Below are 57,671 nucleotides of genomic sequence, written 5' to 3' on the forward strand. Positions count from 1 at the left end.
GGCGACGATCCCACAAGGGGAAACAGCAGACATCACCTATACCGTTAAAACGAGTCCGATGCTTCAAAAAGATGCAATCGGAAATAATGGATATATCATGGGGCAATTCTCTGTCACGATGGAAGATATCCTCTTCAGTGAAGATTTCCCGGGGAATGTTGAGGTAATCTCAGCGACAGGGCTCGGTAACGTGAAGATCGTCAATCAAAAGTTGACCGGGAACGTGCCGGATATCGAATATGATGAAGCAGTTGCCGGTGTTCAAAAAGGATTGTGGATTGCTAAACCATCTGAGCTGACCTTTACCGTAAAGGTCCGGGCAAAAGATGCAGCCGGTGTTCATCTGTTTGATAAAAAAGATAATTCGATGACTTCCACGAAAACGGTCTACCGTGATAAGAAAAATGGAGTCGATAAATCAAAGTCCGTTGCGAATGACACACAAGCTTTTCCGACGCTAGGGTATGCACTGTCGACACGTTATGCGACAGAAGCCAAAATCCCATCCGTCCGTATCGATATCAATACACCGTCATATAAAGTCTTGCCAGACATCAATCCGGCAGGCAGCCAATACGGGACGTTGAAATGGTCGATTGCAGATACGAGTATTGCGACGATCAATCAGGAAGGAATCATTGTACCGAAAAAAATCGGTACGACGGATATCAAATTGATTGTACCTGTCGCAAATGGCAAAGAACTGGTCGCAACATCCAAATTGACCATCAATGACGTATTTGGCGGATTGATTGTCCGTGATGTGCCAAATGTGTTGTACGTGGGGCAAACGAAAGCGATGACAGGGGATGCCATCATGTTGTCCGGAACAGACGCACCAATCAAATGGTTTGTGACGAATCCTGGATCTGTTGAATCAAAAGGGAAAGACACCGATACGTTGAGCTTAACGGGCGTTAAACCCGGTATGCTGACCGTTCAAGCAGTCGTGCCAGCAACTGCAGGCGCAACGACCTACTTGGCGCAATCACAAGTCTATACGATTGAAGTCAAGGTTCCGGAACTAACGGTGAATCCAAGCAACTTGGAACTATGGGTCGGGACGACAAAGGATGTGACGGCAACATTTTCACCGGATATCCGCTTACCGTTTGTTCTTTCGAAAATCAGTGATGCCATTGAACTGACTGCGACCGGTACCGGATACACCGTCAAAGGATTGACCGGGACTCCAAACGGTCCGATTGATGTACTGTTACAGTTAAAAGATTTCCCGGATACGCAAGCGATCACTAAAATCAATGTGCGTGAAAATCCACTGACGTTGACGGCAAATGATTTGACGATGACACTACAAGACGATCAAAAACGCCCGCTTCTCAATTGGCTGCCCGTTACGACGACGGAACGTTTCTATCGTCTCGAAGTCCTGCAAGGGAAAGAATACGTCAAGACGGACGCGACTGCTCAGACGCTGAAGGCACTTCGTCCGGGTGTTGCCCGAGTGAAGGTGACTGCCTTGAAAGAAGACAAGAGCGTTTTTGAAGTATTGAAAGACGGAGAAAAAGAGAAGCAACCGTTGACGACAACGTTTAAAGTCACGATTTCATCTGAGGGATCGGCAGGAGAAAGTGATACGGATGTGTATTAAAGAGGAGCCAACGACGTGACACGTAAAAAAATCATGACCGTCGTTCTCCTGTTCTTGATTGGAATCGGAGGAACGACGTATCTGTTAATCGATTATCGAAATCAACAAACTTTTGAAGCGAGCCTCAAGGCAAGTGATGCGACTAAGTTGCAACAGGCAGCAGAAGCTGTCAATTTATCGACAAAAGAACGAAACCGGTATATCCGGCAATTTCAAGAAACACTCGAGTACGACAAAGCACTCGTCCTGTTGGACCGGACAAGTGCTAAAAATCAAACCAATTGGTTTTATGTCGCGCAGTTTGCCCCGACGAATGTCGTAGCGGATTGGTTGCAAGCCGGCGCGTCCGTCCGACAAGTGAACAAGGAACGGCAAAATGTGTTACATGTCGCAACAAGTGTCAATCGTTCGGTCGATGCCTACGCTTTACTCGTCAAACAAGCAACGAAACGCGAATTGAATCAGCAGGATCGATCCGGTCATACCCCACTTTATTATGCAACCGTCGATCAAAACCAAGAAGCGATGGAGCTGTTACTGGCAGCGGGTGCTTCGCCGGACAAAGGGAAAGATCGCCCGATTTATGAGACCGTCAAACAAAACCGGAAAGATCTTTATCAAGTGTTAGAAAAAAGCGGCGCTTCAGCAACACGTAAACAAGTGAAACAACTGGCTGAAACGTATGGTGCAGCATCTTTTGAGTAATTGAAAAACACGACATCCGCTGTTGGCGGGTGTCGTGTTTTTTGGTCATGGAAGCCGTTTCGGCGTTTCGACATAGAGTTGAACGGCCCGGCTGAGCGGAAGCATCGCCGTCGGATTTTGAAGAACACTCGCATCGTAAGTTAAACGAAGGCGGGATTTTTCAGCATCCGCAGATTGCTTGGCCTTCATCAAGGTCTCGAGTGCTGTTACATCTTGCGGGAAACTATTTTCCGGTAAATCAAGCGTTCCGCGGTAGGCATTGACTTCGAGACTGCCTTTCGTAAAGATTCCGCCTTGCAGGTTCATCGTCGAACCAACGGAATAGATTCGGTTCAGCTTTGGATCATCGCTGTATAAAAAAGCACTCATATCGGGTGTTGCGGTTTTTGGTGTTGAAAATTTATTGACGCGGTTAATCGTCAAACTTCCTTTGCTGAGAAGGATCAAGGTATTCTGACTGACTGAACTGGAAATTCCTTGAATGTTCGCATCGTCCAGACGGCTCGAGCCCGTCGAAAACATCGTCGTCGCAAAGCTGACGTTACCGCGGATCAGCAAATTACCGAGCACAATCATCGGGCGTTTGATTTCAAGCGGTCGATCGATGGGATTGAGGGAAGAAATCGTCAAGTTGCCATCGATGATAAGGGGTTCAGTAGAAGCTTTGACGATGTCGTCGGTAATGGTGACCGTGTTACTTTCTGTTGGTGCCGGTCGAATCAATTGTTTGTCTGTACTTAATTCGTTTAAAAATGGACCTGTTAAGACAGCCTGTTCGATCGGTTGATCTCGTAAGTAACTTGATAATGTGGCGAGTGGTGTGGTACTCGGAATATCTAAAAAATCGTTTAAGGCGAATTCAAAATCAAACGGGACCAAGGCGTCTTTTGTGGCCAACAAGTCCGTTTTGACGGTCGAGTCGAATACACTTGAATCACAAGGTAAAAAATCACGACAGCTCAATAACGGTTGGTCCTTCGGCTGGAACACCTTGACTTGACCATCGATGTAAGACCGGGCCGTTTTATCCGTATACTTCCCCGAAACACCATTGTAGATGAAGTTAGGTGACGCTGATACTTGTAACGGTTCCCGGGAAAAGACATTTCCCTGAATCCGCGGGGCGCCATTTAAAATCACTTGATTGTCCGAACCTAAGATGTAGTATAAAAAACTTGGAATCGCAGACAAATAAACGCGTTGTGAATACGTTTTCCGGACCGTCGGCTGATCGCCTTTTGTTTCTTCGACCTCTGCGGTCAAATCAAATGCCTTGACCCGGATGTTCGAGGCCGCCTCGTTTAAGACGACTTTGACATTCGGTGCGGAAGCCGCAAGCTTTAAAATGATTTGATTGGTTGGATCCTTAAATAATTCGGTGGAAGAACTGGTGGGATTGGTGCCGGCCGTCGTGGCAACGATTTGTTGCAGGGCAGCGATGGCTTGATTCAATTCATTTTGTGTCGCTGATTCGACTTCGATGTTCGTGCCCCGGATTTCCGTCAACCGGGTGGATTGTAGACTGATACCAATTGTCGCCACTGCCAGTACGGACAGAACGGTCAATGTCACTAATACAAATAGTAGGGTGTAACCTTCTTCAGATTTTCGCATAGGTCGTCCTTTCTGCCTTAGAAGCCGATCGTACTCGTGAGGGTTTGTGTTTCTTCTTGATCAACGGACTGAATGGTTAAGGTAATCGTCAAGATGCCGTGAATGACATAGACACCTGGATAGTCGCCTGTTGTGATCGTGACCGTTTCCGGACGTGATAACGTAAATGTTTTTTCAACGCGTGTCTGGTCATTGATGCTTTCGGGCGGTCCTTTGTAAATCAAAGTCGTCTGTTCGGTTTCTTGCTCGGCAAATGTATAGGTAATCGGATCGACCGTCTCGTCTGTTTGGTCTTGATTGGCGTTATAGGGTACAAAACCGGCAGACCGTTCGAGTAAGCCGGTCGCTTGACTGAGGCTCGGCAATGTTTTTTGATAAAACGCCAATTCATTGGGTTGATCGATGCGAATGGCGTCGAAACCCGTAATCTCGTTCAGAACCATCCCGACGGAACTGTCGGCTTCACTTCGTAACTCACTGATGATGCCTGTTGCCTGAAAACTTTTGGTTCCGGAGATGAAGACGGTTAAGATGACGGCGCTGAAAATCGCGGCAATGACGATGGCGACCAATAATTCAACGAGCGAAAATCCGTCACTTCGTTGACGGAAAACTTTGATTAAGCGTCGCATTCGTAATCGATCCTTTCAAAGAGGTAATGGGTTCTGGTTGTCCGTCCGGATACACGTACACGTAAAGATCGAGTAGGTTCGGATCGTTTTGTCCGTTAATTTTATGCGGCGTGACACTGAACTTCACATCAAACGGGAGATTATTTATTTCCGCATCGTTGAAGATTGAGTCACAAATAGCCGATACACCACATGACGGCGTGTTCGGCGTCGGTACTTCAAAAGCTCCATTTTGATAAATCGTCAATTCTGCCTGTTTCGCTAAGGTATCAAAAGCGAATGGACCAGCATCTGATTCAATTGCTTCCCGTTCGATATAGGAGGCGGCATTTTTCGCTAAGTAATTGGCGAAGGTTAACTCTGTACTGTCTCTGGACGCTGAAAGTGATTGTGAAAAAATACTAATCAAGGAAACCGAGATAATCGATAGGATGGTAATACTGACTAACACTTCAATTAACGAAAAACCATGTTGCTCGTCTTGCATGGACTCACCTCGTGTCTGAATCAATAGGATGTCTGAACTAAAAAATGAAAAACGGTATGTATTCTCACATGAAGAAAGTATTTGTCAGGTAGGACTTATGTTTCATCATAATATTCATTATAATGGAAATACTAGACACCTGAAATGGTTATTTCATACGGAAAGGAAACAGATGATGATAAATTTAAAACGTTTTGCTGTACATACGTTACTGCTAGTCGCCTTAATCGCCTTAATCTATGTTCCTTCGTTTGCCTTGATTTCCTTTACCGGCAAAGCAACAGTCTCGGAAAACTTCTCTGACACGGCGCGTATTGGTTCTGTTCCTGTCAGTGGTTTGACACGTAAAGAAGCCAAACCGAAAGTCCAAGAAGCCGTTACCGCTTGGTCTAAAAAAACACCGTTGACGGTCGGGACGGGAGAAGAGACGCTTCCGATTCCGACAGAACTCGTGACGTTTCAGATCGATGAGTCGATTAAAGCCGCATCGTTGAAAAAAGGTGGTGCGTTACAAGTAACCATCGATGAAGCGGCGACGGAAGAATATTTAGCGACACAACCAATTACATACACGGAAGAACAAATCCAGACCTTTAAAACATGGTTAGTCAAGACCAGTGAAAAATTAGAAGAAAGTAATTTTGATCCGGCAGAAACGGTCGCAGCTGTGGACCCGACAGGTGAAGTCGTTTCGAGTGTCACGTTCATGACCCGTTCGGCAGCTGAAGAACAGATGATTGATGCGATGGCACAAGTCGACATCAAGGCCGGTCAATTGATGAATGTGAAGACGTACGGCATGGATCCGGTTGCGGCATCCTTCATCGGCAGTAAACTGTATGAATTATTTGCGAAGACGCCATTTGAGATTGTCGAACGGATGCCACATCCCCAGTTACCGGACGATGTGACGCTCGGGTATGACGTCAAGATTGATGAGAAAACAGATTTTGCCGTCCGGAATACACAGGCGGTCAATTATCAGGTCATCGCGACGAAAAACGGAAGTGATGTCACGCTGGAATTACGCGGAACTCCGTTTAAAGAAACGGTCACAGCCGTACTGGAAGCTGAAAAAACGATTCCATACCGGACGATTACCCGCTACTCTCCGACATTGTCTGCCGGAACGAGCAGTGATACCCAATCGGGTGTGGAAGGGAAATCAATCGAATTATATCGCGTCACGAAGTCGAACGAAGGAGAAGTCAAACGATTGCTTGCGCTTGATTTTTATACTGCGACACCAGCCATCGTGACGAAAAGCAGCCAGGAAGAAGCACCGCCAGTCGTGATCCCGCCCGCAGAAGAATCAACGGACGACACGACAGATGACTCAACGAACGACAGTACGACTGAAAATCCGGCGGACAATACAGATAATGCGACGGACGGATCAACCGATGGACCAACCGACGGTACGACAACGCCGGAACAACCCGTTACACCGGATCAACCGACAGCACCGGATACACCGACGACAGGGGATCCGGCATCACCCGTCGATGGTGAGCCGACGGACGGTGCAGTCGGCTGATACTGCTATAAGAAAAGAGGATGAATATGAACTGGACGGACTTAGCGATTGAACTCGGTATCATCATTGGTCTTGCAACCATCATTTGCGGATTGATGTTTGCCATTCAAATTCCTTTTGTGACGACAATGGCGGCCAAAGTGACGCTCTCATTAACCGCATTGATATTAGTCACTTCACTCTATATGATTGTCAAAATGGATTGGATCACGAACCCGTTTGTCATTGCGGGATACGTGATTACGATTTTAGTCATCGCGGCCATTACGAGTGTGATGGATGAAAAAAAGCAACAGGTGACACCACTTGATGAAGAAGAAACATGGCACGCGGAAGGATGACGAGGTAAATGGCAATGAAACGGAAACGATTGGGTGAAATGTTGTTAGAAGAAAGTGTCGTGACGGAAGCGCAGATCGAAGAAGCGTTATCCGTCAAACGGACGACGGAAAAACTAGGGGATACCCTGCTGCGACTCGGTCATTTGACAGAACAACAATTGATTGAAGCCTTGCATCATCAATTAAAGATTCCGGTCATCCAGCTGTATAACTATCCGGTTGACGTGGCGGTCACGAAATTGATTTCAAAAGAGCTGGCCCAACGGCATACGCTTGTTCCGGTCTACCGTGAAGGAAACCGTCTGTTCATCGCAATGGCCGATCCGATGGATTTGATTGCGATTGACGATCTCCGGCTGCAAACCGGCTTGATGATTGAAGTTGGTCTTGCGACACGTGACGAGATTCGACGGACGATCCTCAAGTATTACGACATCGATTCATCGTTACGGGAGTTGCTTGAGTCGGACGAGATGACGATTTCCGATACGTCGCGTGATACGGTGACCCGTGAAGATGCACCGATCATCCGCCTCGTCAATCAGATTCTCGAAAACGGTATCTCGCAACGGGCGTCGGATATTCATATGGATCCGCAAGAAACGTCGTTATCGATCCGCATCCGGATCGACGGAGAACTTCGAACGGAAAACAATTATCCGAAGCAGATTCAAAACATCCTGACGACCCGGATTAAAGTGATGAGTGAACTTGATATCACGGAGACCCGCTTGCCGCAAGACGGACGGATCAAGTTTCTTTATAATGGCGTCGCCTATGACTTCCGGGTCTCGACGTTGCCAACCGTCTACGGGGAAAAAGTGGTTATCCGGATTCTTGACAGTTCGAATTCGAATATCTCGATTTCAAAAATCGGATTCAGTGAACGGAATGAACAACAGTTCCGGGAGATGCTCAAACGTCCAAACGGCATCATCTTGATTACGGGACCGACCGGCTCCGGAAAATCTTCGACGCTCTATGCGGCGTTAAATGGATTAAACGATGAAACGCGGAACATCATCACGGTCGAAGATCCGGTCGAGTATCAAGTCGACGGAATCAACCAAGTCCAGGTCAACTCGAAAATCGGGTTAACGTTCGCCAGTGGTTTGCGCTCGATTTTACGGCAGGATCCAAACGTCGTCATGGTCGGAGAGATTCGTGACATCGAGACAGCTGAGATTTCGATCCGGGCGTCCTTGACCGGTCACCTGGTCCTCTCGACGTTGCACACGAACTCCGCGGTCAGCTCGATCACCCGGTTGATTGACATGGGGGTGGAACCGTTCCTGGTCGCCGCCTCGGTGACGGGACTGATTGCCCAGCGTCTTGTCCGCCGGGTCTGCCGCGATTGTGGCGAAGTCCAACCGTTATCGAAACGCGAGGAAGAATTGTTCGCACAAGAAGGGATTGAAGCAACAACCGTCATGCGTGGCCGTGGTTGTTCGTCGTGTAACATGACCGGATACCGCGGACGGTTAGCGATTCAAGAAGTCGTCATGGTCGATGAGGTTTTACGACGGATGATCATGAATCAATCAACGGAGAGTGAAATCACGATGTATGTAAGATCGCAAGGACAACGGTTATTGTTGGCGGATGGGTTGTCGAAAGTTGCCCAAGGCATCACGACGACAGAAGAAATTCTACGGACGGTGATTTCCGAATGAGTACGATGGAACGCGCACAAATCGAAGACATCCTACGGTCATCAAAAGAAAAGGGCGCATCTGACGTCCATTTGACGGCGGGATCACCGCCCGTCTTTCGTGTCAACGGCACATTGATGCCGTTTGGAACGGACAAGATGAAGCCGATCATCATCGACGGATTTGTCCGTTCGCTGATTACCGAGGAAATGTACCTCCAACTCAAACAAGACCGCGATATCGATTTTTCGTTTGGTGTGCCGGGAGTTGCCCGCTACCGCGTCAACTGTTTTTATCAGCGCGGAGCCCTGTCGATGGCTTTTCGGACCATTCCGACGGAGGTACCGACACTCGAACAACTGTCGTTACCACCGGTCTTAAAACGTTTCCTGACAAAGCCCCACGGATTGATTCTCGTGACCGGTCCGACCGGTTCCGGGAAATCCACGACTTTGGCTGCGATGATCAACGAGATCAACCAGACGATGTACAAACGGATCATCACGCTTGAAGATCCGATCGAGTATTTGCACAGCCACCAAAAAAGTTTGATCGACCAACGGGAAATCGGAATTGATGCTCCACGGTTTGCGACCGGTTTACGCTCGGCGCTCCGGCAGGATCCGGACGTCATCTTACTCGGTGAGATGCGGGATCTGGAGACGATTTCGACTGCCGTCACGGCGGCTGAGACCGGGCATTTAGTGTTTGCGACCGTCCATACCTCGACGGCGGCGTCGACCGTCAGTCGGATCATTGACGTCTTCCCGTCGGAACAACAGGATCAAATTCGGGCGCAACTGGCGAACGTTTTGGCGGGTGTCGTCTCGCAACGGCTGATGCCGCGGACGGACGGGACCGGACGTGTTGCCGCCCTCGAAATCATGGTCGAGACACCGGCTGTCTCAAACTTGATCCGGACCGGCAAAGAATATCAGATACAATCGGTCCTGCAGACCGGTAAACAATACGGGATGCAGACGATGCAAATGGCACTACAAGACTTAGTAAGTCGGGGCCTGATCCCAGCATCAGCCGCGACACCTTACATATCGGGGTGAACCAATGGCAGTCTTCATATATGAAGGTCGAACGATGGCCGGTAAACGAAAAAAAGGAAAAATTACCGCTTTAACCAAACGGGAGGCGGCCGAACGATTACGGACCGATCAAATTGCCGTGACGTCACTCGAGAAACAAGAATCAAAAGGATTAAATACTGAAATTACGTTTTTGACCGCTAAACCGAAGATTGAGCATCTCGTCATGTATGCCCGACAGTTTGCGACACTTGTCCGCTCCGGTGTCTCGATCGTTAAGGCAACGGAAATCTTACGGAAACAGACGGAATCGAAACCACTGGAACGGGCGCTCGTCGAGGTCGAGGATGATTTACGGAGCGGGATTCAGTTTTCACAGGCCATCGAGAAACATCCCCGCGTGTTTGATACGTTTTTCGTCAGTATGGCGATGGCCGGGGAAGCGAGCGGAAACTTGGAAGAAGCACTGGACAACATCGTCACCCAGCTTCAGAAACAGTACGAAATCAAACGGAAGGTCATCTCCGCCTTGATTTACCCGGCGGTCGTCTCAGTTGTTGCGATCGGCGTCGTCGTTTTCTTGATGCTGAACGTCGTCCCGACGTTTGCCTCGATTTTTGATCAGCTCGGCAGTGAGTTGCCGTTGATCACCAAAATCGTCGTTGCGGTATCCGACTTTTTTGTCGCCTACTGGTGGGTCTTGCTACTGATTGCCTTTGGGCTGCTCGGTCTGTTGTACTTCAACTTAAAGAATGAACGGCAACGGGTGATCTTTGACCGCCTGATATTAATGATTCCGGTGTTTGGTCCGTTGATTCAAAAATCACAAATTGCTTTAATGACACGGGGACTGGCCGTTTTACTGAATGCCTCCGTCCCGATTCTTGCGTCACTCGACATCACAGAACGGATCGTCACGAACCGGGTCATCCGCAAAGGGATTGCCGGCGCGAACGAAGCGATGTCACGGGGGATTCCGATGCACGAACCGTTATCAAAAAACAAATATTTTCCACCTCTCGTGACGCAGATGATTGCAATCGGGGAGGAGTCGGGACGGCTCGACTCGATGCTGACGGAAGTTGCCGACTTTTACGAAACGGAAGTCGAAACGACGACGGATCGTTTGAAGTCCATCATTGAGCCGTTATTGATCGTCGTTTTGGCCGTCATCGTCGGTGTCATCGTCATCGCGGTTGTTGTACCAATGTTTAAAATCTACTCCGATATCCAAGCCAGTTGACAACTGTCAAAACATTTACCTTTTGTACAAAAAAGTCATTTTCTACAAAAAATATGGTGCTACTATAATAGTATTCATCTGGACAGTATGACCTATACACCAGTCGCAGTTAAAAAGTACTAGGGAGGAATAGTAAACATGTTAGAACGTATGAAAGAAATCTGGTTAGATGCAAAACAAATGCGCGATGAGCGTGGTTTGACATTGATCGAGTTACTCGTAGTTGTCGTTATCTTAGGTATCATTGCAGCAATCGCTGTCGTCGCCATCGGCGGATTGATCGAGAACTCACGTAAGGATGCGGTTGTATCCGATGCGAAACAATTGGTTTCGGCTGCGAAGTTGTATGCATCTTCAAACCCGATTCAAGCAGGAGAATCAATTATTTTAGGTGTTAATGAGAACGGAAACCCAATTACATCTACACCTGCTTCTGCTAGTGTTCCTGTTCGTAAAGAATCATTAGGAAAATATATCGATACTATGAAAGATGCGTTAAATTCTGATGCAGACTATAAAGATTCTTTCGTCCTTGTTGAAGAAGATAAAGGAAAATATACTTATACTGTTACATTAACTAGTAAAAAAACAACTAATGAATATTTTGAAGAAGTCACAGCTTCAGATTTAAAACGTTCAACAATTGAAGTGAACTAATCATGATTACCCCCATCTCGGGGGTTTTTTTCTGAACTTTTTTAAGGAGGGAATGCACGATGACTGTCGTCTTTACGGTTTATTTTTTCCTGATCGGGATGCTTGTGACCTCATTTACGAATGTCGTCGGTTTACGGGTGCCGGTCGGGGAATCGGTTGTCCGTCCACGGTCACATTGTCCGAACTGCGGGCATGTTCTGGGTCCGCTCGAGTTGACGCCGGTGATCGGCTATCTCGTCTTGCGCGGCAAATGCCGGACGTGTCAGTTGCCAATCTCCATCAAATATCCGGCGCTCGAATTACTCGGTGGCATCCTGTATGCCTACGCCTTTTATCAGTTTGGTTGGTCGATGCAATTCGTCCTGTCGATTCTGTTGACGAGTCTGCTTAGCATCCTCGTCATGTCCGATCTTGCCTATATGCTGATTCCGAATAAAATCTTATTATTCTTTTTACCGATTAGTCTGATTGTTCGCTACCTTTCTCCCCTTGAGAACTGGTATAATCCAATTATTGGCGGATTTGTCGGCTTCTTTCTATTGTTCGTGATCTTTCTTGCGTCACGCCAAGGGATGGGGGCTGGTGACGTAAAACTATTTGGATTGCTCGGTATTTTTTTAGGACCGTTAAATGTCGTGATTGCGTTGTTCGTCTCTGCTTTTGTCGGCTCGATCATCGGACTGACGTTGCTTGGATTAAAACGGGTCCAGCGGAAACAACCGATACCGTTTGTGCCGTCGATCGCCATCGGGACACTACTGACATATTACTTTGCGGACGATTGGATAAAGCTTTATCTCGATCTGTTCCTCTAGGAAAGGAAGAATCTACATATGCCGCAAGCTAGGCGCAGAGGTACATATATTTACTTTAATTTTACGGATGTCGGGATTTTCGGAGCGGTCGTCAAAAAAGGGGTCATCAAACGCCGTGCCGTCGTCTCGCTTCCACCGGGGACGCTTCAGGGCGGATGGTTACAGCCGGAAGCTTCGCTTGATTTGATTTTTGACAGTTTGCTCGCCAAGCTGAAGGTACCCCGCGGTTCCCAAGCGGTCTTGGCACTTGATGGTTCGCTTGTCCTCGCCCGAAAACTCGAAATTCCCGAGACGATCGAGACGAATCAGATTCGCGGGTACTTGTTCATGGAACTTGGACACAGTATCGTCCTGCCGTTTGAAGAACCATATTTTGATTACACGTTACTGGAAGAAGACGGTAAACGGGAAATCATGTTGTATGCCGCTCCAAACGAAGCGTTAAAACAATACATGGAGTTGTTCAAACAAAAGCATCTCCGGCTGGTCGCGGCTGAGCCGCAACCGCTCGCGACATTTTTTGGTCTCGACTCGCTTTATGAGGTCGAAGCAGACAGCAATCTGCTGATCTGGAACGTTAATGCGACGAATCATCAATTGATCATCATCGAGGACAAAGTTCCGCGCTTGATTCGTTCCGTTGATACGTTTGTCTCGAATGCCTGGGACGTGGATGTCATGGACGACCGCCTGCATTATCGGTATCGATCGGACGATGCGAACGTCGAAATGATTTTAGAAGAAATGCTGCTCGAATTTTCACGTGTACTTGATTTTTACCGCTTTTCGTTAGCACGGGACGGACGGGAAATCAGCCGGGTCATGTTGACGGGAGACTTCCCGTTTCAAGAGGAACTGGTCCGCCGGTTTGAAGCAAACTTTGATCTAAGGCTCGAACAAGTCCCGGATACGCTTGAGTTGACTGGTCAACCGATTCCAAAAGCTTATCTGCCGCTTGTCGGTCTCGCGACGGTCCACAAAGACCGGATTAATCTGTTGCCGGACAGTGATGTCGCGCCGAAGTTTCCGCTGGTCGCTTCATTGGTCTTGCTGCTGTTTGGCGGAATGATCGGTGGGTATCTCTACTGGCAGACCGATCAATTTGCGGACCGGATGGAAACAGCGAACAATCAAATTCAAATCGTCCGGACGCTCCAGTCCGAATCGGCGCAGTCCGCGAAGCAAGAAGTCGCGCAGTTGAAACAGACGGTCGATGACCTTGAAGCGATTCCACGTCCGGCTGTCCCGGCACTCGAACGGATTACCCGGTACTTGCCGGAGCGGGGATACATCCTGCAGTTCGCCTACGCGGCGGATCATACGGTGACGATGAATGCCCAGTTCGAGACACTGGACGAACTAAACAGATTTTACCGTCAATTGTTGACGGATACGGCCTTTACGGGCATCACGTTGACGAGTGTGACGACTAAAACCATGAACGAAGAGGCGGAGGTCGTCACGTCGACGACAGTCGATCCGACGACCGGCGAAGAAATTCCGACGACGACGATCACACCATCGGATGACACGGAGACGGAAGAACCCCGTTACATCGGTCAATTTGCGTTGACGGTCGTCCCGGCGGAGGTCATCAAGGGCGAAACGAATCAAGCCGATCCGGATGCTCCAAAAGAAGACGGTACGACGGATCCGGCAGTCGAGCCGGAGTCGAACTCAGATGAGGTCGTTCCGGAAACGACGGACCCGGAACCAGGCGAAGTCGTCTCGACTGAAGTAGAGGAGGTGGAAGAAAATTGAAACGGTATAGTGGTTTCATACTTCTCGCCGTGACGATTTTACTTGTCGTCGGTGGTCTATCCTACTTTGGTTATACGACGTATACGACGTATCAAGAACTGAATCGAACGGAAGCGACACTCGAACGGGAACAGATGGCACTCGAAGCCGCGAAGGCGAATGAGCAGAAAGTCGATGTCGCGGAGTCGAGTTTCCTCCAGAAACAAGTCCCGGTCCTGCCGGCGAATGATGATGTCCTCGATGCCATCAATGCAGCGAGCCAGATTGCCGGTGTGAAAGTACAAGCCATTACATTTGGTGCGGCAGGGGCTGAAACACCAGCATCACCCGTCCAGTCGACGCCAGTCGTTGACGGGGCGATGGCGACGGAATCGGAAACGGAAGCTGCCGAGACGGCAGAGACACCGGTCGCGGCGACGACCGCAACCGCTTTGCCGGCTTCTTTGACCGTGGAGGCGCCGTCGTATCTTGAATTGATGGCGTTCCTGAAGCAAATCGAACGAACGGACCGGATCACGATTTTACGGCAGATTCAGCTGACAGGTCCGGATGAACCAGGTGCGGGTAGTCAGACGATCGTCTTAGAGGACGAGATGATGTCGTTTACGGTCGAAATCGAAAGTTACTACCGTCCGGATTTGACGCAATTGATTCCGGATAAGAAGACGCCGTTACAGGAGACGACACCAAAATCCGATCCCTTTGTCGATGTCACAGGTAACTAAAGACGAGGCAAGTGTTTCTCCTTCTCGGAGAAGCACTTGTTTTTCGTTATACTGGAAGTTGATTGCAACAAGGCAGGTCGAAAAAATACGAAAAGAGCGTGATACTGATGTTAACGCAACACCACTTGATTCTGGCTTCCGCGTCCCCGAGACGGACTGAACTATTACGACAGATCGGTGTACCGCATACGGTGCGGCCGGCCGATGTGCTGGAAGAAGCCCCTTATCCGATGTCTTCCGAGGATTACGTGATGTATTTGTCACAAAAAAAGGCACGCGCTGTGGCACAACCCGGTGAAGTGATCTTGGCTGCGGATACGGTCGTGTCACTGGATCACCGGATCCTTGAAAAACCGGCGGACCGAACAGCTGCCCTTGAGATGCTGCGGTTGTTGTCCGGGCGGACACATGAAGTCGTGACCGGGGTGACGATTTTAACGGACGAGCGGGAAGAGACGTTCACCGTGACGACAAAAGTCCGTTTTTGTACGATTCCGGAAAGTTGGATGCTGTCGTACGTCGCGACCGATGAACCGTATGACAAGGCCGGTGGATACGGCATCCAAGGCATCGGCGGACTGTTCGTTGAGGCGATTGACGGCGATTATTATAATGTCGTCGGCTTACCGATTAATCCAATCAGCCGTCGTCTCGATATGCTGGGAATCAAACCGATGTTTGCGTAATTCCTCGTCAGAAAGGTCGGATGTAGTGATTGAATGGCCAAAGGATATGGTTCAACTCAAAGGGTTGGCACAGGCGACGACGGTCGAATTGTTGGCGTGTCTCGTTCGAAGCGGCACCCGGAACCGGGGACCGCTCGAAATCGCGGAAGAACTGCTCGACATCTACCCGTCCTTGATCGAACTCGAGGCGGCGGGTGTCGGCGGGCTTGAGAAAGCACCCGGTGTCGGAAAAGCCAAAGCGTTGCAAATCATGGCCGGGCTTGAGCTCGGACGCCGGCTCGTCACCGAACCGAAGTGGGTTCGCCCGGTCGTTCGTTCACCGGATGATGCGGCAGAATTATTGATGGAGGAGATGCGCCTGTATCAACAGGAACATTTCATCTGTCTGTATTTGAACACGAAAAACGAAGTCATTTCCAAAAAGACGCTGTTTATCGGCGGTCTCAATACGTCGATCGTCCATCCCCGTGATATTTTCCGTGAAGCCATCCGCTGTTCGGCGGCAAGCTTCATTGCCGTCCATAATCATCCATCGGGTGACCCGACACCAAGCCGGGAAGATATCGAGGTGTCGGAGCGGATGGTCGAGGCCGGAAGATTGATCGGAATCAGCTGCATCGATCACCTCGTCATCGGGCATGGACAATTTATTAGTATGAAACAGCGGGGATTTATGTAAGAATAACGTCTGAGGGGGGAAGTCTGTTTCCCGACCTCAGGCGTTTTTTCTTATGAATCAATAAATGAACTGTAAACAAGCTGTAACGTTTTAACGCTTTCCAAGGAAGGCTTTTCCGTTATAATTAGTGAAGTGTATTCTCAGAGAGGGGTTTTTTGAATAATGTTTGGATCATTTAGCCGTGAAATCGGCATTGACTTAGGTACGGCAAACACGCTCGTTTATGTGAAGGGGCAAGGAATCGTCGTGCGCGAACCTTCCGTTGTCGCATTCCGTACGGATACAGGAAAGATTGAAGCAGTTGGTAATGCTGCGAAGAACATGATTGGACGGACACCGGGGAACGTGACGGCACGACGCCCGATGAAAGATGGGGTTATCGCCGATTATGAAACAACGGCTACGATGATCAAATACTTCATGGACCAAGCAACAAAGAAAAAAGGATTGTTCTCATCAAAAACGAACGTCATGATCTGTGTACCAAGCGGTATCACATCGGTCGAAAAACGGGCGGTTGAAGATGCAGCGAAACTTGCTGGAGCGCGTGAAGCGTATACGATCGAAGAACCGTTCGCAGCAGCAATCGGAGCCGGTCTACCGGTTTCAGAACCAACAGGATCCATGGTCGTCGACATCGGTGGCGGAACAACAGAAGTCGCTGTCATTTCACTTGGTGGGATCGTGACGAGCCAATCGATTCGTGTCGGTGGAGATGAGATGGACGAGTCGATCATTCGTTACATCAAATCAAAATACAACCTGATGATCGGAGAGCGGACGGCAGAGACGTTGAAAATGACAATCGGTTATGCCCGCATCGATGAAGAGTCAGAAAACGAAACGATGGAAATTCGTGGACGTGACCTCGTCACAGGACTTCCGAAGCAGATTGAAGTGACAAGTGCAGAAATTTGCGACGCGTTATCCGATACGGTGGATGCGATTTTAGCAGGCGTCAAACACACGCTGGAACAGACACCGCCGGAATTGTCAGCGGATGTCATGGATCGCGGAATCGTCTTGACAGGTGGCGGTGCCCTCCTGAAAAACTTGGATTCAGTCATTGAAGACGAGACACGCATCTTGACACTCGTTGCGGAAAACGCACTCGACTGTGTTGCAATCGGTACAGGTAAATCACTGGAGATGATGAATGTATTGCGTTCGAAATCAGGCATCTCACAAAAAAGATAAGGACGGGATGAGCGATGAAGCGATTTTTAAATAATCGAAAACTGCTCATCACACTCCTTAGTTTTCTCCTTTTGGTGATTTTAATCGGGATTTCGCTTCAGGGACGTAACCAAACCCACTGGTATCAAAGTTTTGTCCGCGATACGGTGGGGGTCGGGCAACGTCTGTTTGCGACACCGATTGGCTGGATTGATGATACGGTCACTTCGGTTAAAGAAGTGCGCGATGTGTATAAGGAAAATGAGTATTTAAAATCACGACTGGGGGACTATGCGGGAAATTCCGTCAAGGTCCGCGACTTGGAACGTGAAAATGAAGAATTAAAAGACATGTTGAACTTAAAAGGTTCGATTCGTGACTATACATTACTTCCGGCAGAAATGATCGGTCGGACGTCATCCGAATGGCAACGGTTCGTCACGGTCAATATCGGAAAAGAACAAGGTGTCAAAGCCGATATGGCAGTCGTGACAGCAGACGGACTGATCGGCCGCGTCATTCAGACGAGTGCCTACACGTCGCTCGTGCAACTACTGTCTGATACAAGCCGGACGAACAACGTCTCCGCTGTTGCGGATGATACAAAAGGCAAAGGGGTATTCGGAACGATCGAAGGATTTGATGAAGAAACGAATCTGTTGAAGTTCACGAAGATTCCAAACGATGCCAAATTAAAAAAAGGTCAGACGGTGACGACTTCTGGACTTGGTGGTAAATATCCAAGCGGAATCGTCGTTGGGAAGATCGAACAGGTGAAATCGGATCAATACGGTGCTTCGAAAATTGCATACGTCAAACCGGCAGCAGACTTCGAACAGTTTGGTCACGTTTTCGTGATTCAACGCGAAGCGAAGGAACCTTTCGCTGAGACCGACAAGGGAGGGGACACTAGTGAATAACATCAAGTTGTTTTTCGCCGTGTTCCTTCTTTTTATCTTGGAAGGGACGCTGTTTGCGGGTCCGCTCGGAGACGGTTCTCCGTATGCCGTGCACGTGACGCTGATTGCGCTGATGTTCTTGGGACGATACGGCAGAATCGAACAGGCACTTGGTTTTGGTCTGTTATTTGGTCTGTTGTATGATTTCGTCTACTCGGATATCATCGGAATTTATTTATTTGCACTATCAGCCATTCCGCTTTTTAGTAGCTTCGTGCTAAAATATGTAAAGGAGAACGTATTAACGATTATCGTCACCTTTACGTTCAGCGCTATTTTGTTTGAACTGGATATCTATTTCTTTACGGCTTCGGTCGTCGGTGTCGAGGTTCCCTTCAAGGAACTGGCGACACAAATCATTCCAAGGAGTCTCATTGCCCAGTTGATTGGAATCATCGTGTTGTATTATCCGATGACGCGTCTGGTGCAATCCACATTTGATGAGAAAAGAGGATGAGTCATGATTGAGCGTAAGCGTTATGTAACGATGAAAGGTCATCGTGGTGGCCTCGCCGTCTATGTAAATGAAAGGTGCAGTGTGGATGAATTTCTTGACGATTTAGAATTGACGCTTGCCGACAAATCCGTCGAGAACGGACGCGCCGTGCCGATTACCTTCTTCTTCGGTCGACGGTATGTCGACGAAGGCGTTGTGACGGCCGTCGAATCCATTGTTGCGCGTCATGATTCATTTTCGTTTAACGGTTATGACAGTGATTGTCTGACCAAAGATGAAGCGAAGGCGCTCTACGGCGAACGAACGTTTCATTACTTTGGCGGAACCGCCCGCAGCGGTCATGTCGTCGATGTCGAAGGATCAATCGTCGTCATCGGTGACATCAATCCGGGTGCCGTCGTACATGCGACCGGCAGTATTTATTGTCTCGGCGCGTTACGGGGAACCGTTCACGCAGGGAAAGGCGGAAATCAGCAAGCGGTGATTGCCGCAAGTATCTTACAACCCAAATGGATTTCCATTTCCGACTTCGTCTATGAAGATCCGGATGATGCGCCGGTAAAAGCGCTAGAAATGGGTTGTGCTTTTGTAGGAGACACCGGGGTTGAATTTTCCCGTCTTCAGACCGTTCCGCTCGCGCGGATGGATCAGTTTGCGATTGATAGTGAAAGAGGGTGACAGATATGGAACAAGTGAAAGAACAGGTACATAGAGATGCGGCGACGCATGTGGGTCGTGCCATCGTCGTCACATCTGGTAAAGGTGGCGTCGGTAAAACGACGACGACGGCGAACATCGGTACAGCGCTTGCGCTGATGGGACATTCGGTTTGCCTTGTCGATACAGATATCGGTCTTCGGAATCTGGATATCGTACTCGGACTGGATAACCGCAGTATCTATAACATCGTTGACGTCGTGACAGGACAATGTAAATTGCATCAAGCCCTCGTTCGTGATAAACGTTTTGAAGAGATGTACCTGTTACCTGCTGCCCAGTCCAAGGATAAGTCATCCGTCACACCGGAACAGGTAAAGGCGATCATTGATACACTGAAGTTAGAATATGATTTTGTCCTGATTGATTGCCCGGCCGGCATCGAGCAAGGATTCATGAATGCGATCGCGGGAGCGGATGAAGCCGTCATCGTCACGACGCCGGAAAAAGCAGCGGTTCAGGATGCAGACCGGATCATCGGGATGCTCGAACGATCAGAGCGGAAAATCGTTCCGAAACTGGTGGTCAACCGGGTTCGCTCACACATGATGGCGTCCGGCGATATGCTCGACATTGATGAAATCATGCGTATTTTATCGATTGACCTCCTCGGATTGATCGTTGATGACGAAGAAGTCATCGCCGCATCACACCGCGGTGTACCGGTGACGATGAACCCGGATAATCGGGCAGGTCTCGGTTACCGGAACATCACCCGCCGGATTCTTGGGGAGTCGGTACCGCTGCTCGATATCATGGAGCAACCGCAAAAAGGATTTTTCGTTAAACTTAAAAAAATGCTTGGCATGAAATAAGAAGGGGAAAATAGACTAGAAGGGCTTTTATGCTTCTAGTCTATTTTTCATGGAGGAATCGAGATGAAATGGATTAGTGAACAAACCCCGTCTCTGGAACGGGTCGCCTTAGTGGAAGGCGGGCGTGTCGTCGAATACCATGAACGGATGCGCGATGAGATCCGTGTCGGGACGTTACTTCACGCAAAGGTCGACCGGTTACATCCGACGCTCGGTGCAGCGTTTTTAGTGGCGACTGACGGCACCCCGCTTTATTTACCGATCAATGAGACGCTGGAAGCCTTGCGGCGTTATCCGGACGTGCCGACGATCGGACAGGCGGTGCAGGTCGGACAGACGCTCCTCGTCCAAGTCGTCAAAGAAGGAGCGGCGCCAAAACAGCATAAGGTGACACAAAACATCACCTATGGCGGACGTTTTCTTGTCTACTTCCCATACGGACGGCGTGTCCGTTTCAGCCGGAAGCTGGATGTAGTCGTCCAGCAACAGCTGGCGAAACGGGTGACGCTGGATGAGACGGAAGGCCTTCTCTACCGGACGGAATCGGCACAAGCGGAAGGGATGGTCCTCGAAACCGAGCTGAAACAGTTGCGTGCGCGTCACGGGAAGATGGTCGAGCAGATGACGCTTGAGCAGGATGAGTCGTTGATCGTCCAGGAAGCAAAACGGCTGGCACATGTCGAAGAAGCGCTCGTGACAAGCCGGATCGATAAGGAACGGCTCGAACAGATGGGCTTGCGTGTCGAACGGCCGGTCATGAAAGGACGTCTCCCGGCGATGGAGCAAGTCGACCGGGCGATTGACAAGGCGTTGGATAAAGTCGTGTGGCTAGAGGGCGGCGCTTACCTGCTGATTGAAGAAGTGGAGACGATGACGGTCATCGACATCAACAGCGGCAAGACGATTTCCGTCAAGGAACAAAAACGGACGTTTGATCAAATCAACGAAGCAGCAGCGGTGGAAATCATGCGTCAACTGCGTCTGCGGAACATCAGCGGCATGATTGCCGTCGATTTCCTGCGGGGGTCGAGTAAAGGACAGACCCGTGTGACGCAACTGTTAAAAGAACGGGCGGCGCATGAGTCGAAACAGATTGAAATCTATGGATTTACGAAGATGGGATTATGTGAGCTGACGCGGCAACGCCATGGGAAGTCCTTGCTCGAACGGTCGCTTGAGCAAGGGAAACCGTCCCGGATTGCGATTCACCGGCAACTCGAACCGAAACTGCTCGAAATTGCGACCTATGCAGAAGCCGCCGTCGTACGGGCACCACTCGATTCGCTCAGTCCACTTTTCCTTCAAGAAAGTCCGGTCGAACTTGTGCTTGTGGAAGGGGAAACAGGTATTTTGTTTACAGGCACAAAAGCCGACTGTGACGATTTCGTCAAAAGACAATCAGAATCCTGACAGAACGTTATTGACAACAGTCAACATCGTTTGGTATTCTGAATAACGTTAGTTCGTTTGGAAGCACCCAAATGACTACAACCGCACAGACCGGGTCATAAAGCATCCGCTGCCCGTGATGGCGAGTCTGAGTTCCTAAGAGGAGGTGCACGTAATGTACGCAATTATTAAAACTGGTGGTAAACAAGTTAAAGTCGAAGCTGGCCAAGAAATCTACGTTGAGAAATTAAACGCAGACGTCGACAGCACAGTAGAATTCGGTGAAGTCTTGATCCTTGGTGGTGACGATGTTAAAGTCGGCGCTCCACTCGTAGAAGGTGCGAAGGTCGTAGCAACGGTCATCAAACACGCTCGCGCGAAAAAGATCACTGTCTTCAAAATGAAAGCTAAAAAGAACTACCGTCGTAAGCAAGGTCACCGTCAACCTTACACGAAGGTCCGCATCGAGAAAATCGAAGCGTAAGCCATGATACGTGTCAAGATTCGACGAGATGAAGCGGAGTTAATCCGCTCCATCGAAGTGACAGGACATGCCGAATTTGCTGAGCCTGGTTTGGATTTAGTCTGTGCCGGCACATCAAGTGTGATCTTCGGGGCATACAATGCCATCGAATCACTCCTCGGGCAGGTCCTGCTCCTTGAAATGGCAGAACAACAAGAAGGTGGCTACTTTTATGTAGAACCGTATGCTGATTTAGCACCGGAAATCAGCGAACGCACCCAATTGTTACTGGAAGCGACATTGGTCCAACTCGGAACCATCGCTGAAAGTTACGGTGAGTATATCCAACTTGAACAAATATAGGAGGTGGATTCCACATGTTGAAACTTAATCTTCAGTTCTTCGCATCGAAAAAAGGGGTAGGTTCGACAAAGAACGGTCGTGACTCGCAATCGAAACGCCTTGGGGCGAAACGTGCAGACGGTCAAACTGTTTCTGCTGGTTCAATCCTCTACCGCCAACGCGGTACGAAGATTCACCCAGGTATGAACGTCGGACGTGGTGGCGATGATACACTTTTCGCAACTGCAACTGGTGTCGTTCGTTTCGAACGTCTCGGACGCGACAAAAAACAAGTCAGCGTTTACCCAGCATAAGTGATCGATGAAGCAGACTCTAGCCACTTTCAGGGGTTAGGGTCTGTTTTTTTTAGGAGGGAACGACTGATGAAGGATGAGCAGGTACTGGATCTTTTGAAGTCACTTCGTCACGAATGGTTGAATCGATTGCAACTCGTTCGTTCATATAGCGCGATGGGTGACGAGGCGGCTGTTGAATCGATCTGTTCAGTCTACCGGGAGCAAGCGTCACGAGAAGGGCGACTCTCCTTGATTGAATTGCCGAAAACAGCGCTCACACTGCAACGAGCGGATTGGACAGGTTTAACTGTCGAATATGATGTGATTGAGAAACCAAAGCAGATCGATGATTCGCGTCTTGCGACCGTCATTGAAGCTGCGCTTGACATGATAGAAGTGGGAAATGGAGAAGTATCCGTAACCTTTCATGAGGGCGTGACCATCGAGATCTATCGGGATCTACTAGATATGTCGCGCCTTAAAGATCTAGTGACGCCGATGGAGATCGAGTCACAGACGGAACATGAGTGTGTGATCGAAATCGAAAGTCTTCCTGTAGAGGAAGAACAGTAATAGGAGGGATCTGACATGTTTGTCGATCAGGTAAATATTTATGTAAAAGCAGGAGATGGAGGACGCGGACAAGTTGCGTTCCGTCGCGAAAAATATGTTCCAGACGGTGGTCCTGCCGGAGGAGATGGCGGGCATGGTGCTCACGTCGTCCTCGAAGTGGATGAAGGACTCCGGACCTTGATGGATTTCCGTTACAAACGTCACTTCAAAGCCGTCCAAGGTGAAAACGGGATGTCGAAAGGAATGCACGGTCGTAAAGCCGAGCATCTCGTCGTCAAGGTTCCACCAGGTACGGTCGTGTATGATGACGATACGGATGCAGTCATCGCCGATCTCGTCCACCACGGACAACAAGCGATCGTCGCAAAAGGCGGACGCGGAGGACGTGGGAACTCACGTTTCGCGACACCAGCCAACCCGGCTCCGGAACATGCGGAAAACGGGGAACCAGGTGAAGAGAAGTATTTGAAACTCGAATTGAAAATGCTGGCGGATGTCGGACTCGTCGGATTCCCGAGTGTCGGGAAATCAACGATGCTTTCGATCGTCTCAGCGGCGCGCCCGAAAATCGGAGCGTATCACTTCACGACAATCACACCAAACATCGGAGTGGTCGAAACAGAAGACAGCCGGAGCTTCGTCATGGCCGATCTACCGGGTCTGATTGAAGGCGCAAGCGAAGGGGTTGGTCTTGGTCACCAATTCTTACGTCACGTCGAACGGACAAAAGTCATCGTCCACGTCATCGATATGAGCGGGATGGAAGGCCGCGATCCGATTGACGATTACAACATCATCAATAAAGAGCTTGCCGACTATAACCTGCGTTTGACAGAACGACCACAAGTCGTCGTCGCAAACAAAATGGATATGCCGGATGCAGAAGCTAATCTCGAAGCCTTCAAGGAAGCATTCCCGGACTTGGAAGTATTCGCGATTTCAGCTGCGACGCGTCAAGGGTTACGGGACCTCTTATTCCGGATTGCGGATCTTGTGGATGCGACGCCTGAATTCGGTCTGGAAGAGCTCGAAGAGAAAACAGCGACACCACGTGTCGTCTACGGATATGAAGCACCGGAAGCTGGATTTACGATTTCGAAAGATGAAGATGATTGCTTCGTCATCAAAGGACCACGGATTGAGAAACTGTTTACGATGACAAACTTCATGCGTGAAGAGTCGATCAAACGTTTTGCGCGGACGTTGCGTCAAATGGGTGTCGACGAAGAGCTTCGTAAAATGGGTGCGATTGACGGCGACGTCGTTCGAATCCGTGACTTCGAATTCGAATTCATCGAGTCGTCGTTCTAATCGAAACGGTCAAACAAGATTATTTGAGAAATGGAGTGTGAGAGCATCGTGGACCCACTTCCCGCGATTCAGTTCATCTGGTTCTTCGTCTTACTAGTTATTTCAGCATTCTTTTCGTCTTCTGAAACAGCCTTATCTAGTGCGAATCGGTTACGGATCTTACATCAGTCGGAAGAGGGCAACGCACGTGCGACACAAGCACTCCGTCTGTTACAACGTTATGAGGAGACGCTCACCGCCATCCTGATCGGAAATACACTGTCGAATCTAGGTGTAGCGATGATCGGCGGGTGGTTGGCGATGTCCTTGTCGACGGATTTGTTGATGCAAATCAGCATCATTTTCCTGACGTTTTTGTTCATTTTGTTGTTTGGAGAATTAATTCCCAAATCGTATGCACGAGAACATGCGGAAACGTATGTATTTTGGATCAGCAGTCCGCTTCATCTCTGTTTGGTCGTCTTCAAACCCTTCATTTTTGTATTCCTGAAGTTGCGACAAGCCGCATTAGTGCTGATTGGTGCCGATCCGAAAGGACCGCTCGTCACGGAACAAGAACTCCGTGCACTCGTTGATATCAGTGAAGAAGAAGGCATCATGAATCAAGCCAGTGCAGAAATCGTTCATCGTGCTGTCGATTTCAAGAATGTCACGGTCGAGGAAGCGTTGACACCCCGAACGGACATTCAGGCGATCGATATTGATGCGAGTTTTGATGACATCTTACAAGAAGTCCAAAAGGGTGGCTTTTCACGCTTGCCGGTCTATAAAGATTCCATCGATCACATCATCGGTGTCTTATCCGAACGTGATTTTTTACGTGAATTCGTAAAACACGGACGGGTGGAGATTCGAGAGCTGATTCGGCCTGTCTCATTTGTCGTTCCACAAACGCATATCATGGATCTTTTGCCCGAGTTAAAGGTAAAGCAGTCCCATATGGCGGTTGTACTGGACGAGTTTGGCGGGACGGCCGGACTCATCACGCTCGAGGACATCCTCGAAGAGCTGGTTGGTGAAATTTGGGATGAACACGATGAATCCCTGGAGTACACGAAACAAGTCGGAACGAATCGTTATGAATGTCTCGCTGAATATGATATTGAAGACTTTTGTCATCAATTTGGTCTGACGATGCCGGAAACAGAAGCGCAATCACTTGGCGGATGGATTATGGAAGATGTTGGTCATATTCCGGAAGAGGGAACGCAAATGGTTTATCGACAAGTCACCTTAACTGTCTTACACGTCGAGAATCGTCGTGTTCGAACGGTCTTGGCAACATTTTCGGATGAACCACCTGTTGAGCCGATCGATGAGTCCGTCTAATTTAAACCATCAAAAGGTCCATTCCGTAAAAAACGGGATGGACCTTTTTTGATATGCGCATTTGCACGGAATACATGACCTAAGATCAGACATCCAGTTCTGAAACGAGGATACCTAACCGGTCAAGGGCTTCAATCGCTGCGTCCAAAGCTTCTTCATTGTCGGCTTCGAGTGTATGGATATGGACACCATCTGTCAGGCTGGACAAGGGGGTAGCCTGTGTTTCTTCGAGCCGCTCAATCAAGGCGCGGACATCCCGCCGGCTTCTCAACATCAATTCACCTGTCAAAAACCCGTACACCGGATGTTCGACGATGACATCTCGCAAAATGACCCCTTCATCAACGATGGCATCACATTCGGCTTTTAATTGATCGTAACCGTGACGGCAGACGACTTTTCGAATCCGACGGGTTCCGTCGAGCACCGGATCATTTAATAAGTATCCTCTGGCGGTCGCGACGACCGGATATCCTTTTGCTTTTAACAACGATAAGTCTTGGACGATGACCTGACGACTCACCCCTGCTTGCTTCGCAAGTTGTGTACCGGTAACCGGACGATCGTTTTCTTGGATCATCCGCAGTAATCCTTGCCGGCGTTCTTCTCCGGACTGTCTTCTTTCCATGACGACTCCTGCCTTTCTCTTAATCTGATTCCTCCAGTGAACAAAGAACAGCGATACACTGATTGACTTCTTCGGTAGTGGTCGTGCGGCCAAAGCTCAGACGAATGAGTCCATGCGCGGTCGAATCTTCGTACCCGATCGCACGTAACGTCGCATTTGGACCATTTTCACCTGCCCGACAAGCACTTCCTGCCGAGACGGCAATGCCGGCACGGTTCAGGGCAAGAAGGACGAATTGACCATCCCGTTGTTTTGTCCGGATGGCGCAAATCGAGTCGAGTTGCTGAGGCGATTCAATGATTTGATACCGAGTAGATGGAAGTCTTTTTTTTAGCATACCACGAAATCTTTTACTCGATGTCTGGATCTTCTGATTTTCATCGCGATAACGCTGACACGCCATCAAGAATGCGGCAATCCCGGGGACGTCGACCGTGCCGGGACGAATCCCGAATTCATGATGGGATTCATAATACGGACTGAATAACGGGCGCCGCAAGTAGACGGCGCCAAGACCTTTTGGACCGTAGACTTTATGACTGCTGATCGTATAGGCGTCGACATATTTTAAACAGACGGGTTGCTTTAAAAATCCCTGAACTCCGTCACAATGAACCAAAATATTGTTTTGCCGACAAAATGCAGCAATCTCGGCGACCGGAAACACAAAACCGGTGTCGGAATTGACGTGTTGGACGGAGACGACACCGATGTCGTCCGTACAGGCCTCACGGAAAGCATTCCAGTCAAATTCTCCTGTCGGTAACAAATTGATCGTCACCGTTTGACGGGCCAATCGTTTCAAGGGGAGCAGGACGGAATCGTGTTCCGAAGCAAGTGTCAAGACAGTTGTCTTTTTACTTTGGCGAAGCAAATGGCTGAGCGCGATATAGTTTGCTTCTGAACCACTGCCGGTAAATAAGATATTTCCTTCGTTCAATTGGAGCCAATCGAGCAGTTGCGCACGGGCTTGATTTAATATTCGGAGAGCATCGTCCCCCGCGTCATGAAGTGAAGAACTGTTGCCGTAGGCGGTTTCTGCCGTTATTTTGTATTGCTCCAACGCATCCGGATGGATGGGTGTCGTTGCAGCATGATCCAAATAAATCATCAGTTATCGTATCCTTTCATCTTGTCACTCAGCTAAAAATATGCCAAACTTATTGTCAAGTCAATAGTAAACAAATAATACAGAGGTGTAAAACAAATGTCTTTACATAAAGAGGTTGAAGTGGATTTATTAATTATCGGCTCAGGACTGGCGGCAGTTTCGGTTGCCTTACATGTCCCGGCGTCCATGAACGTCCTGCTCGTCTCAAAAGGAAAGAAGACCGAGACGAACTCGATGCGGGCACAAGGCGGCATTGCGTCCGCCTATCTGGAACAGACTCCTTTCTCCCACCAAGCGGATACGATCCAAGCGGCAAAAGGACACACCGACGAGGAGATGATCACGTTCATTACAGAAGCCGGCCGGCATGTCATCACCGAACTGGAATCGTTTGGCGTGACCTTTGATCGGGACGCATCCGGACACTATGCACTCGGACGCGAAGGCGCCCACAGCCTGCCGCGGATTTTCCACAGCGGCGGCGATCAAACGGGTGAACGGATGATGACACAATTGTTGCAACAACTGCAACACCCGATTTTGGAGGAGACAGTGGTGACGGAGCTGTTGATGAACGGTCAACAGGTTGTCGGAGCTGTCGGATACCAAGGTGAAAATCCGATGCGGATTTCTGCGCGAGCTGTAGTTCTGGCGACGGGAGGGATCGGCGGCTTGTTTCTGACGTCGACGAACGATCCGAGTCTGACCGGAGACGGTTTAGCACTTGCCAGTCAAGCGGGAGCCGAACTGGGCGACTTAGGATACATTCAGCACCATCCAACGATCCTGGTCCATAACGGTAAAAGCCAAGGGTTGATCACAGAAGCCTTGCGGGGAGCCGGGGCTTATTTGATGACAGCAGACGGTCGGCGATTGATGGTTGACCATCCGCAAGGGGACTTAGCGGCGCGGGACGAAGTGGCTGCCGTCATTACTGCAACGAGAAAAAACGAGCCGGTGTATTTGAATACGACCATGGTTCAGGCGCTCGATCAACGATTCCCGACGTTTGTTAAAAAATGTGAATCATTGAACATATCGCCCGATCTTGTCGAAGTGACGACAGGTGTTCATTTCTTGATGGGGGGAATCAAGACGGATCAAGCAGGGCGGACGACGGTGCCCGGCTTGTATGCGGTCGGGGAGACAGCATCGACCGGTCTGCACGGAAAAAACCGTCTCGCGTCGAACTCGCTTCTCGAGTGTTTTGTGGTTGGGAAACAACTGGCCCGGCAGCTTCAGCTACCGGAGCGACAACCATTGCCGAACAGACGTGTACAGGACGACGAAACCCGTGCTGTCGAATCCTTGCTGACTGAGGTTCTGCAGGTAGAGTTGCATGAAAAATTGCTCGAGGATGCCCTGCGAACAATCGAGCTGTCGTCAGACGGTCAGCGGACAGGACGGCAAGCAGAAATCAATCAGTTAAAAACGAGGACGGCCCGGTTGTTGTTAGAAGGGGCGATCCGACGCGTAAAAGGAGAACAAGTACATGAACAAATGGTTACTGCGGCAACAACTTGAAGGATTTTTAACGGAAGACATCGGTCATCAAGATGTGACCAGTGAAGTGTGTCTGACCGGAAACGAGCAGGGGGTCGGACGATTCATTGCTAAAGAACCCGGCGTCTTTTGCGGCGAGCTCGTTTTAACCGAACTTGCAGCGTTGCTCGGAGTGGAGCAGGAGCTTTTAGTCAAGGATGGACAAGCGATTGAACAGGGACAAGTCCTTGCCCGGTGGTCCGGACACTTGCGATCGATTTTGACAGGCGAACGGGTCGCCTTGAATCTGATTCAACGCACATCAGGAATTGCGACGCTGACACATCAGGCGGTCCGACAAGCGGCGGGACACGTTCGGATCTCAGACACCCGGAAGACGACACCCGGATTACGGATGCTTGAGAAACATGCCGTGCGGATCGGTGGAGGATTTAACCACCGGGGGCGCCTCGATGACGCAGTCATGATTAAGGACAATCACATCACGGTCGCCGGATCGATTAGGGCAGCCGTGGAACGGGCGAAACGACAGATTGGTCATACGACACCGATCGAGGTCGAGGTCGAGACAGCGGATGAAGTCGAAGAAGCAGTGGCGGCAAACGTGGACATCATCATGCTCGACAACCGTTCGCCAGAAGAGGTCAAGGTGTTACGGCAACGCATACCGGCTCACATCACCGTCGAATTGTCGGGTGGGATTACCCTCGACACGTTACCTGCTTATTGTCAGACCGGTGCCGATTACATCTCGCTTGGTGCGTTGACGCATTCAGCGCCCGCACTGGATATCAGTATGAAAATCGTAGGAGGAAAAAAAGATGAAGCTTGATTTGTTTACCGATAACGGCATTCCGAAAACGTATTTGGCACAGTCAGATGCAGAACTGATTGCTGTGATTGAAGGTGTGAAATCCCGCATGGGCAGTCGATTATTTTTACCGGCCCATCATTATCAAAAAGATGAAGTCGTCCAGTTTGCCGATGCGACGGGAGATTCGCTTCAGCTCGCGCAAATCGCGAAAAAGATGACAGCGGCGGAGTATACCGTGTTTTGCGGCGTTCATTTCATGGCGGAGACGGCAGATATGCTGACCGCGAGTGACCACACGGTCGTCTTGCCGGATATGCGGGCCGGATGTTCGATGGCTGACATGGCAAATGGTTTTCAGACGGAACGTGCCTATGAGATTTTATCGGAGCGTCTCAAACGTTCCATTCTCCCGTTGACGTATGTCAATTCGACGGCTGAAATCAAAGCGTTTGTGGGTCGCCATGGGGGTGCGACCGTCACTTCGTCCAACGCCGTCCGGATGGTCGAATGGGCGCTTGCGGAACGAGAGATTCTGTTTTTCCTGCCGGATCAACATCTTGGCCGGAACACGGCGCATGCACTGGGCGTCCCGCTTGAACAGATGGCGGTCTGGGATCCGATTGCGGATGAGCTGTTGTTTGACGGCGCAGATGACGAGATTCGGGTCATCCTTTGGAAGGGCCATTGTTCGGTCCATGAAAAGTTCACCGTCGGTCAAATCGAGCAATTCCGGAAGGCAGAACCCGACCGGACGATTCTCGTCCATCCGGAATGTTCGTTTGAAGTCGTCGCGGCTTCTGATTTGAACGGTTCGACGGCGTACATCATTCAGCAGATTGAACAGGCGGAACCGGGAACAAAATGGGCGATCGGAACAGAAATGAATCTGGTACAACGCTTGGCAAAAGATCACCCGGAGCTCGATATCGTCTCGTTGAATCCCTTCATGTGTCCGTGCCTGACGATGAACCGGATCGATTTACCGCACCTTGCGTGGTCACTTGTTCAGATCGAAGCAGGGGAGCCGGTCAACATCATCACGGTGGATCCGGAGACGACCCGGTATGCCGTCCTCGCGCTTGAGCGGATGCTCGAACGTTCTTAAAATCAAGTTATATAAAGGTCTTTTTAGACAGGTGAGGATGGCAGATTTAAAATCTGCCATCCTCACTTTTTCATATGACTATTTAGATTGCCCGATTGCTACGTTTACGGAATTACGTTTTGAAGAGCTTCCTCGTTATATGCTACAATAACACGAGAGTTTGTTAATGGATGGGAGCGTTCTAAAGTGATAGAATTCGTACGCGGCGAAGTCGCTTATGTCTGTGCGGAATTCGTAACGATCGAGGTCGGGGGGATTGGCTACAAAATCGTAGCACCGAACCCGTTTTTTTATCGGACCGGAGACGAACAGGTTATCGTATATACGTATCATTATGTCAGAGAAGATCAAGAAGTCTTGTTCGGATTCCGTTCTCGACGCGAGCGGGCACTGTTCACGAAATTACTCGGTGTGACCGGCATTGGTCCCAAAGGGTCCCTTGCCATCGTGGCATCCGGAGACGTGGACGCACTCGTTGAAGCGATTGAACAGGAAAAGGAAAGTTATTTGATTAAGTTCCCGGGTGTCGGTAAAAAGACAGCAAAACAGATGACCCTTGATTTAAAAGGCAAATTGGCTGAACTGGCACCGGATTATATCCCGAGCGAAGGTTTGTTTGCGCAAGGAAACGCCGAGTTGAACGAAGCATGCGAAGCCTTGACGGCACTTGGTTACAGCGACCGGGAAGTCGAAAAAGTCAAAAAAGCGCTCCAAGGCGAAGTACTGTCGACCGACCAATATGTGAAACGGGCGTTGCAGCTGTTATTGAATGTGAGGTGAGGATATGGAAGAGCGTATTTTGTCAGAATCTGCCCACGCAGAAGATCAAGAAGAGTGGAGTTTGCGTCCGCAGACGCTGGATCAGTACATCGGTCAAGAAAAGGCGAAGGGCAATTTGAGTGTCTTCATCCAAGCGGCAAAAATCCGTCAGGAAACGCTGGATCACGTGTTGTTATATGGTCCACCGGGACTTGGGAAGACGACGCTTGCGACCATCATCGCCAATGAGATGGGTGTCGGGATCAAGACGACAGCCGGACCGGCGATTGAGCGTCCGGGAGATTTGGCAGCCATTCTCTCCTCGCTTGAACCGGGAGATGTCTTGTTCATCGATGAGATTCACCGTCTGAGCCGCTCGATTGAAGAAATTTTATATCCAGCGATGGAAGACTATTGTCTCGACATCGTCATCGGTCAAGGTGAACTGGCACGAAGCGTTCGGATTGACTTACCACCGTTTACGCTCGTCGGCGCGACGACGCGGGCCGGTATGTTATCGGCACCGCTGCGTGACCGTTTCGGTGTGACGCTGAAACTCGAGTACTACACGATGCCGGAATTGTCAGCCATCGTCACGCGGACGTCCCGCTTGTTTGGTTTTGAAGCGGACCGGATGGCAGCAGAAGCGATTGCGCTCCGCTCACGAGGGACACCCCGTGTTGCGAACCGTCTCTTACGGCGGGTCCGCGACTTTGCTCAGGTCGCTCATCAAACCGCAATTGACGCGACACTGGCAACGAGTGCGCTGGATCGCCTGCATGTCGACGCGCTCGGACTCGATGATGTTGATCACCGGTTGTTACGTTCGCTTGCCGAACGGTTTGCGGGTGGTCCGGTCGGTCTTGAGACGATTGCTGCGACAATCGGTGAGGATGCGCAGACGATTGAAGACGTTTACGAACCGTATTTGCTTCAACAGGGATTTTTACAACGGACACCACGCGGACGTGTCTTGACGCCGTTTGCACGGCAACATTTAGGATTGAAAGAAGGAAATTAAAGATGGATGTAAATTTATTTGATTTTCATTTACCAGAAGAACAGATTGCCCAAGTCCCGCTGCTCGACCGGACCAGTTCGAAATTGATGGTCATCAACCGGGAGACGGGTGCGCTTCGTCACGAGAAGTTCCATGACATCGTGTCACACTTCAACGCAGGAGATACGCTTGTCATCAACGATACAAAAGTCTTACCGGCCCGTTTGTTCGGCGTCAAGGAAGAGACAGGTGGCAAAATTGAACTGTTGTTGCTCAAACAGACGAGTGATGATGTTTGGGAGACCCTCGCGAAACCTGCGAAACGGGTTAAACCGGGAACCGTGCTGTCATTTGGCGACGGTTTACTGCGGGCAGAATGTATGGAAGCCCTCGAGGACGGCGGACGGATCTTGAAGTTTTCCTATACAGGGATCTTTTACGAAGTACTCGATCAGTTGGGAACGATGCCGTTGCCACCGTACATCCATGAACAATTGGAAGACCAGGACCGTTATCAGACGGTCTATGCCCGGGAACGGGGGAGTGCGGCAGCCCCGACAGCAGGACTTCACTTCACGCCGGAATTGTTGCAAGCGTTGACGGACAAAGGGGTCAAGCTCGCGCCATTGACCCTGCACGTCGGACTCGGCACGTTCCGACCGGTTTCGGTCGATGATGTCGACAGCCACAAGATGCACAGTGAATACTATGAGTTGCCGGAATCGTCGGCACAAATTTTACGGGACACCCGTAAAAACGGCGGCCGGATCATCGCTGTCGGAACGACATCGACGCGGACACTCGAGACCGTCATTCGGGATCATGGTGATTTCGTCGAAGCCTCCGGTTGGACGGATATTTTCATCTATCCCGGTCAAGAGATCAAAGGGATTGACGGATTGATCACGAACTTCCACTTACCCAAGTCGACATTGATCATGCTTGTATCCGCGTTGTCGACACGCGAACACATCTTACATGCCTATGAAGAAGCCGTTGCGCAAGGATACCGATTCTTTAGTTTCGGAGACGCAATGTTCTTAACGAGAGAGGAATTAAACCGATGACAAAACATGCAGTAACTTACGAACATATCAAAACCTGTAAACAATCCGGTGCGCGGTTAGGAATCGTCCATACGCCGCACGGTAGTTTCGAGACACCCGTCTTCATGCCGGTCGGAACACAAGCAACGGTCAAGACGATGGCACCGGAACAAATCAAGGATATGAATGCCAATATCATTCTTTCGAACACGTATCATCTCTGGGTCCGTCCTGGCCACGATGTCATCAAAGAAGCCGGTGGACTACACAAATTCATGAACTGGGACGGAGCGATCTTAACCGATTCCGGTGGTTTCCAAGTCTTTTCGCTCGCCGATTTACGTAACATCACGGAAGAAGGCGTCCATTTCCGCAATCACTTGAACGGCGATAAGCTGTTCCTGTCACCGGAAAAAGCAATGGAGATTCAGAACGCCCTCGGTTCGGACATCATGATGGCGTTTGACGAATGTCCGCCGTTCCCGGCTTCTCATGAATACATGAAAGCGTCTGTCGAACGGACGAGCCGTTGGGCGGAACGTTGCCTTGCTGCACACGAACGTCCGCAAGATCAAGCGTTGTTCGGCATCATTCAAGGTGGCGAGTATGAAGATTTACGCCGTCAGAGTGCACGTGATCTCGCGTCGCTTGATTTCCCGGGCTATGCCGTTGGTGGATTGTCGGTTGGAGAACCGAAAGACGTCATGTACCGCGCACTTGATTTTACGACACCACTCATGCCGGAAGACAAACCGCGTTACTTGATGGGAGTCGGTTCACCGGATGCCTTGATCGAAGGTGCGATTCGCGGGATTGATATGTTCGACTGTGTCTTACCGACACGGATTGCACGAAACGGGACCTTGATGACATCAAGCGGACGTCTCGTCGTCCGAAATGCCAAATATGCCCGTGATTTCCGTCCGCTCGACGAAAAATGTGATTGCTATGCGTGTAAGAATTACTCACGTGCTTACATTCACCACTTGATCCGGGCGCAAGAAACATTTGGTTTGCACCTCTGTTCGACACACAATCTTCACTTCCTCGTCAAGTTGATGGAAGGCGTTCGTCAAGCGATTCGTGAAGATCGTCTGCTTGATTTTAAAGACGAATTCTTTGAAGAATACGGCTATAATTTGCCGAACGCGAAGAATTTCTGATAAATGGTCTGACAATTCTATTCTTTTTACGGTATAATGAACGTGATTTGAATGAAAAGGAGCTGACTCAGATGCAACAATTATTGACATTCCTCCCGATGATCTTGATCTTCGTGGTGTTTTATTTCTTGTTGATTCGTCCACAGAACAAACGCCAGAAGCAAGTGCGTGAGATGCAAACCCAGTTATCACGCGGTGACTCGATCGTGACGATCGGTGGCCTTCATGGGGTCGTACAAAAAGTTGATGAGACAACGGTCACATTGAAATCGGGTAACGCGCAATTGACGTTTAACCGTAGTGCGGTCGCGGAAGTTACGAAAAAATCAACGACTGTCATGGACGACGAAATCGTCGAATAAGGCTAGAAACAGACGCTTTCCGAATTCGGGAGCGTCTTTTCTGTTTTTATACGAGAAAAACGATTGCTATAATTACCAGTTCTTATGTAAGCTAGGATAGGATAAGAAAGTTGTCTGAAAATATACTGGGATTGAGAGAAAGGACAATGTAGCATGATTAAGAAGGGAAAACTGGCCACGTTCTTTATCATCGTTGCCGCACTGCTCATACTGATCGGTACGACATCGACTTGGCTCCTGAAAGATACGAAGCTAGGTTTGGATTTAAAGGGCGGCTTTGAGGTTTTGTATGAAGTACAACCGCTGAAAGAAGGCGACGTCATCGATGCCAATGCGATGAGCGCGACGCTGACGGCAATCGAAAACCGGGTCAACGTGTTGGGTGTTTCGGAACCGGATATCCGGATCGAAGGAGACAACCGGATTCGTGTTCAATTAGCCGGCGTCAAAAACCAGAGTGAAGCACGTCAGATTTTATCTTCGACGGCTGAATTGTCGTTCCGCGACATCAACGACAAAGTGTTACTTGATGGATCGGATTTGAAGGCCAAAGGGGCGAAAGTCGGATATGATCCGCAAACAAACGCGCCGCTTGTCGAACTGACGATGAAATCAAAAGAAAAGTTTTATGAAGTGACACAACAAGTGTCGCAAATGCAACCACCAGCAAATCGTCTTGTCATTTGGCTGGATTATGAAAAAGGCGATACGTACGAAAAAGAGATTCAAAAAGAAAATTCGAAAATCGTCTCTGATGCGTCGGTCCAACAGCCGATCAATTCGGATAAAGCGATCATCTCAGGTGGCGATATCACAGCAGAATACGGCAAACAATTATCGTCAATCCTAAATGCTGGAGCACTTCCGGTTAAGCTTGATGAAATCTACTCGACGTCCGTCTCGGCCGCTTTTGGTCAAGACGCGCTCGATCAGACGTTGTTCGCTTCGATGATCGGGATCGCTGCCGTCTTCGTCTTCATGCTGTTGTTTTACCGGGTATCCGGTTTCGTTTCGATCATCACGTTGTTGTTCTACATCTATCTCGTCATGATCTTCTTTAACGGAATCAATGCGGTTCTGACCTTACCGGGAATCGCGGCCCTCGTACTGGGTGTCGGGATGGCAGTTGATGCCAACATCATCACGGCAGAACGGATTAAAGATGAACTTCGCAGCGGGAAATCGGTCTTGTCGGCGTTTAAAGCCGGAAATCGTCGTTCGTTCGGAACGATTCTTGACGCGAACTTAACGACGTTGATTTCGGCAGGTGTGTTGTATTACTTCGGGACGAGCACCGTCAAAGGCTTTGCGATCATGTTGATGGTCTCGATCGCCGTTACGTTCGTCACGAATGTTTTCATCTCCCGTTACTTGATGCAACTTCTCGTCAGCAGCCGATGGTTTGATAAGAAGAAAACCTGGTTTGGCGTAAAGGAGAGTGAAATTCGTGAACTTTAATCCAACGAAATTTGATTATGTAAAACACCGAAAAATCTACTTTACGATTACGATCGCCTTAGTGCTGATTTCGGTTCTGTTGCTTGTCTTCCGCGGGTTGAACCTCGGGATCGATTTTACGGAAGGTACACGGGTCGAGATCGCTTCCGAGAACACGATCAAAGAAGCGGACGTCCGGTCCGTCATTGAAGATGCCGGCATTGATGCGGAGGAAATCAATGGCGTGCAGTTTGCACAAGGCGGAACACTTGCGAACGTCACATTCGTCGGTGAATTCAGTCAAGAACAGATTGCTGAAATGAAACAAGTCATTGAAGCCGAGTACGGTAAGGAACCAAGTATCTCGACGGTATCGGCGCAAGTCGGTCAGGAAATTGCCCGTAACGCCATTTATGCCGTCTTGCTGGCTTCGCTTGGGATCGTCATCTATGTCTCATTCCGTTTCCAACCACTCTACGGAGTTGCCACAGTACTGGCCTTGCTCCATGATGCCTTGATGATCATTGCGTTCTTCTCGCTGTTCCAGATTGAAGTCAACCTGTACTTCATCGCCGCGGTTCTGACGATCATCGGGTATTCGGTTAACGATACGATTGTTACCTTTGACCGGGTCCGGGAAAATCTTGGACTGGCGGAAAAAGGTGGGCGTCAAGTCACGTTCAGTGAACTGTCGCATATCGTCAATGAGTCGATTCAACAAACGATTATTCGTTCGATCAATACTGTCGTGACCGTCATCATGACGGCCGCTGCCCTGTATATTTTCGGCAGTGAAGCGATCCGAGGCTTCAGTCTCGCCTTGCTCGTCGGTTTGTTCATGGGAATGTATTCGTCAATCTTCATCGCGGCCCAATTGTGGCTCGTGATGAAAGGGCGGACACTCAAGTCATCCAAACAAGCCTCGTAATCAGATCCGCGTTAGCTATCGCTAACGCGGGTTTTGTTTTATAATGATGAAGTTGATTGGAGGGGTTAGATGTATCATTCAAAGAAAACATGGATCGATAAAGAAGTCGATCCGCTCAAAATAGACGAGATAGCCGAACACGTAGCGGTCTCGAAGCATGTGGCACATTTGCTTGTCCAACGCGGGTTCGATACAGCAGAGCAAGCCAGTGCCTTTTTAGCGACAGACCAGCTGGATTTTCATGATCCGTTTCTGTTTCAGGATATGAAAAAGGTCGTGGACCGGATTCAGCAAGCAGCGGATGCGGGAGAAATGATTTTAATTTACGGCGATTATGACGTCGATGGTGTCAGTTCCGCAGCCATTCTCTGGCATGCGTTGGTCGAAATCGGAGCGATGGCGGAATGTTATATCCCGAATCGGTTTACGGAAGGTTACGGACCAAACGAGGCGGCTTTCCGCTGGGCAGCAGAGGAAGGCTTCAGTTTGATCATTACGGTCGACTGCGGCATCTCCGGTATTGATGAAGCAACTGTCTTAAAAGAACTTGGTGTCGATTTGATCATCACTGATCACCATGAAGCAAAAGACGTCTTACCGGATGCCTTTGCGATGATTCATCCCGGTGTTGATACGAACTATCCGTATTCGAAACTGGCCGGTGCCGGTGTCGCCTTTAAGGTTGCCCATGCCTTACTCGGGCGCGTGCCGGAGGACCTGCTGGATCTGGCTGTCCTCGGAACAATTGCCGATCTGGTTCCGTTGGTCGGGGAAAACCGGTTGCTTGCGGCAAAAGGTATCGAAGCCTTAAACGCCAGTGAACGTCCCGGCATCTTAGCATTACGGAAAGTCTGCAGCCTCGTCGAAGACGAGTTGACGGAAGAGTCGGTTGGTTTTGCGTTTGGTCCAAGGATCAATGCAGCGGGTCGCCTCGATTCGGCGATGCCGGCGCTCGAGATGTTGCTCGCGGACACAATCGAAGAAGCCAGTCTGTTGGCGGAACAACTGGATCAACAAAATAAACAACGGCAGGATATCGTGAAGAAAATTGCAGAAGAAGCAATCGAATTAGTGGAACAGCATTACTTGGCCGATCGGGTGTTGGTCGTCGATGCAGCCCACTGGAATCCGGGTGTCGTCGGTATCGTCGCTTCACGACTCGTCGAGAAATACCACCGGCCGGTCATTCTGTTATGTCATGATGCGGAAAAAGGAACGGCGAAAGGGTCCGGTCGATCAATTGCCGCTTTTGATCTATTTGCGGAATTGACCGTCTGTTCGGACATCTTGCCGCATTTCGGGGGACACCCGGCAGCAGCCGGAATGACACTTTCATCGGACGATGTCGCTCTGTTACGGGAACGATTGAATGCCCAAGCCGCTGACTTACCGGACGAGGCGTTCATCGGGACGATTGAAATCGATTTACGTCTGAATGTCTCCGATATTTCGATTGGCTTGATCGAGGAGATGGGACGACTTGCGCCATTTGGAATGGGGAATCCGTCACCACGCGTCGTCGTCGAAGGGGCCAGCATTCGTGACTTGAAACGTATCGGACGGGATTTGACGCACTTAAAAGTCCTCGTGACGGACGGGAAAACGGAACTGGACGGAATCGGATTCGGTTTTGGTGACGCAGTGGATGAGATTTCATCGCTGGCAGACGTTTCCTTGATGGGAAGTTTAAACATCAACGAGTGGAACGGTTTCCGGAAACCACAGCTGATGATCCAGGATCTAGCGGTTGCAGATGTTCAATTGTTTGATTATCGCGGCGGGAAAAAACCGTTAACGGACGTGTTTGCCTTACCGTCAGAAGAGACGACATTCGTGGCCTTTACGCAAGAGACACAAGACAAATACGCGGAACGTCACCTGAACGGACCGGTCCGAGCAAATATCGTCTTCTTGGACTTACCGGAAGAAGAAGCGGCCTTCCTGCCCTACTTGAAAGAAGCGGAACGGATCTACTGTGCTTTTAAAGATGAAGGCTATTATTTCGAGACGATTCCTTCGCGCGAAGACTTCAAACATTACTTCAATTATTTTGCGAAATGTCCGCGGGAAGAACTGCGGATCGGGCTGGTTCGTTTGTCGAAAACCCGAAAATGGTCAAAACGTTCGATTAACTTTATGCATTCAGTGTTTTCGGAACTTGATTTTCTTGTTACAATGGAGGACGGGCTGCCGGGTGTGAACCCGAATGCTGAAAAACGGGATTTGACGGAAGCTGTGACGTACAAACGTCATGAGGAACGTCAACGTCTCGAGCAACAATACATTTATTCGTCACTCGCTCAGTTGAAAGAGCGTTTTGATACTTTGGTAGAAGCGGCGAAGCAGGAGGAAATGACATGGAGTTCAAACAGCATATAAAAGAGGTTGAAAACTGGCCGAAAGAAGGAATCAGTTTTAAAGATATCACATCCCTGATGCAGAACGGTCCTGCGTACAAGCAGTCCGTCGACGCCTTGATCGACTACGCCCGTAAGCAAGGCGCAGATGTCATCGCAGGTCCGGAAGCACGTGGATTCGTCGTCGGATGCCCGGCTGCCTACGCGATGGAGATCGGATTCGTCCCTGTCCGCAAAGAAGGCAAATTACCACGTGAGACAGTCCGTGTCGAGTATGGTCTTGAGTACGGAAAAGATGTCTTGACGATGCACCACGATGCGATCCAACCTGGACAACGTGTCGTCATTCTCGATGATTTACTCGCAACGGGTGGAACAATCGAAGCAACAATCAAGATGATTGAACAACTCGGTGGAACGGTTGCCGGAATCGGATTCTTGATTGAGTTGGACGGCTTAGGCGGTCGCGAGAAGTTAGAAGGATACGATATCTTGTCCTTGATTCGTTACGCAGATTAATCCATAGTAAATATCCTCTCGGTTGTAGTCGGGGGGGTATTTCTTTTTATTTTGACATATTATCAAAATTTCACGATAATAGAAGGTATATATAATTAGGGATTCAGCGTAATCAATCCCGGGGACTGGGTGAGGATAAGGGATGACAAATAAACAAATCGTAAATGTAGAAGACCTTCTCGCTCGATGTGCGGAGTACATGACAGAGGCAGAAGTAAAAGATATCGAACGTGCCTATCAATTCGCAAAAGACGAGCATGAAGGACAATTTCGTCGATCGGGTGAACCTTATATCATTCACCCGGTTCAAGTGGCTGGGATACTGGTAGATATCGGACTCGACGCGACGACGATTGTTGCCGCTCTTCTTCATGATGTCGTCGAAGACACCGACATTACGCTGGAAGAACTCACGGAACGGTTCGGAGCAGATGTCGCGATGCTGGTCGATGGCGTGACGAAACTCGGGAAAATCAAATACAAGTCCAAACGAGAAGAGTTGGCAGAAAATCACCGGAAGATGTTTATTGCGATGGCGGAAGACATCCGTGTGATTTTGATCAAGTTAGCCGACCGCCTGCACAACATGCGGACGCTTCAACATATGGTTAAAGAAAAACAAGTCCAAAAAGCAGAAGAAACGCTTGAAATCTTTGCGCCGCTCGCGCATCGACTCGGGATTTCGACGATTAAATGGGAACTCGAAGACATCAGTCTGCGTTACATCAATCCGCAACAATACTACCGGATTGTCTCGATGATGAAACAAAAGCGGACGGAACGCGAAGCGCTCGTCACGTCTGTCATCGATGAAGTCAACGAAGTACTTGAAGAAGTCGAGATCGCAGCCGAGGTGGACGGTCGTCCGAAACATATCTACTCGATCTACAACAAGATGCAGAACTCGAAAAAAGAATTCAGCGAAATCTATGATTTGATGGCCGTGCGCATCATCGTCGACTCCATCAAGGATTGTTACGCGGTTCTCGGAATCATTCACACCCAATACAAACCGATGCCGGGACGCTTCAAGGACTATATCGCGATGCCTAAACCGAACATGTACCAGTCGTTGCATACAACGGTCATCGGGCCGAAAGGTGAACCGCTTGAAGTGCAAATTCGGACACGCGATATGCATTTCATCGCCGAGTACGGAATTGCCGCGCACTGGGCCTACAAAGAAGGAAAAGAGCAGGAAGCGAAGTCCGGTTTTGAAGACAAAATCGCTCACTTCCGTGAAATTCTGGAGTTACAAAAAGATACCGCCGATGCGGAAGAATTCATGGAGTCGGTCAAAGTCGACTTCTTCAGCGATATGCTGTACGTCTTTACACCAAAGGGTGACGTCATCGAATTGCCGAAAGGATCGGTGCCGATTGATTATGCCTACCGGATCCATACGGAAATCGGACACCGGACGATCGGAGCAAAAGTCAACGGACGGATGGTGCCGATTGATTACAAACTGAAGACCGGTGACATCATTGAAATCGTTACGTCAAAACACAGTTATGGACCAAGCAAGGATTGGCTCAAGATTTGTGTATCGAGTCAGGCGAAAAATAAAATCCGTCAATGGTTCAAACGGCAACAACGGGAAGAAAACGTCTCGAAAGGTCGGGAACTGATTGAGGCGGAAGTGAAAAAACTCGGCTTTGAACCAAAGGATGTCATCAACGAAAAGACACTTGAGGACGTGACACGGAAGTTCAACTTCGGGCAAGAAGAAGATATGTATGCTGCCGTCGGATATCACGGTCTGACTGCTGCTCAAGTCGCGCATAAATTGACGGAAAAATTGCGCAAAGACAAAGAGTCAAAAAATCTTGAATTAAACGAAGCCATCAGTGAAATGAAGACATTTGACCGACCGAAGAAACAAAATCCGGAAGGTGTCCGTGTCAAGGGAATCGACAATATGTTGGTCCGGATGAGTCGGTGTTGCAATCCGGTGCCGGGAGACGACATCGTCGGCTACATCACCCGCGGACGCGGTGTCTCGATTCACCGGTCAGATTGTTTAAACGTCATTCATGAACAAAACCCAGAACGGTTGCTTGAAGTCGAGTGGGAGCACGAAGGTAAGACGGTTAAAAGCTATAACGTCGAAATCGAGATTTCTGGTTTTGACCGGGCTGGTTTGTTAAACGATGTCCTGCAATCCGTGTCCGCGATGAATACGAATATCGTGGCTGTCAGCGGTAAAGGGGACGACAGCAAACAGGCGAAGATTTCGATGACGATTGCGATCGATAACGTCAATCACTTGCAGAAAGTGGTTGACCGGATTAAACAGATATCAGACGTGTATGCCGTGCATCGCGTCATGATGACATAAGGAGCGGATAAGAATGCGAGTCGTATTACAACGGGTCAAAGAAGCAAGCGTGACGGTCGAAGGAGCGATTACCGGTCAAATCGATCAAGGATTTCTTTTACTCGTCGGGGTCACGCATGAAGATACGCTGGAGCAAGTCAATTGGTTGGCGGATAAGATTGCCGGACTACGGGTGTTCGAAGATGAGGAAGAGCGGATGAACCGGTCGCTTCAAGATGTGGATGGTCAGATTTTGTCCGTTTCCCAGTTCACTCTGTACGGAGATGTTAAAAAAGGACGCCGTCCCGCCTTTACGGAAGCGGCGAAACCGGATCTTGCGAATGAATTGTATGAAGCCTTTAACGCGCGTCTGCGCACACAAGGGATTACGGTCGAAACCGGACAGTTCGGCGCAATGATGGATGTTGCGCTCGTAAATGATGGACCGGTGACCTTGATTTTAGAAAAGTAACCAAAGTCTTGACAGGATCTTTCGAACGAGGCAATATAAGGGATAACAGAACGATTATAGAACCGATGACGAAGAAGAGTAATTTAGATCTCGGCTGCTTAGAGAGTCGCCCCTTGGCTGGAAGGGTGATCAGGCGAACTAGACGAAAGACCCTTCCGAGGTATTTTCCTGAAATGTATAGAGTAGGGAAAATCGTAAGCAGGCGTTAACTGCACCGAGTGGCTGAGATTTTTCAGCAACCAGGGTGGTACCACGGGATCTTCAAGTTCTCGTCCCTTTGCGGACGAGGACTTTTTTTGTATTCAAAAGGAGGAATTAGGATGAAATTACCACGCGGAACGTTTGATGTGCTTCCGGGTACAGTCGAACGTTGGCAGTATATTGAAAACCAATTGCGGGAGATCAGTAAACGATACAACTATAAAGAAATCCGGACACCGATCTTTGAAGAGACAGAACTATTCAAACGAGGTGTCGGTGAGACGACAGACATCGTCCAAAAAGAGATGTTCATGCTCGAAAAACGCGGTAAGGAACAGTTTACGCTCCGTCCGGAAGGAACAGCTGCCGTCGTTCGGTCATTCGTGACAAACAAACTATACGGTTCACCGAATCAGCCGGTCAAACTGTTTTATATCGGACCGATGTTCCGTTATGAACGTCCGCAAGCCGGTCGTTTCCGTCAGTTGCACCAATACGGCGTCGAAGCGCTTGGCAGTGAAGAGCCGGCAATCGATGCAGAAGTCATCAGTTTAGCGATGAGCATCTACCAATCATTCGGTTTAAAAAAATTGAAGCTTGTCATCAATTCACTCGGAGACAGTGAAAGCCGGGCTGCGCACCGCGAAGCGTTGGTCAATCACTTCAAGCCGGTTGCTCACGAGTTGTGCCAAGACTGTCAAAACCGTCTCGAAGCCAACCCGCTCCGTGTTCTCGATTGTAAAGTTGACCGCAATCACCCGAGCATGGCGACGGCACCGTCGATTCTCGATTTCCTGAATCCGGCTTCGAAAGCGTATTTCGATCAGGTCCTGCTCCACTTAGATGCACTTGGCATCGAGTACGTGATTGACCCGACACTCGTCCGTGGTCTCGATTACTATAACCACACATCATTTGAGATTATGTCGGAGGCAGAAGGGTTCGGTGCCATCACGACGCTCTGCGGCGGAGGGCGTTATAACGGACTCGTCGAACAGATTGGCGGTCCTGCGACACCGGGCATCGGTTTTGGGATCGGCATTGAACGTCTGTTGATGGCGCTTGAGAACGAAGCGGTTTTACCGGAAGTCGATGATTCAATCGATGTCTTCATCGTCGCGCAAGGCAATGAAGAAGTCGAAAAAACAGCGACCCGCCTGCTTCAATTAATGCGTTTGGAAGGACTTGCTGCGGATCGGGATTACCTCGGGCGGAAGTTCAAAGGGCAATTCAAAGCAGCCGACCGGATGCAGGCACGCTTTACCGTCATCCTCGGAGACGAAGAAGTTGAACGTGGTGCGGCCGCGTTAAAAAACATGTCGACGGGCGAACAGATTGATGTCCCGCTGTCAGCTGTCGCCGACACGATTGTCGCGAAATTAAAGGAGGAAGTACAATGATCGGACGTACACACATGAACGGAACCGTAACAGAAGAAACGATCGGCCAAGCCGTTCAACTAAAAGGGTGGGTTCAAAAACGCCGTGACCTCGGTGGATTGATTTTCCTTGACTTACGTGACCGGACCGGAATTGTCCAAGTCGTCTTCCAACCGGAAAACGAGCAGGCACACCGTCTGGCAGAAACGATTCGCTCGGAATACGTGCTCGACATCAAAGGGACGGTCATCAAACGTGAAAATCCGAACCCGAACATTCCGACAGGACAAGTCGAAGTCGTCGCGGATGAAGTCATCATTTTGAATGCTTCAAAAATGACGCCGTTTCCCATCAGCGAAGAAGCAGAACAGACGTCAGAAGATCTCCGTTTGAAATACCGTTATCTGGATCTTCGTCGTCCATCACTACAGGAAACATTCCGTCTGCGTTCAAAAGCATCAAACATCATGCGGAACTTCCTCGACGAACAAGATTTCCTCGAAGTCGAAACACCAATCTTAACGAAATCGACACCGGAAGGCGCGCGGGACTACTTGGTACCAAGTCGTGTTCACCCGGGTGAATTTTACGCCTTGCCGCAATCGCCGCAATTGTTTAAACAGTTATTGATGGTATCTGGTTTTGAGCGGTATTTCCAAATTGCCCGTTGTTTCCGTGACGAAGATTTGCGTGCAGACCGTCAACCGGAATTCACACAAGTCGACATCGAAACAAGTTTCATGGATGTTGAAGACTTGTATGCGATGATGGAATCGATGATGACACGTGTCATGAAAGAAACACTCGGAAAAGACATTACGACACCGTTCCCGCGGATGCCGTATGCGGAAGCGATGAGCCGGTTCGGTTCGGATAAGCCGGATACACGGTTTGGTCTTGAGTTGATTGATGTGGCGGAAGCGGTCACAGGTGCCGGCTTTAAAGTCTTCGACATGGCACTTGAATCCGGCGGCGAAGTCAAAGCGTTGAACGTCAAAGGCGCAGCCGACCAATTCTCACGTAAAGATATCGATAAATTACAAGAGTTCACAGCGATCTATGGCGCGAAAGGTCTCGCTTGGGTCAAAGTGACGGCAGACGGACTGAACGGTCCAATCGCGAAGTTTTTTGATGAAGCGGCGACGGCACGTCTTGTTGACGCAACGTCGGCTGAAGCGGGCGACCTGCTCGTCTTCGTGGCAGCAAAAGCCTCAATCGTTGCGGATAGTCTCGGCGCACTTCGTCAAAAACTCGGAAAAGAACTCGGCTTGATTGACGAAACGGTCTTCAACTTCCTGTGGGTGACGGATTTCCCACTCGTAACGTTTGAAGAAGCGGACGGTCGTTTCTATGCAAACCACCATCCGTTCACGATGCCGCGCCGGGAAGATCTCGACAAACTCGAGACGGACCCAGGCAGTGTACTTGCCGTTGCCTATGACCTTGTCTTGAACGGGTATGAGCTTGGCGGAGGATCACAGCGGATTTACGAACGGGATATCCAAGAGCGGATGTTTAAATTACTTGGATTCACGGAAGAGGAAGCAAATGAACAGTTCGGCTTTTTGATGGAAGCGTTCGAATATGGAACGCCACCGCATGCGGGCATCGCGTTAGGTCTTGACCGTCTGATCATGTTACTCGCTGGACGTACAAACTTACGGGATACGATTGCTTTCCCGAAAACGGCGTCGGCAAGTGATTTATTAACAGCGGCACCAAGTCCGGTTTCAGATGCACAATTAAATGAGCTATCGATTCGGACGGCAGTCAAACAGTCGTAACAGCAACAGATTTCCTTCCATAAGAGAAGGAAATCTGTTTTTTTTAGAGGAGGAATGAAGATGGAACGGTCTTTTTTTGAACGGTCCCCGGTCGACGTCGCACCGGACTTGCTCGGGAGTGTCTTGACGGTCAACGCGGTGACGATGCGGATTGTCGAAGTCGAAGCGTATCTTGGACCGCATGATCAAGCGGCTCATTCCTACAGTGGGCGACCGACGAAACGGACCGCACCGATGTTTGGACCGGCGGGACACATTTATGTATATTTCACGTATGGGATGCACCATTGCCTGAACATCGTCTGTGGAGAGATTGATCAAGGCTATGCCGTATTACTGCGCGGGGCGGAGATTATCAGCGGACATGATCTCGTCGCCGAACGTCGATTTGCAAAATCATACGCAACGTTAACCAAAGCCGAACAAAAAAACTTAGTCAACGGTCCGGCTAAGCTGTGCCAAGCGTTTGGGTTGACGACAGAAGACTCGGGTGTGGATTTATACAGGGATGAACGCTTTCGGATTGAAGCGGGGAAAGCCGGGACTATCGTTCAGACGACTCGAATCGGGATTCCGAATGCCGGGGAAGCGACGGCATATCCGTGGCGTTTTTACGAATCCGGCAGCACCGGCGTAAGTAAAAAATGAACCATCATATTGGAACGAAATGAGGGGGCGGATTTGATATCCGCCCCCTCATCTGTTAGTTCATCGTTTTGGTGTATTGATTGATTTTTTAGCTTGTTGTTTTTTATAAAATTTGTAGACGATCGGTCCGACCGTCGTAGCGAGCGTAATGAGTGTCTTGAGTTTCCCTTTTTTAGCAGCCATGAAATGATTCACTCCTTAGTAAGTTGTACTAATCATATTCCACGAAAACAAAAAATCAAAACCTTTTCAGCACATCAATCGTTTGCGGAGAGGAAGAAGATTGAGATAGTACGGGTAAGGATAACAAAGGAGTGAGTGACATGGCAGGAGTCGTTTGGTATCGAAATGATTTACGGGTCGACGATCATGAAGCGTTAACACAGGCCTGTGCCGAGCAAGACAAGGTTCGGGCAGTTTTTATTCAACAAGAGACGGAACAGCGTGGCCGCCAACAAGTGATCTTTGAACAAGAGACATTACACGCCTTACGAAATCATTTAGGACAACTCGGAATTGAACTGACGATTTTACAAGGCGAGACGATGGAACAACTTTCGCACTTCACGGCACCGGAGGATGTCCTCTACTTTCACCGGATGACCGGTTTTTATGAAGCGCGTCTCGAACAGCAGGTTTTGCAACAGTATACAGCCCATATGTATGAAACGCAGACGCTGCACCGGCGGGAAGACATCGGGAGTGACGAACTGAAACGCGTCTTTACGGCCTTCCGAAAAAGAGTGGAACAGTCCGGCCGATTTGAAGAACCGATCAATGCACCGGGAGAGATTCGTTATGCTGAACCGCCGGATAAGGAAAAGCTGGATTCCCGTACGGCATTCCCGTTTGCGGGAGGGGAAACGGCAGGACGTAATCGCCTGACTGCTTATTTGGAAGGACCCGTCTTTACCTATAAAGAGACACGGAACGGATTCGACCGCGATGATTCTTCGAAGTTATCCGCTTGGCTTGCGAACGGTTCCCTTTCACCAAGGCGTGTCATGGCAGAACTGCAACGTGCCGAACGGAAGCACGGTGCCAACGAATCGACCTACTGGTTATACTTCGAACTGCTTTGGCGTGATTTTTTCCATTTGACGATGCGAGAGACCGGTCACCGGCTTTTTCGATCAAACGGTCTGCGAGACGGTCATCTAACATGGAAAACGGATCAAGCAGCCGTGGATTCTTGGATTGCCGGACAGACGGGTGAACCATTTGTGGATGCGTTCATGCGGGAAATCAAGGAGACCGGTTGGATGTCGAATCGAGGGCGGCAGATTACCGCCAGTTATTTGATTCATGACTTAAAACAAGACTGGCGCATAGGTGCCCGGTATTTTGAAAGTCAGTTGATTGATTTTGACGTCGCCTCCAATTACGGGAATTGGGCGTACATCGCCGGAGTCGGAAATGCGACACGAACGCCGCAGTTCAATCCGGAATTTCAGCAACAAAAGTATGATCCGACAAGGGCCTTCATCCGCCGTTGGATGTCAAGCGAAACGACTGAAAAATGACCAAATTTTCAAAGGCAGAACCAGTTGCATTTCGATAGGGGGAATGCTATATTAAATGCAACAGATGGGGTTCCTGAGATGTACGAGAGCCGCCTTTTATCTTTGAGCCACTCTTTTTTGATAGGGAGTTTGACGTTCCAACTAGTAGTACATGCCTCGTAACACAGCAGGAGGACGTACGAATAGGAATCGGATAAGACACCCACCTGCACAGCAGGTTCAAAAATAAGGTATCGACACGGCACTTCGGGTCCCATCGTTTATTTTTTAAAGGTTTGAACTATACGTCGCATGACGTTTTTTTTTATGATATAATTCCGAGTAAAACAGTATGAGTATTGTGAGGTTATGAGATGTTAAATCAATTTTCACGTAATGAATTAGCAATCGGAAAGACCGGACTTGATGCATTGGCTTCCAAGTCTGTCGCAATTTTAGGGATTGGCGGAGTCGGTTCTTTTTCTGCCGAAGCACTTGCCCGCAGTGGTGTCGGCCGGTTGATCCTCGTTGATAAAGACGATATCGACATCACGAATGTCAACCGTCAAATCCATGCATTGCTGCCGACAGTCGGACAACCGAAGGTCGATGCAATGGCGGATCGGTTGATGCAAATCAATCCCGACCTCGAGATTGTTCGTTTGAAGATGTTTTACAATGAAGAGACATATGAAGCCTTTTTTGCGGAAAATCCGGACTATGTCATCGATGCTTCGGATACGGTCTCGTTTAAGATTCATTTGATCAAAGAATGTAAACGACGTCAGATTCCGATCATCTCGAGCATGGGGATGGCGAACAAGATGGATCCGACGCGAATCAAGATCGTTGATATTAAAGATACGAGTTACGATCCGCTGGCAAAAGTTATCCGGACGCGATTGCGTAAGGAAGGGATTCATAAAGGAGTCCCGGTCGTCTTCTCGGACGAACCACCGGTCAAAATCATCGAAGAAGTCCGGCAAGTGGTTGGGAATGACGAAGCCGTCATTCGAAAAGCGAAGATGCCGCCAAGTTCGAATGCCTTTGTTCCGTCGGTTGGCGGTTTGATTGCAGCCAGTCATGTCATCAACGAAATCGTTCGTGAAGCAGGCGTCATCATCGAACGTGTCCGTTAAGAAAAAAAGCGACCTGCTGAGGTCGCTTTTTCTAATCGTTTACGGTTGTTTTTTCCAGAAATCGAGACGGGCTTGCAGTTGTTTTTCGAAACCACGTGGACTGGGTGTATAAAAGACCGGTTTCGTACGCGCCAGATTTTCCGGCCAGTAATTCTGTTTAACGTAAGCATGTGGAAACTGGTGCGGATACTGGTATTCGACACCGTTGCCAAGTGCCGCCGCTCCGGCATGGTGCGCATCCCGTAAATGGGGCGGGACCGGACCGCCGTCTGAACGGCGGACGAGTTCAAGTGCTTTGTCAATCGCTGTGATGACTGCGTTTGATTTTGGAGCCGTTGCCAGATATAACACCGTTTCAGCGAGTGGAATCCGTGCCTCCGGAAATCCGATGTATTCACAAGCCCGGGCACAGGCATCAACGAGCAACAAGGCTTGAGGATCGGACAATCCGATGTCTTCTGCCGCATGAACGTATAACCGCCGAACGATGAAGCGCGGACTTTCACCGGCTTCAATCATGACGGCGAGCCAGTAGAGTGCAGCGTCCGGATCCGAGCCGCGAATTGACTTGATGAAGGCCGAGATGACGTCGTAATGCCGGTCGCCGTCCTTATCGTATTTCAAGGCTTTTTGTTGGATCGATTCTTCTGCTACGGCGAGGTCAATCGTGATTTCCCCGTCAATTTCCGGTGTCGTTAAAACCGCGAGTTCCAGTGCGTTCAGCAGAGCCCGGTAATCACCATCGGATAACTTGACGTAATGGTCCACAGCGTCATCCGTGATCGTAATCGGATACTTTCCGAGACCACGTTCTGTATCCTCCAAGGTTCGGCGCAGGACGACCCGTAAATCGTCCGTCGTCGGTGTCTCGAACCTAAAGACAGTCGCTCGAGACAACAGGGCAGCATTGACTTCAAAACTTGGATTTTCTGTCGTTGCGCCGATCAGCGTAATCGTTCCGGCCTCGAGCGCAGGAAGTAACGCGTCTTGCTGCATTTTATTAAAACGATGAATCTCATCTAAAAATAAGATTGTTTTTTGTTGGTCAAACTGGAGCCGGGATTCAGCGGCTTTCAGGACTTCCCGTAATTGATCGAGTTTTGCCGTGACGGCATTCAGTTGTTCAAATGCCGATTTCGTATAACTGGAAATGACACGGGCGAGCGTCGTCTTCCCGGTCCCCGGAGGTCCATAGAAGATGACGGTTCCGAGCCGGTCGGCGAGAATGGCCCGACGTAATAAGGTGGACTCACCGATCAAGTGGCGTTGTCCGACGATTTCGTCCAGTGATTGAGGACGCATCCGGTTGGCAAGCGGACCGGCTGGAGAATGGGATTCAAATAAGTTAGCCATAGGTAGCGTTCCTTCTTTCGACTTTTAGCTACTACTATACTAGAAAGGATGTTTTTTCGCATGATGAAAATCTCGACAAAAGGCCGTTATGGTCTGACAATCATGATTGCACTCGCCAAGGGAGGCGAGTTGAAGCCGATGTCTTTAAAAAAAATTGCCCAGCTGTACGATTTGTCCGAACATTACCTGGAGCAGTTGATTGCACCGCTTCGTAACGGGGGTCTGGTCAAAAGTGTCCGCGGAGCATACGGCGGATATAAACTGGGTCGTCCTGCCGAGGAAATCACGGCAGGGGACATCATTCGTTTGCTCGAAGGACCACTCGTCGTCGTCGAAGGGGACAACTGTGACGAGGTGACGAAACGGAAGTTATGGGATAAAATTCAACGGGCAGTCGACGATGTGCTCGATTCGACGACATTAAAAGATTTGGCAGAAGAAGATGATACAGGTTATATGTTTTATATATGAGAGGTGAAACCAACTATGATGTATTTTGATCATGCAGCAACAACACCGATGCGTCCGGAAGTCCTCGAGAAGATGACACCATACATGCTCGAACAGTTCGGTAATCCGTCAAGCGTACATGCATTCGGCCGGTCCGGGCGGGCAGCGATTGACACGGCACGGCGGATGATGGCAACGGAATTAAACGCCAAACCGACGGAAATCATCTTTACGAGCGGCGGGACAGAGGCTGATAATTACGCCATCATCGGTGCGGCGATGCAATACCAATCACGTGGCCGTCATGTCATCACGACCCGTTTTGAACACCATGCGGTCCTGCATGCGTTCGAAGAACTCGAAAAACGGGGGTTTGACGTGACGTATCTTGATGTACCGGCGTCCGGTGTCGTAACGGAAGAGGCTTTGCGCGCTGCCGTTCGACCGGATACGATTTTAGTATCGATCATGTTTGGCAACAACGAAGTCGGAACGATTCAGCCGATTGCGGCATGCGGTCGTTTTTTACAGGAACAGCAGATTTTGTTTCACACGGATGCTGTCCAGGTTTTTGCCAAGATGGCGATTGATGTGGAAGAAATGGGCATTGATCTGTTATCCGCTTCAGGTCACAAAATCAATGGACCAAAAGGTGTCGGTCTGCTCTATGTCCGCTCCGGTCTAAAGTTATCGCCGCAATCCTTCGGAGGCGAACAGGAACGAAAACGCCGTGCCGGAACAGAGAACGTTGCCGGGATCGTCGGTTTTGCGGAAGCCGTCCGTTTGACGGCAGCGGAACGTCCGCAACAAACGTCCCATTACCGTCAGTTGCGGACGCTGTTACTCGAGCGGCTCGAAGCGTCAACGATTGATTTTGAAGTAAACGGGACGGAAGGTTTGGCGCAAGTCATCAACCTGTATTTCCCCCGTGTCGAAATCGAACCGTTTTTGATCATGCTGGATATGCGGGGAATCGCCGTCTCAAGCGGCAGTGCCTGTACGGCAGGATCAATCGAACCGTCACATGTCCTGTCGGCGATGTACGGTGAAAATCCGCGGACAAAACAATCGGTCCGGATCAGCTTCGGTCGCGGGAACGATGCGGCACAAGTCGAACTGCTCGCACAAGGACTGATAGATATCGTAAAATCGTTTCAGAACAACTAAGAGGTGAAAAATATGAATACACGCGCAAAAGCGCCGAGCGAAACAACGGTCGTCGTCGGGATGTCCGGCGGTGTCGATTCTTCCGTCACGGCTTATTTATTAAAACAACAAGGATATAACGTCATCGGGATTTTCATGAAAAACTGGGACGATACAGACGAAAATGGTTTTTGTACGGCAACAGAAGATTATGAAGATGTCATCGCCGTTGCCAACCAAATCGGCATTCCGTATTATGCGGTCAATTTCGAAAAAGAGTACTGGGATAAAGTCTTTACGTATTTCTTAGATGAATATAAACTCGGCCGGACACCAAACCCGGACGTCATGTGTAACAAAGAAATCAAGTTCAAGGCATTCCTTGATCACGCAATGCGCTTGGGTGCCGATTTTGTCGCGACCGGTCATTATGCCCGTGCTGTATATGAAGACGGCGAACATAAATTGTTGCGTGGTGTCGATACGAACAAGGATCAAACGTACTTCTTGAATCAATTGTCACAAGATCAAATTGCAAAAGCGATGTTCCCGATTGGGCATATGGAGAAATCGGAAGTCCGGAAAATTGCCGAAGAAGCGAACCTTGCGACGGCGAAGAAAAAAGACTCAACCGGGATTTGCTTCATCGGGGAACGGAACTTCAAACAATTCCTCAGTCAGTATCTCCCGGCGCAACCGGGCGAAATGCGGACACTCGACGGAAAAACGATGGGACGTCACGATGGTCTGATGTATTACACAATGGGACAACGTCATGGTCTTGGCATCGGTGGAGACGGTGAGCCGTGGTTCGTCGTCGGTAAAAACCTGGCCGATAACATCCTGTTCGTCGAGCAAGGATTCCACAATGAATTGCTTTATTCAGAAGGATTGTATGCATCTGATATCAGCTGGACGGCAACGATGCCGGCTGGAACAGAATTCCGTTGTACAGCGAAATTCCGTTATCGTCAGACGGATACACCGGTCACGGTCCGTGTACTCGAAAACGGACGTCTGGACGTCGCGTTCGACGAACGGCAACGGGCCATCACACCGGGACAAGCCGTCGTCTTTTATGACGGAGACGTGTGCCTGGGTGGGGCAACGATCGATGAAGCGTATAAAGCCGGAGAACGCTTGGCGTATCTCGCATAAAGGAGCGAATCATATGAACTATAATGAAGTAGGATTCAGACATCTCGAGGCCGGCAATTATGAATTGGCCGCCCAAGCGTTTAACGATGCCATCGAACAACAACCAAATGATCCGACAGCCTATGTCAATCTCGGCACATTACTTCAGTCGATGGATGATGCCGATCGGGCACTCCGCTTTTATGAAAAAGCATTGACGATTGACCCGGCGTTCGCGAGTGCTCATTACGCGAAAGGGGCTTTGTACTTTGCTGCGGATCAACTCGTGGAAGCAGAGGAGTCGTTACGACTGGCCTTGTTGCACGGCTTGGACGATGCGGACCTGCATTTCATGCTCGGGCTGACGTATCAAAAGTTGGGTGATCCCGTCCGTGGAATTCCTCGTTTGAAACAGGCGACGGAACTGAACGGCGTTGATGTTGAAATTGCCTTCCAATATGGATTGGCACTTGCCCAAAACGAACAAATCGAAGAAGCGGCTGAAATCTTCGAACAAGTCTTGTTGCTGGAAGAAACGCATACCGATGCACGTTACAACTATGCCATCGCGCTTGCCTTTTTAGGTCAGCAAGAAGCCTGTTACACAGAACTGGAAACGGTTCTTGCCTATCAGCCGAACCATACGCTTGCGCGTGATGCCAAAGCGAAGATGGATGCATTACTGAAGTAACACAAAAAAAGCTCTGCTGCCGACTGCTTTGCGCAATCGGATCCAGCAGAGCTTTTTTTAATGTCCGACTTCACGGACAATCCGTAATGGGGGACCGGAAAAGTCTGCATAGGCTTCGTCCATGTTTTTCGTGTACAATTCGATGACGTTTTGTTCGGTGTCCTTAAAGTACGCAGAGTACTCTTTATCGTTGGAAGTCTCCTGTTCATCCCACTCCCGAATCTTGACGGCAATCGAAGCGGTGCGAAGCAGTTCCAGTGCCTCGTCGAACTGTTCTTTTTCGATATAAAAGGCGCAGTGGACATGCATGCCGCCTTCGTCATACAGGCTGTCCCACTCCGTGACGGGAAGGCGTTTGACGGTCCGTTCCTCCATCGTGAAGTCACGCTTCAGCCAAAGACCAAGGCGTGTGTTCCCGCCGATGTACAGCCAGGTCGCCCAGACACCGTCCTGTTTTTTTTGCTCCTGACTCGGTTCAGCATCTTCCGGCGCCCACTGCTCGACGATCGGGATGCCGAGCGTCCCGTTCCAAAACGCAACAGCGCGGTCCATATCCTCAACTTCTAATACTAATTCACATAATCCGGCAATCGGTAGACGTCCCATGATTCGTTCCTCCATTCGCATATTAACTCAAGGAATGTTTCCCTCATTTAAAATCCATTAAACGAATGCTATGATAATAGCAGAGTAACGGAGTCCAGAAAGAAAGCAGGTGGAGTGATGGAGCACCCCCATCAAGTAGTTGGTCGCGTCAAACGTGTGCTTTTTTCCTCCGAAGAAGAAGCCCATTCGATTGTTTTGATTGCCATCAAAGAAAAAAACTTTGAATTAAAAGAGACGGAACTCGTCATTACGGGAACCGGCGTTGGAATTGAGCTTGGCGGAACCTATCAAGCGTTCGGACGATTGATTGACCATCCCCGGTTCGGCAAACAATTAAAGGCCGAATTGATCCGGCGGTCGGTGCCGATGACGAAACACGCAGCAGTCCGTTTTTTGACAAACGGTTCGTTTACCGGCATTGGTCCGAAAACAGCGAAAAACATCGTCGATGCGTTAGGCGAAGATGCGATCGACGTCATTTTAAAAGACAGCAAGGCGCTTGACCGTGTTCCGGGTTTGAAACAAAAACAAGCGGATGTCATCTTCAGTCGTCTGGCGACGTTATACGGCGTCGATCAACTGATGCTCTTTTTAGCGCCGTTTGATGTCACACCGAAACTGGCGGCGAAGATTTATGCTGCTTACGAAGGGGATGCGATGGCACGAATCCGTGAGAATCCTTATTCCTTGATGTATGAAGTCAGTGGAATTGGGTTTAAGACGGCAGATCAGATTGCCTCACATCTGGGGCTTGTCGGACTGCATCCGGAGCGGGTTGCAGCGTCAATCATGCATATTTTGGAACAAGAGGCGGGCGAAGGACATGCCTTTGCGACGGTCGAATCGCTGTTGCAACGGGCGCCGCGCCTGCTCGGAGAAGACCCGGGCGAGCGGCTCGAACAAGCGATTGAGCTGTTGTTGACGGAAGACAAGGTCAAACTCGAAGAAGGCTGTTTGTACTTACCGACGATTTTTTACGCCGAAGTCCGGGCAGCAAAAGAGTTGGCCCGCGTGATGGCGAATGGTGCGGAGCAGGAAGTCGACGTTGCGACGATCTTATCGGCAATCGGGCAGCTCGAAGAACGGTTCGGGATGGAATATGCGGTCCAACAACGGGAAGCAATTGAGCTCGCAGTCAAGGCTCCGCTGATGGTATTGACAGGTGGTCCCGGGACCGGGAAGACGACGGTCATCAAAGGAATTTTGCATGCCCTTCAAGAAATTCACGACTGGCCGCTCGAAAAAAGTCAGGTCAAGTCGGGTGATGTCTATCCGTATGTGCTCGTCGCCCCGACCGGACGAGCGGCCAAACGTCTGTCTGAAGCGACGGATGTCCCGGCCATGACGATTCACCGGCTCCTGAAATATGACGGAACGAACTTCCAATTAAACGAAGATCAACCGATTGCAGGGAAGGTGTTGATCATCGATGAATCGTCGATGATCGATATTTATTTGTTATCGAGTTTATTACGGGCCGTACCGAACGGGATGAAAATTCTCTTTGTCGGGGACCGTGACCAGTTGCCGTCGGTTGGTCCGGGACAAGTGCTCGCTGACTTGATGGATACGGACGGGATTCCGGTCGTCCGACTCAACGTCGTCCACCGTCAAGCGGAAGATTCCTCGATTCTCCGGTTGGCACATGACTTGAAAAACCGTGTCACTTCGGCTGATTTACTTGCTCCGTTGTCCGATCGCCGGTTCTATTCACTGGCGCCGCAGGAGTCTTTGCGCGGCATTGCCGCCTTCGCGGAGAAGGCACTGGCAAAAGGGTATTCGAAATTCGATGTCCAAATTTTAGCCCCGACCTACCGCGGACAAGTCGGCATCGACGAACTGAACATCGTGCTGCAACAGGTCTACAATCCGGAAGCACCTAAAAAACGGGAAGTCAAACAAGGGACGCGGATTTACCGGAGCGGGGACAAGATTCTTCAGCTGGTCAACAATGCTGAAGAGAACGTCTACAACGGAGACATCGGTGAAATCGTCAACATCTTTTTTGCAAAGGAAAACGTCGATAAGGTGGATAAAATCATCGCCCGTTTCGATCAGACGGAAGTCGAGTACAATCGGAGTGACTGGGATCAATTCA

Annotated in this window: 55 protein-coding genes, 1 other RNA gene, 1 pseudogene and 2 other annotated features (2 of these 59 only partly in view); of the genes and pseudogenes, 49 read left to right on the plus strand and 8 right to left on the minus strand. The window is 49.5% G+C overall.

Translation table 11 applies throughout. The annotated features are described in order from the left end of the window. On the plus strand, nucleotides 1-1,612 hold the end of the coding sequence (locus P397_RS0105855) for a DUF5057 domain-containing protein (protein WP_028105907.1). It extends 1,970 nt beyond the left edge of the window; the window shows 1,612 of its 3,582 coding nt (coding positions 1,971-3,582); the start codon falls outside the window, past its left edge; its stop codon occupies nucleotides 1,610-1,612. A 15-nt stretch (nucleotides 1,613-1,627) separates the two neighbouring features. After that, nucleotides 1,628-2,317 carry an ankyrin repeat domain-containing protein gene (locus P397_RS0105860; RefSeq protein ID WP_028105908.1) on the plus strand — a complete coding sequence of 230 codons (690 nt, stop codon included), beginning with the start codon at nucleotides 1,628-1,630 and terminating at the stop codon, nucleotides 2,315-2,317. 45 nt (nucleotides 2,318-2,362) lie between these two features. Here the strand turns inward: P397_RS0105860 and P397_RS0105865 are convergent, their stop codons facing one another. From P397_RS0105865 to P397_RS0105875, 3 genes are read right to left on the minus strand one after another with little or no spacing between them, the layout of a single operon-like run. Then, the gene (locus tag P397_RS0105865; RefSeq protein WP_028105909.1) at nucleotides 2,363-3,931 is read right to left on the minus strand and encodes a type II secretion system protein; all 1,569 of its coding nucleotides are present in this window, start codon (nucleotides 3,929-3,931) and stop codon (nucleotides 2,363-2,365) included. Between the two features lie 17 nt (nucleotides 3,932-3,948). Then, nucleotides 3,949-4,563, minus strand: coding sequence for a type II secretion system protein (locus tag P397_RS0105870; protein ID WP_028105910.1), 615 nt, complete (start codon nucleotides 4,561-4,563; stop codon nucleotides 3,949-3,951). Beyond that, nucleotides 4,526-5,050 carry a prepilin-type N-terminal cleavage/methylation domain-containing protein gene (locus P397_RS0105875; RefSeq protein ID WP_028105911.1) on the minus strand — a complete coding sequence of 175 codons (525 nt, stop codon included), beginning with the start codon at nucleotides 5,048-5,050 and terminating at the stop codon, nucleotides 4,526-4,528. Before P397_RS0105875 ends, P397_RS0105870 begins: the two co-directional genes overlap by 38 nt. 175 nt (nucleotides 5,051-5,225) lie before the next feature. Here P397_RS0105875 and P397_RS0105880 point away from each other — a divergent pair, with 175 nt between their 5' ends. The 23 genes from P397_RS0105880 (at nucleotide 5,226) to P397_RS0105990 (ending at nucleotide 26,013) form a co-directional block, all read left to right on the plus strand. After that, nucleotides 5,226-6,587: a G5 domain-containing protein gene (locus P397_RS0105880; RefSeq protein ID WP_028105912.1), complete on the plus strand. Its 1,362-nt coding sequence runs from the start codon at nucleotides 5,226-5,228 to the stop codon at nucleotides 6,585-6,587. Nucleotides 6,588-6,613: 26 nt separating this feature from the next. Further along, nucleotides 6,614-6,928: a hypothetical protein gene (locus P397_RS0105885; RefSeq protein ID WP_028105913.1), complete on the plus strand. Its 315-nt coding sequence runs from the start codon at nucleotides 6,614-6,616 to the stop codon at nucleotides 6,926-6,928. Nucleotides 6,929-6,936: 8 nt separating this feature from the next. Further along, nucleotides 6,937-8,601 carry a GspE/PulE family protein gene (locus P397_RS0105890; protein WP_028105914.1) on the plus strand — a complete coding sequence of 555 codons (1,665 nt, stop codon included), beginning with the start codon at nucleotides 6,937-6,939 and terminating at the stop codon, nucleotides 8,599-8,601. Further along, nucleotides 8,598-9,641: a type IV pilus twitching motility protein PilT gene (locus P397_RS0105895; protein ID WP_026832417.1), complete on the plus strand. Its 1,044-nt coding sequence runs from the start codon at nucleotides 8,598-8,600 to the stop codon at nucleotides 9,639-9,641. Before P397_RS0105890 ends, P397_RS0105895 begins: the two co-directional genes overlap by 4 nt. 4 nt (nucleotides 9,642-9,645) lie before the next feature. Then, nucleotides 9,646-10,863: a type II secretion system F family protein gene (locus tag P397_RS0105900; protein WP_028105915.1), complete on the plus strand. Its 1,218-nt coding sequence runs from the start codon at nucleotides 9,646-9,648 to the stop codon at nucleotides 10,861-10,863. 138 nt (nucleotides 10,864-11,001) lie between these two features. Then, nucleotides 11,002-11,520 carry a type II secretion system protein gene (locus tag P397_RS0105905; RefSeq protein ID WP_028105916.1) on the plus strand — a complete coding sequence of 173 codons (519 nt, stop codon included), beginning with the start codon at nucleotides 11,002-11,004 and terminating at the stop codon, nucleotides 11,518-11,520. A gap of 59 nt (nucleotides 11,521-11,579) precedes the next feature. Beyond that, nucleotides 11,580-12,335 (plus strand): prepilin peptidase, encoded by a 756-nt coding sequence (locus P397_RS0105910; RefSeq protein WP_028105917.1) that lies wholly within the window; start codon nucleotides 11,580-11,582, stop codon nucleotides 12,333-12,335. Nucleotides 12,336-12,353: 18 nt separating this feature from the next. Continuing rightward, nucleotides 12,354-14,096 carry a type IV pilus biogenesis protein PilM gene (locus tag P397_RS0105915; RefSeq protein WP_028105918.1) on the plus strand — a complete coding sequence of 581 codons (1,743 nt, stop codon included), beginning with the start codon at nucleotides 12,354-12,356 and terminating at the stop codon, nucleotides 14,094-14,096. Further along, nucleotides 14,093-14,821: a hypothetical protein gene (locus tag P397_RS0105920; RefSeq protein WP_028105919.1), complete on the plus strand. Its 729-nt coding sequence runs from the start codon at nucleotides 14,093-14,095 to the stop codon at nucleotides 14,819-14,821. Before P397_RS0105915 ends, P397_RS0105920 begins: the two co-directional genes overlap by 4 nt. A gap of 107 nt (nucleotides 14,822-14,928) precedes the next feature. Next, a complete protein-coding gene (locus P397_RS0105925; protein ID WP_035414075.1) occupies nucleotides 14,929-15,507 on the plus strand; it encodes a Maf family protein in 579 nt (192 codons plus the stop codon). A 46-nt stretch (nucleotides 15,508-15,553) separates the two neighbouring features. Then, entirely contained in the window at nucleotides 15,554-16,186 is a 633-nt protein-coding gene (gene radC / locus P397_RS0105930; protein ID WP_174544507.1) for a RadC family protein, read from the plus strand. A 162-nt stretch (nucleotides 16,187-16,348) separates the two neighbouring features. Further along, a complete protein-coding gene (locus P397_RS0105935) occupies nucleotides 16,349-17,383 on the plus strand; it encodes a rod shape-determining protein (RefSeq protein ID WP_026832425.1) in 1,035 nt (344 codons plus the stop codon). Nucleotides 17,384-17,397: 14 nt separating this feature from the next. Then, nucleotides 17,398-18,282 (plus strand): rod shape-determining protein MreC, encoded by an 885-nt coding sequence (gene mreC / locus P397_RS0105940; protein ID WP_026832426.1) that lies wholly within the window; start codon nucleotides 17,398-17,400, stop codon nucleotides 18,280-18,282. Next, entirely contained in the window at nucleotides 18,275-18,778 is a 504-nt protein-coding gene (mreD, locus tag P397_RS0105945) for a rod shape-determining protein MreD (RefSeq protein WP_026832427.1), read from the plus strand. The genes mreC and mreD overlap by 8 nt, the downstream gene beginning before the upstream one ends. A gap of 3 nt (nucleotides 18,779-18,781) precedes the next feature. Then, nucleotides 18,782-19,456: a septum site-determining protein MinC gene (locus tag P397_RS0105950; RefSeq protein ID WP_028105921.1), complete on the plus strand. Its 675-nt coding sequence runs from the start codon at nucleotides 18,782-18,784 to the stop codon at nucleotides 19,454-19,456. A gap of 50 nt (nucleotides 19,457-19,506) precedes the next feature. Then, on the plus strand, nucleotides 19,507-20,310 hold the full coding sequence (gene minD, locus P397_RS0105955) for a septum site-determining protein MinD (RefSeq protein ID WP_026832429.1): 804 nt from the start codon (nucleotides 19,507-19,509) through the stop codon (nucleotides 20,308-20,310). 63 nt (nucleotides 20,311-20,373) lie between these two features. Further along, the gene (locus tag P397_RS0105960; protein ID WP_028105922.1) at nucleotides 20,374-21,720 is read left to right on the plus strand and encodes a ribonuclease E/G; all 1,347 of its coding nucleotides are present in this window, start codon (nucleotides 20,374-20,376) and stop codon (nucleotides 21,718-21,720) included. 69 nt (nucleotides 21,721-21,789) lie between these two features. Next, nucleotides 21,790-21,859 (plus strand) — a sequence feature (ribosomal protein L21 leader region). 15 nt (nucleotides 21,860-21,874) lie between these two features. Next, nucleotides 21,875-22,183, plus strand: a complete 309-nt coding sequence (gene rplU / locus P397_RS0105965; protein WP_012370978.1) for a 50S ribosomal protein L21 — start codon at nucleotides 21,875-21,877, stop codon at nucleotides 22,181-22,183. Nucleotides 22,184-22,186: 3 nt separating this feature from the next. Next, the gene (locus P397_RS0105970; RefSeq protein ID WP_026832431.1) at nucleotides 22,187-22,525 is read left to right on the plus strand and encodes a ribosomal-processing cysteine protease Prp; all 339 of its coding nucleotides are present in this window, start codon (nucleotides 22,187-22,189) and stop codon (nucleotides 22,523-22,525) included. A gap of 14 nt (nucleotides 22,526-22,539) precedes the next feature. After that, nucleotides 22,540-22,818 (plus strand): 50S ribosomal protein L27, encoded by a 279-nt coding sequence (gene rpmA / locus P397_RS0105975; RefSeq protein WP_012370976.1) that lies wholly within the window; start codon nucleotides 22,540-22,542, stop codon nucleotides 22,816-22,818. Nucleotides 22,819-22,887: 69 nt separating this feature from the next. Further along, nucleotides 22,888-23,373: a Spo0B domain-containing protein gene (locus tag P397_RS0105980; protein ID WP_026832432.1), complete on the plus strand. Its 486-nt coding sequence runs from the start codon at nucleotides 22,888-22,890 to the stop codon at nucleotides 23,371-23,373. Nucleotides 23,374-23,388: 15 nt separating this feature from the next. Continuing rightward, on the plus strand, nucleotides 23,389-24,684 hold the full coding sequence (gene obgE / locus P397_RS0105985; RefSeq protein ID WP_026832433.1) for a GTPase ObgE: 1,296 nt from the start codon (nucleotides 23,389-23,391) through the stop codon (nucleotides 24,682-24,684). 48 nt (nucleotides 24,685-24,732) lie between these two features. Continuing rightward, nucleotides 24,733-26,013: a hemolysin family protein gene (locus P397_RS0105990; RefSeq protein ID WP_051523897.1), complete on the plus strand. Its 1,281-nt coding sequence runs from the start codon at nucleotides 24,733-24,735 to the stop codon at nucleotides 26,011-26,013. 85 nt (nucleotides 26,014-26,098) lie between these two features. Here P397_RS0105990 and P397_RS0105995 read toward each other — a convergent pair whose 3' ends face one another. Beyond that, entirely contained in the window at nucleotides 26,099-26,641 is a 543-nt protein-coding gene (locus P397_RS0105995) for a transcription repressor NadR (protein ID WP_026832435.1), read from the minus strand. A gap of 19 nt (nucleotides 26,642-26,660) precedes the next feature. Next, nucleotides 26,661-27,752 (minus strand): cysteine desulfurase family protein, encoded by a 1,092-nt coding sequence (locus P397_RS0106000; RefSeq protein ID WP_028105924.1) that lies wholly within the window; start codon nucleotides 27,750-27,752, stop codon nucleotides 26,661-26,663. Between the two features lie 96 nt (nucleotides 27,753-27,848). Here P397_RS0106000 and P397_RS0106005 point away from each other — a divergent pair, with 96 nt between their 5' ends. The 16 genes and pseudogenes from P397_RS0106005 (at nucleotide 27,849) to P397_RS0106080 (ending at nucleotide 47,549) form a co-directional block, all read left to right on the plus strand. Further along, nucleotides 27,849-29,276 (plus strand): L-aspartate oxidase, encoded by a 1,428-nt coding sequence (locus tag P397_RS0106005; RefSeq protein ID WP_028105925.1) that lies wholly within the window; start codon nucleotides 27,849-27,851, stop codon nucleotides 29,274-29,276. Further along, entirely contained in the window at nucleotides 29,245-30,087 is an 843-nt protein-coding gene (nadC, locus tag P397_RS0106010) for a carboxylating nicotinate-nucleotide diphosphorylase (RefSeq protein WP_028105926.1), read from the plus strand. Before P397_RS0106005 ends, nadC begins: the two co-directional genes overlap by 32 nt. Beyond that, a complete protein-coding gene (nadA, locus tag P397_RS0106015) occupies nucleotides 30,077-31,174 on the plus strand; it encodes a quinolinate synthase NadA (protein WP_028105927.1) in 1,098 nt (365 codons plus the stop codon). The genes nadC and nadA overlap by 11 nt, the downstream gene beginning before the upstream one ends. 186 nt (nucleotides 31,175-31,360) lie before the next feature. Beyond that, nucleotides 31,361-31,954, plus strand: coding sequence for a Holliday junction branch migration protein RuvA (ruvA, locus tag P397_RS0106020; protein WP_026827827.1), 594 nt, complete (start codon nucleotides 31,361-31,363; stop codon nucleotides 31,952-31,954). Nucleotides 31,955-31,958: 4 nt separating this feature from the next. Continuing rightward, entirely contained in the window at nucleotides 31,959-32,954 is a 996-nt protein-coding gene (gene ruvB / locus P397_RS0106025) for a Holliday junction branch migration DNA helicase RuvB (protein ID WP_026832440.1), read from the plus strand. A gap of 2 nt (nucleotides 32,955-32,956) precedes the next feature. Further along, the gene (gene queA / locus P397_RS0106030; protein ID WP_028105928.1) at nucleotides 32,957-34,000 is read left to right on the plus strand and encodes a tRNA preQ1(34) S-adenosylmethionine ribosyltransferase-isomerase QueA; all 1,044 of its coding nucleotides are present in this window, start codon (nucleotides 32,957-32,959) and stop codon (nucleotides 33,998-34,000) included. Then, nucleotides 33,997-35,142 carry a tRNA guanosine(34) transglycosylase Tgt gene (tgt, locus tag P397_RS0106035; RefSeq protein WP_014970892.1) on the plus strand — a complete coding sequence of 382 codons (1,146 nt, stop codon included), beginning with the start codon at nucleotides 33,997-33,999 and terminating at the stop codon, nucleotides 35,140-35,142. The genes queA and tgt overlap by 4 nt, the downstream gene beginning before the upstream one ends. Nucleotides 35,143-35,213: 71 nt before the next feature. Next, nucleotides 35,214-35,504: a preprotein translocase subunit YajC gene (gene yajC / locus P397_RS0106040; protein WP_014970891.1), complete on the plus strand. Its 291-nt coding sequence runs from the start codon at nucleotides 35,214-35,216 to the stop codon at nucleotides 35,502-35,504. A 153-nt stretch (nucleotides 35,505-35,657) separates the two neighbouring features. Beyond that, a pseudogene (gene secD, locus P397_RS18125) lies at nucleotides 35,658-37,869 on the plus strand (protein translocase subunit SecD). Between the two features lie 69 nt (nucleotides 37,870-37,938). Next, a complete protein-coding gene (gene recJ / locus P397_RS0106050) occupies nucleotides 37,939-40,248 on the plus strand; it encodes a single-stranded-DNA-specific exonuclease RecJ (RefSeq protein WP_028105929.1) in 2,310 nt (769 codons plus the stop codon). After that, entirely contained in the window at nucleotides 40,227-40,745 is a 519-nt protein-coding gene (locus tag P397_RS0106055; protein WP_012370959.1) for an adenine phosphoribosyltransferase, read from the plus strand. The genes recJ and P397_RS0106055 overlap by 22 nt, the downstream gene beginning before the upstream one ends. A 142-nt stretch (nucleotides 40,746-40,887) precedes the next feature. Further along, nucleotides 40,888-43,086, plus strand: coding sequence for a RelA/SpoT family protein (locus P397_RS0106060; RefSeq protein WP_026832443.1), 2,199 nt, complete (start codon nucleotides 40,888-40,890; stop codon nucleotides 43,084-43,086). Nucleotides 43,087-43,099: 13 nt separating this feature from the next. Further along, a complete protein-coding gene (dtd, locus tag P397_RS0106065; RefSeq protein ID WP_026832444.1) occupies nucleotides 43,100-43,537 on the plus strand; it encodes a D-aminoacyl-tRNA deacylase in 438 nt (145 codons plus the stop codon). 56 nt (nucleotides 43,538-43,593) lie between these two features. Then, nucleotides 43,594-43,817, plus strand: a binding site (T-box leader). 40 nt (nucleotides 43,818-43,857) lie between these two features. After that, entirely contained in the window at nucleotides 43,858-45,138 is a 1,281-nt protein-coding gene (gene hisS, locus P397_RS0106070) for a histidine--tRNA ligase (RefSeq protein ID WP_035414080.1), read from the plus strand. Next, entirely contained in the window at nucleotides 45,135-46,901 is a 1,767-nt protein-coding gene (aspS, locus tag P397_RS0106075; RefSeq protein WP_026832446.1) for an aspartate--tRNA ligase, read from the plus strand. The genes hisS and aspS overlap by 4 nt, the downstream gene beginning before the upstream one ends. 60 nt (nucleotides 46,902-46,961) lie before the next feature. Then, complete coding sequence (locus P397_RS0106080) at nucleotides 46,962-47,549, plus strand: DNA-3-methyladenine glycosylase (RefSeq protein ID WP_051523899.1); 588 nt, start codon at nucleotides 46,962-46,964, stop codon at nucleotides 47,547-47,549. A gap of 60 nt (nucleotides 47,550-47,609) precedes the next feature. Here the strand turns inward: P397_RS0106080 and P397_RS18100 are convergent, their stop codons facing one another. Further along, nucleotides 47,610-47,732 carry a hypothetical protein gene (locus tag P397_RS18100; protein ID WP_255415516.1) on the minus strand — a complete coding sequence of 41 codons (123 nt, stop codon included), beginning with the start codon at nucleotides 47,730-47,732 and terminating at the stop codon, nucleotides 47,610-47,612. Between the two features lie 140 nt (nucleotides 47,733-47,872). On the opposite strand from P397_RS18100, the gene P397_RS0106090 reads away from it, so the two are divergent. The 3 genes from P397_RS0106090 (at nucleotide 47,873) to P397_RS0106095 (ending at nucleotide 50,190) form a co-directional block, all read left to right on the plus strand. Beyond that, nucleotides 47,873-49,072 carry a DASH family cryptochrome gene (locus tag P397_RS0106090; protein ID WP_028105932.1) on the plus strand — a complete coding sequence of 400 codons (1,200 nt, stop codon included), beginning with the start codon at nucleotides 47,873-47,875 and terminating at the stop codon, nucleotides 49,070-49,072. 67 nt (nucleotides 49,073-49,139) lie between these two features. After that, nucleotides 49,140-49,329: non-coding RNA, 6S RNA (ssrS, locus tag P397_RS17750), on the plus strand. Between the two features lie 96 nt (nucleotides 49,330-49,425). Beyond that, nucleotides 49,426-50,190: a tRNA threonylcarbamoyladenosine dehydratase gene (locus tag P397_RS0106095; RefSeq protein WP_026832449.1), complete on the plus strand. Its 765-nt coding sequence runs from the start codon at nucleotides 49,426-49,428 to the stop codon at nucleotides 50,188-50,190. 39 nt (nucleotides 50,191-50,229) lie between these two features. Here P397_RS0106095 and P397_RS0106100 read toward each other — a convergent pair whose 3' ends face one another. Next, nucleotides 50,230-51,543 (minus strand): replication-associated recombination protein A, encoded by a 1,314-nt coding sequence (locus P397_RS0106100; RefSeq protein WP_026832450.1) that lies wholly within the window; start codon nucleotides 51,541-51,543, stop codon nucleotides 50,230-50,232. A 63-nt stretch (nucleotides 51,544-51,606) separates the two neighbouring features. On the opposite strand from P397_RS0106100, the gene cymR reads away from it, so the two are divergent. From cymR to P397_RS0106120, 4 genes are read left to right on the plus strand one after another with little or no spacing between them, the layout of a single operon-like run. Further along, nucleotides 51,607-52,014 carry a cysteine metabolism transcriptional regulator CymR gene (gene cymR, locus P397_RS0106105; protein WP_026832451.1) on the plus strand — a complete coding sequence of 136 codons (408 nt, stop codon included), beginning with the start codon at nucleotides 51,607-51,609 and terminating at the stop codon, nucleotides 52,012-52,014. Nucleotides 52,015-52,029: 15 nt separating this feature from the next. Then, complete coding sequence (locus P397_RS0106110; protein ID WP_028105933.1) at nucleotides 52,030-53,160, plus strand: cysteine desulfurase family protein; 1,131 nt, start codon at nucleotides 52,030-52,032, stop codon at nucleotides 53,158-53,160. Nucleotides 53,161-53,172: 12 nt separating this feature from the next. Next, nucleotides 53,173-54,297: a tRNA 2-thiouridine(34) synthase MnmA gene (mnmA, locus tag P397_RS0106115; protein ID WP_026832453.1), complete on the plus strand. Its 1,125-nt coding sequence runs from the start codon at nucleotides 53,173-53,175 to the stop codon at nucleotides 54,295-54,297. A gap of 13 nt (nucleotides 54,298-54,310) precedes the next feature. Further along, nucleotides 54,311-54,967 (plus strand): tetratricopeptide repeat protein, encoded by a 657-nt coding sequence (locus tag P397_RS0106120; RefSeq protein ID WP_026832454.1) that lies wholly within the window; start codon nucleotides 54,311-54,313, stop codon nucleotides 54,965-54,967. Nucleotides 54,968-55,024: 57 nt separating this feature from the next. Here the strand turns inward: P397_RS0106120 and P397_RS0106125 are convergent, their stop codons facing one another. Continuing rightward, nucleotides 55,025-55,573, minus strand: a complete 549-nt coding sequence (locus P397_RS0106125) for a VOC family protein (RefSeq protein ID WP_028105934.1) — start codon at nucleotides 55,571-55,573, stop codon at nucleotides 55,025-55,027. A 117-nt stretch (nucleotides 55,574-55,690) separates the two neighbouring features. On the opposite strand from P397_RS0106125, the gene recD2 reads away from it, so the two are divergent. Then, a protein-coding gene (gene recD2, locus P397_RS0106130; protein ID WP_028105935.1) for an SF1B family DNA helicase RecD2 crosses the window boundary here: on the plus strand, nucleotides 55,691-57,671 show its 5' portion. The gene runs 245 nt beyond the window's last position; the window shows 1,981 of its 2,226 coding nt (coding positions 1-1,981); its start codon is at nucleotides 55,691-55,693; the stop codon falls past the right edge of the window.

Source organism: Exiguobacterium undae DSM 14481, from assembly GCF_000620805.1.
GTDB lineage: Bacteria > Bacillota > Bacilli > Exiguobacteriales > Exiguobacteriaceae > Exiguobacterium_A > Exiguobacterium_A undae.

Excerpts from the sequence above, each read along its gene's own strand:
- P397_RS0105865 (WP_028105909.1), bottom strand. The coding sequence starts at position 3,931 with ATGCGAAAATCTGAAGAAGGTTACACCCTACTATTTGTATTAGTGACA.
- P397_RS0105870 (WP_028105910.1), bottom strand. The coding sequence starts at position 4,563 with ATGCGACGCTTAATCAAAGTTTTCCGTCAACGAAGTGACGGATTTTCG.
- P397_RS0105875 (WP_028105911.1), bottom strand. The coding sequence starts at position 5,050 with ATGCAAGACGAGCAACATGGTTTTTCGTTAATTGAAGTGTTAGTCAGT.
- P397_RS0105880 (WP_028105912.1), top strand. The coding sequence starts at position 5,226 with ATGATAAATTTAAAACGTTTTGCTGTACATACGTTACTGCTAGTCGCC.
- P397_RS0105885 (WP_028105913.1), top strand. The coding sequence starts at position 6,614 with ATGAACTGGACGGACTTAGCGATTGAACTCGGTATCATCATTGGTCTT.
- P397_RS0105890 (WP_028105914.1), top strand. The coding sequence starts at position 6,937 with ATGGCAATGAAACGGAAACGATTGGGTGAAATGTTGTTAGAAGAAAGT.
- P397_RS0105895 (WP_026832417.1), top strand. The coding sequence starts at position 8,598 with ATGAGTACGATGGAACGCGCACAAATCGAAGACATCCTACGGTCATCA.
- P397_RS0105900 (WP_028105915.1), top strand. The coding sequence starts at position 9,646 with ATGGCAGTCTTCATATATGAAGGTCGAACGATGGCCGGTAAACGAAAA.
- P397_RS0105905 (WP_028105916.1), top strand. The coding sequence starts at position 11,002 with ATGTTAGAACGTATGAAAGAAATCTGGTTAGATGCAAAACAAATGCGC.
- P397_RS0105910 (WP_028105917.1), top strand. The coding sequence starts at position 11,580 with ATGACTGTCGTCTTTACGGTTTATTTTTTCCTGATCGGGATGCTTGTG.
- P397_RS0105915 (WP_028105918.1), top strand. The coding sequence starts at position 12,354 with ATGCCGCAAGCTAGGCGCAGAGGTACATATATTTACTTTAATTTTACG.
- P397_RS0105925 (WP_035414075.1), top strand. The coding sequence starts at position 14,929 with ATGTTAACGCAACACCACTTGATTCTGGCTTCCGCGTCCCCGAGACGG.
- radC (WP_174544507.1), top strand. The coding sequence starts at position 15,554 with ATGGTTCAACTCAAAGGGTTGGCACAGGCGACGACGGTCGAATTGTTG.
- P397_RS0105935 (WP_026832425.1), top strand. The coding sequence starts at position 16,349 with ATGTTTGGATCATTTAGCCGTGAAATCGGCATTGACTTAGGTACGGCA.
- mreC (WP_026832426.1), top strand. The coding sequence starts at position 17,398 with ATGAAGCGATTTTTAAATAATCGAAAACTGCTCATCACACTCCTTAGT.
- P397_RS0105950 (WP_028105921.1), top strand. The coding sequence starts at position 18,782 with ATGATTGAGCGTAAGCGTTATGTAACGATGAAAGGTCATCGTGGTGGC.
- P397_RS0105960 (WP_028105922.1), top strand. The coding sequence starts at position 20,374 with ATGAAATGGATTAGTGAACAAACCCCGTCTCTGGAACGGGTCGCCTTA.
- rplU (WP_012370978.1), top strand. The coding sequence starts at position 21,875 with ATGTACGCAATTATTAAAACTGGTGGTAAACAAGTTAAAGTCGAAGCT.
- P397_RS0105970 (WP_026832431.1), top strand. The coding sequence starts at position 22,187 with ATGATACGTGTCAAGATTCGACGAGATGAAGCGGAGTTAATCCGCTCC.
- rpmA (WP_012370976.1), top strand. The coding sequence starts at position 22,540 with ATGTTGAAACTTAATCTTCAGTTCTTCGCATCGAAAAAAGGGGTAGGT.
- P397_RS0105980 (WP_026832432.1), top strand. The coding sequence starts at position 22,888 with ATGAAGGATGAGCAGGTACTGGATCTTTTGAAGTCACTTCGTCACGAA.
- obgE (WP_026832433.1), top strand. The coding sequence starts at position 23,389 with ATGTTTGTCGATCAGGTAAATATTTATGTAAAAGCAGGAGATGGAGGA.
- P397_RS0105995 (WP_026832435.1), bottom strand. The coding sequence starts at position 26,641 with ATGGAAAGAAGACAGTCCGGAGAAGAACGCCGGCAAGGATTACTGCGG.
- P397_RS0106000 (WP_028105924.1), bottom strand. The coding sequence starts at position 27,752 with ATGATTTATTTGGATCATGCTGCAACGACACCCATCCATCCGGATGCG.
- P397_RS0106005 (WP_028105925.1), top strand. The coding sequence starts at position 27,849 with ATGTCTTTACATAAAGAGGTTGAAGTGGATTTATTAATTATCGGCTCA.
- nadC (WP_028105926.1), top strand. The coding sequence starts at position 29,245 with ATGAACAAATGGTTACTGCGGCAACAACTTGAAGGATTTTTAACGGAA.
- nadA (WP_028105927.1), top strand. The coding sequence starts at position 30,077 with ATGAAGCTTGATTTGTTTACCGATAACGGCATTCCGAAAACGTATTTG.
- ruvB (WP_026832440.1), top strand. The coding sequence starts at position 31,959 with ATGGAAGAGCGTATTTTGTCAGAATCTGCCCACGCAGAAGATCAAGAA.
- queA (WP_028105928.1), top strand. The coding sequence starts at position 32,957 with ATGGATGTAAATTTATTTGATTTTCATTTACCAGAAGAACAGATTGCC.
- tgt (WP_014970892.1), top strand. The coding sequence starts at position 33,997 with ATGACAAAACATGCAGTAACTTACGAACATATCAAAACCTGTAAACAA.
- yajC (WP_014970891.1), top strand. The coding sequence starts at position 35,214 with ATGCAACAATTATTGACATTCCTCCCGATGATCTTGATCTTCGTGGTG.
- recJ (WP_028105929.1), top strand. The coding sequence starts at position 37,939 with ATGTATCATTCAAAGAAAACATGGATCGATAAAGAAGTCGATCCGCTC.
- P397_RS0106055 (WP_012370959.1), top strand. The coding sequence starts at position 40,227 with ATGGAGTTCAAACAGCATATAAAAGAGGTTGAAAACTGGCCGAAAGAA.
- P397_RS0106060 (WP_026832443.1), top strand. The coding sequence starts at position 40,888 with ATGACAAATAAACAAATCGTAAATGTAGAAGACCTTCTCGCTCGATGT.
- dtd (WP_026832444.1), top strand. The coding sequence starts at position 43,100 with ATGCGAGTCGTATTACAACGGGTCAAAGAAGCAAGCGTGACGGTCGAA.
- hisS (WP_035414080.1), top strand. The coding sequence starts at position 43,858 with ATGAAATTACCACGCGGAACGTTTGATGTGCTTCCGGGTACAGTCGAA.
- aspS (WP_026832446.1), top strand. The coding sequence starts at position 45,135 with ATGATCGGACGTACACACATGAACGGAACCGTAACAGAAGAAACGATC.
- P397_RS0106080 (WP_051523899.1), top strand. The coding sequence starts at position 46,962 with ATGGAACGGTCTTTTTTTGAACGGTCCCCGGTCGACGTCGCACCGGAC.
- P397_RS18100 (WP_255415516.1), bottom strand. The coding sequence starts at position 47,732 with ATGGCTGCTAAAAAAGGGAAACTCAAGACACTCATTACGCTCGCTACG.
- P397_RS0106090 (WP_028105932.1), top strand. The coding sequence starts at position 47,873 with ATGGCAGGAGTCGTTTGGTATCGAAATGATTTACGGGTCGACGATCAT.
- P397_RS0106095 (WP_026832449.1), top strand. The coding sequence starts at position 49,426 with ATGTTAAATCAATTTTCACGTAATGAATTAGCAATCGGAAAGACCGGA.
- P397_RS0106100 (WP_026832450.1), bottom strand. The coding sequence starts at position 51,543 with ATGGCTAACTTATTTGAATCCCATTCTCCAGCCGGTCCGCTTGCCAAC.
- cymR (WP_026832451.1), top strand. The coding sequence starts at position 51,607 with ATGAAAATCTCGACAAAAGGCCGTTATGGTCTGACAATCATGATTGCA.
- P397_RS0106110 (WP_028105933.1), top strand. The coding sequence starts at position 52,030 with ATGATGTATTTTGATCATGCAGCAACAACACCGATGCGTCCGGAAGTC.
- mnmA (WP_026832453.1), top strand. The coding sequence starts at position 53,173 with ATGAATACACGCGCAAAAGCGCCGAGCGAAACAACGGTCGTCGTCGGG.
- P397_RS0106120 (WP_026832454.1), top strand. The coding sequence starts at position 54,311 with ATGAACTATAATGAAGTAGGATTCAGACATCTCGAGGCCGGCAATTAT.
- P397_RS0106125 (WP_028105934.1), bottom strand. The coding sequence starts at position 55,573 with ATGGGACGTCTACCGATTGCCGGATTATGTGAATTAGTATTAGAAGTT.